Origin of the sequence: Paracoccus albicereus (assembly GCF_024359525.1) — a bacterium.
GTDB lineage: Bacteria > Pseudomonadota > Alphaproteobacteria > Rhodobacterales > Rhodobacteraceae > Paracoccus > Paracoccus albicereus.
The window spans coordinates 56,383-97,784 of record NZ_JAKZEU010000008.1 but is presented as its reverse complement, the minus strand read 5'-3'; the positions used below and the strand labels follow the sequence as shown (position 1 = coordinate 97,784).

At 65.5% G+C, this 41,402-nt stretch carries 40 protein-coding genes and 1 riboswitch; of the genes, 19 read left to right on the top strand and 21 right to left on the bottom strand.

The genetic code is table 11. The features are described 5' to 3' along the window. Together MLD63_RS17220 and MLD63_RS17215 are read right to left on the bottom strand one after the other, a co-directional pair. Positions 1-352: cytochrome ubiquinol oxidase subunit I (locus MLD63_RS17220; RefSeq protein WP_304364003.1), on the bottom strand; the 352-nt coding region annotated here is incomplete at its 3' end. Between the two features lie 176 nt (positions 353-528). Beyond that, positions 529-1,302 carry an L-iditol 2-dehydrogenase gene (locus MLD63_RS17215; protein WP_255331142.1) on the bottom strand — a complete coding sequence of 258 codons (774 nt, stop codon included), beginning with the start codon at positions 1,300-1,302 and terminating at the stop codon, positions 529-531. Between the two features lie 128 nt (positions 1,303-1,430). Between MLD63_RS17215 and MLD63_RS17210 the strand changes: the two genes are divergently transcribed. Continuing rightward, positions 1,431-2,333 (top strand): MBL fold metallo-hydrolase, encoded by a 903-nt coding sequence (locus tag MLD63_RS17210; RefSeq protein WP_255331141.1) that lies wholly within the window; start codon positions 1,431-1,433, stop codon positions 2,331-2,333. Between the two features lie 11 nt (positions 2,334-2,344). On the opposite strand, the gene MLD63_RS17205 is transcribed toward MLD63_RS17210, so the two are convergent. The 12 genes from MLD63_RS17205 to MLD63_RS17150 all read right to left on the bottom strand — a co-directional run bounded on the left by MLD63_RS17205 (position 2,345) and on the right by MLD63_RS17150 (position 12,723). Further along, complete coding sequence (locus MLD63_RS17205; protein WP_255331140.1) at positions 2,345-2,782, bottom strand: DUF302 domain-containing protein; 438 nt, start codon at positions 2,780-2,782, stop codon at positions 2,345-2,347. A gap of 56 nt (positions 2,783-2,838) precedes the next feature. Next, positions 2,839-4,098, bottom strand: a complete 1,260-nt coding sequence (locus tag MLD63_RS17200) for an FCSD flavin-binding domain-containing protein (protein ID WP_255331139.1) — start codon at positions 4,096-4,098, stop codon at positions 2,839-2,841. A gap of 33 nt (positions 4,099-4,131) precedes the next feature. After that, entirely contained in the window at positions 4,132-4,482 is a 351-nt protein-coding gene (locus MLD63_RS17195) for a c-type cytochrome (RefSeq protein WP_255331138.1), read from the bottom strand. After that, complete coding sequence (locus tag MLD63_RS17190) at positions 4,479-5,897, bottom strand: c-type cytochrome (RefSeq protein ID WP_255331137.1); 1,419 nt, start codon at positions 5,895-5,897, stop codon at positions 4,479-4,481. The genes MLD63_RS17195 and MLD63_RS17190 overlap by 4 nt, the downstream gene beginning before the upstream one ends. Next, positions 5,881-7,158, bottom strand: coding sequence for a sulfite dehydrogenase (gene soxC / locus MLD63_RS17185; protein WP_255331136.1), 1,278 nt, complete (start codon positions 7,156-7,158; stop codon positions 5,881-5,883). Before soxC ends, MLD63_RS17190 begins: the two co-directional genes overlap by 17 nt. Before the next feature lie 79 nt (positions 7,159-7,237). Continuing rightward, a complete protein-coding gene (soxB, locus tag MLD63_RS17180) occupies positions 7,238-8,932 on the bottom strand; it encodes a thiosulfohydrolase SoxB (protein ID WP_255331135.1) in 1,695 nt (564 codons plus the stop codon). Positions 8,933-9,006: 74 nt separating this feature from the next. Then, positions 9,007-9,867: a sulfur oxidation c-type cytochrome SoxA gene (soxA, locus tag MLD63_RS17175; protein WP_439957687.1), complete on the bottom strand. Its 861-nt coding sequence runs from the start codon at positions 9,865-9,867 to the stop codon at positions 9,007-9,009. 28 nt (positions 9,868-9,895) lie between these two features. Continuing rightward, the gene (gene soxZ, locus MLD63_RS17170) at positions 9,896-10,225 is read right to left on the bottom strand and encodes a thiosulfate oxidation carrier complex protein SoxZ (protein WP_255331134.1); all 330 of its coding nucleotides are present in this window, start codon (positions 10,223-10,225) and stop codon (positions 9,896-9,898) included. A 24-nt stretch (positions 10,226-10,249) separates the two neighbouring features. After that, positions 10,250-10,672: a thiosulfate oxidation carrier protein SoxY gene (soxY, locus tag MLD63_RS17165; protein WP_255331133.1), complete on the bottom strand. Its 423-nt coding sequence runs from the start codon at positions 10,670-10,672 to the stop codon at positions 10,250-10,252. Positions 10,673-10,746: 74 nt separating this feature from the next. Further along, a complete protein-coding gene (gene soxX / locus MLD63_RS17160) occupies positions 10,747-11,241 on the bottom strand; it encodes a sulfur oxidation c-type cytochrome SoxX (protein ID WP_255331132.1) in 495 nt (164 codons plus the stop codon). A 139-nt stretch (positions 11,242-11,380) separates the two neighbouring features. Further along, entirely contained in the window at positions 11,381-11,953 is a 573-nt protein-coding gene (locus tag MLD63_RS17155; protein ID WP_439957686.1) for a thioredoxin family protein, read from the bottom strand. A 29-nt stretch (positions 11,954-11,982) separates the two neighbouring features. Continuing rightward, positions 11,983-12,723, bottom strand: a complete 741-nt coding sequence (locus tag MLD63_RS17150; protein ID WP_255331131.1) for a cytochrome c biogenesis CcdA family protein — start codon at positions 12,721-12,723, stop codon at positions 11,983-11,985. A gap of 100 nt (positions 12,724-12,823) precedes the next feature. Between MLD63_RS17150 and MLD63_RS17145 the strand changes: the two genes are divergently transcribed. From MLD63_RS17145 to MLD63_RS17065, 17 genes are all read left to right on the top strand, one after another. Beyond that, positions 12,824-13,261, top strand: a complete 438-nt coding sequence (locus MLD63_RS17145) for a thioredoxin fold domain-containing protein (RefSeq protein WP_255331130.1) — start codon at positions 12,824-12,826, stop codon at positions 13,259-13,261. Between the two features lie 125 nt (positions 13,262-13,386). Continuing rightward, the gene (locus tag MLD63_RS17140) at positions 13,387-13,674 is read left to right on the top strand and encodes an ArsR/SmtB family transcription factor (protein ID WP_255331146.1); all 288 of its coding nucleotides are present in this window, start codon (positions 13,387-13,389) and stop codon (positions 13,672-13,674) included. 54 nt (positions 13,675-13,728) lie between these two features. Continuing rightward, on the top strand, positions 13,729-14,769 hold the full coding sequence (locus MLD63_RS17135; RefSeq protein WP_255331129.1) for a YeeE/YedE family protein: 1,041 nt from the start codon (positions 13,729-13,731) through the stop codon (positions 14,767-14,769). A 27-nt stretch (positions 14,770-14,796) separates the two neighbouring features. Beyond that, positions 14,797-16,557 (top strand): SulP family inorganic anion transporter, encoded by a 1,761-nt coding sequence (locus MLD63_RS17130; protein WP_255331128.1) that lies wholly within the window; start codon positions 14,797-14,799, stop codon positions 16,555-16,557. 86 nt (positions 16,558-16,643) lie between these two features. Then, complete coding sequence (locus MLD63_RS17125) at positions 16,644-18,119, top strand: sensor histidine kinase (protein WP_255331127.1); 1,476 nt, start codon at positions 16,644-16,646, stop codon at positions 18,117-18,119. After that, complete coding sequence (locus MLD63_RS17120) at positions 18,116-18,763, top strand: response regulator (protein ID WP_255331126.1); 648 nt, start codon at positions 18,116-18,118, stop codon at positions 18,761-18,763. Before MLD63_RS17125 ends, MLD63_RS17120 begins: the two co-directional genes overlap by 4 nt. A 126-nt stretch (positions 18,764-18,889) precedes the next feature. Continuing rightward, positions 18,890-19,126 carry a hypothetical protein gene (locus MLD63_RS17115; protein WP_255331125.1) on the top strand — a complete coding sequence of 79 codons (237 nt, stop codon included), beginning with the start codon at positions 18,890-18,892 and terminating at the stop codon, positions 19,124-19,126. Positions 19,127-19,234: 108 nt separating this feature from the next. After that, positions 19,235-19,456, top strand: a riboswitch (cobalamin riboswitch). A 119-nt stretch (positions 19,457-19,575) separates the two neighbouring features. Next, positions 19,576-19,878 carry a hypothetical protein gene (locus tag MLD63_RS17110; RefSeq protein WP_255331124.1) on the top strand — a complete coding sequence of 101 codons (303 nt, stop codon included), beginning with the start codon at positions 19,576-19,578 and terminating at the stop codon, positions 19,876-19,878. Positions 19,879-19,987: 109 nt separating this feature from the next. After that, complete coding sequence (locus MLD63_RS17105) at positions 19,988-21,034, top strand: homocysteine S-methyltransferase family protein (RefSeq protein ID WP_255331123.1); 1,047 nt, start codon at positions 19,988-19,990, stop codon at positions 21,032-21,034. Then, a complete protein-coding gene (metH, locus tag MLD63_RS17100; protein ID WP_255331122.1) occupies positions 21,031-23,760 on the top strand; it encodes a methionine synthase in 2,730 nt (909 codons plus the stop codon). Before MLD63_RS17105 ends, metH begins: the two co-directional genes overlap by 4 nt. A 109-nt stretch (positions 23,761-23,869) precedes the next feature. Then, positions 23,870-24,961 (top strand): 5-methyltetrahydropteroyltriglutamate--homocysteine S-methyltransferase, encoded by a 1,092-nt coding sequence (locus MLD63_RS17095; RefSeq protein ID WP_255331121.1) that lies wholly within the window; start codon positions 23,870-23,872, stop codon positions 24,959-24,961. 113 nt (positions 24,962-25,074) lie between these two features. Next, on the top strand, positions 25,075-25,890 hold the full coding sequence (locus tag MLD63_RS17090) for a quinoprotein dehydrogenase-associated SoxYZ-like carrier (RefSeq protein WP_255331120.1): 816 nt from the start codon (positions 25,075-25,077) through the stop codon (positions 25,888-25,890). A gap of 108 nt (positions 25,891-25,998) precedes the next feature. Continuing rightward, the gene (locus MLD63_RS17085; RefSeq protein WP_255331119.1) at positions 25,999-26,745 is read left to right on the top strand and encodes a GntR family transcriptional regulator; all 747 of its coding nucleotides are present in this window, start codon (positions 25,999-26,001) and stop codon (positions 26,743-26,745) included. Then, the gene (locus tag MLD63_RS17080) at positions 26,742-27,716 is read left to right on the top strand and encodes a TRAP transporter substrate-binding protein (protein WP_255331118.1); all 975 of its coding nucleotides are present in this window, start codon (positions 26,742-26,744) and stop codon (positions 27,714-27,716) included. Before MLD63_RS17085 ends, MLD63_RS17080 begins: the two co-directional genes overlap by 4 nt. A 78-nt stretch (positions 27,717-27,794) precedes the next feature. Beyond that, on the top strand, positions 27,795-28,307 hold the full coding sequence (locus MLD63_RS17075) for a TRAP transporter small permease (protein ID WP_255331117.1): 513 nt from the start codon (positions 27,795-27,797) through the stop codon (positions 28,305-28,307). 4 nt (positions 28,308-28,311) lie between these two features. Further along, a complete protein-coding gene (locus tag MLD63_RS17070) occupies positions 28,312-29,589 on the top strand; it encodes a TRAP transporter large permease (RefSeq protein ID WP_255331116.1) in 1,278 nt (425 codons plus the stop codon). Between the two features lie 20 nt (positions 29,590-29,609). Further along, positions 29,610-30,665, top strand: a complete 1,056-nt coding sequence (locus MLD63_RS17065) for an L-idonate 5-dehydrogenase (protein ID WP_255331115.1) — start codon at positions 29,610-29,612, stop codon at positions 30,663-30,665. A 38-nt stretch (positions 30,666-30,703) separates the two neighbouring features. Here the strand turns inward: MLD63_RS17065 and MLD63_RS17060 are convergent, their stop codons facing one another. Further along, positions 30,704-33,397 (bottom strand): cation:proton antiporter, encoded by a 2,694-nt coding sequence (locus tag MLD63_RS17060; RefSeq protein ID WP_255331114.1) that lies wholly within the window; start codon positions 33,395-33,397, stop codon positions 30,704-30,706. A 219-nt stretch (positions 33,398-33,616) separates the two neighbouring features. On the opposite strand from MLD63_RS17060, the gene MLD63_RS17055 reads away from it, so the two are divergent. Beyond that, positions 33,617-34,318: a 5-formyltetrahydrofolate cyclo-ligase gene (locus tag MLD63_RS17055; protein ID WP_255331113.1), complete on the top strand. Its 702-nt coding sequence runs from the start codon at positions 33,617-33,619 to the stop codon at positions 34,316-34,318. Positions 34,319-34,330: 12 nt separating this feature from the next. On the opposite strand, the gene MLD63_RS17050 is transcribed toward MLD63_RS17055, so the two are convergent. The 6 genes from MLD63_RS17050 to MLD63_RS17025 all read right to left on the bottom strand — a co-directional run bounded on the left by MLD63_RS17050 (position 34,331) and on the right by MLD63_RS17025 (position 41,312). Continuing rightward, positions 34,331-36,214 (bottom strand): bifunctional sugar phosphate isomerase/epimerase/4-hydroxyphenylpyruvate dioxygenase family protein, encoded by a 1,884-nt coding sequence (locus MLD63_RS17050; protein ID WP_255331112.1) that lies wholly within the window; start codon positions 36,212-36,214, stop codon positions 34,331-34,333. Beyond that, positions 36,211-37,062, bottom strand: coding sequence for a shikimate dehydrogenase family protein (locus tag MLD63_RS17045; protein WP_255331111.1), 852 nt, complete (start codon positions 37,060-37,062; stop codon positions 36,211-36,213). Before MLD63_RS17045 ends, MLD63_RS17050 begins: the two co-directional genes overlap by 4 nt. Continuing rightward, positions 37,059-38,579: a tripartite tricarboxylate transporter permease gene (locus MLD63_RS17040; protein WP_255331110.1), complete on the bottom strand. Its 1,521-nt coding sequence runs from the start codon at positions 38,577-38,579 to the stop codon at positions 37,059-37,061. Before MLD63_RS17040 ends, MLD63_RS17045 begins: the two co-directional genes overlap by 4 nt. Before the next feature lies 1 nt (position 38,580). Beyond that, positions 38,581-39,150 (bottom strand): tripartite tricarboxylate transporter TctB family protein, encoded by a 570-nt coding sequence (locus tag MLD63_RS17035; RefSeq protein WP_255331109.1) that lies wholly within the window; start codon positions 39,148-39,150, stop codon positions 38,581-38,583. 112 nt (positions 39,151-39,262) lie between these two features. Then, positions 39,263-40,267: a Bug family tripartite tricarboxylate transporter substrate binding protein gene (locus tag MLD63_RS17030; protein ID WP_255331108.1), complete on the bottom strand. Its 1,005-nt coding sequence runs from the start codon at positions 40,265-40,267 to the stop codon at positions 39,263-39,265. A 115-nt stretch (positions 40,268-40,382) separates the two neighbouring features. Beyond that, complete coding sequence (locus MLD63_RS17025) at positions 40,383-41,312, bottom strand: LysR family transcriptional regulator (RefSeq protein WP_255331107.1); 930 nt, start codon at positions 41,310-41,312, stop codon at positions 40,383-40,385. Between the last annotated feature and the right edge of the window lie 90 nt (positions 41,313-41,402).

Genomic DNA, 41,402 nt, shown 5'->3' with positions numbered 1-41,402 from the left:
ACATCACGCCGAGGAAGCCGGCTTCCAGGAAGAAGGCCGACAGCACCTCGTAGGCCATCGGCGCGCCGATCACGGGACCGGCCTTGTCGGAAAAGACCGACCAGTTGGTGCCGAACTGGTAGGACATGACAATGCCGGAAACGACGCCCATGGCAAAGGCCAGCGCGAAGATCTTGACCCAGTAGCGGAAGAGATCGAGGTAGCGATGCTCTTTCGTCCAGAGCCACAGCGCGTTCAGGACCGCCAGATAGCTCGCCAGACCGATGGTGAAGGCCGGAAACAGGAAGTGGAAGCTGACCGTGAAGGCAAACTGGATCCGCGCCAGCAGCACCGCGTCAAGCTCACCCATCATCGCATCACCCTTCCATTCGAACCGCAGCCCTGCGGCTCCGGCACGGGCCGGATGCGGCAGCGCGGCATCATCATGCCGCAATGGCGCGGCGATGAACAGAACCGCCGGTCCGAATCGTCATCGGACGCCGCGTCGGCTCGCGCGGCTGTGATGGGTTCGTGAGTGTCGGAGACGGCTTAGCTCATCCACTGGCCGCCATCGACATTGTAGCATTGCGAGACGATGTAGTCGGCCTCGGACGAGGCTAGAAATACCGCCATCCCGGTCAGGTCATCGGGCGTCGCGAACCGGCCTGCGGGGACCCCGGCCTCGACCTCGGCCTTCTTCTGACCCAGAGGCTTGCCTTCCAGCTTGGCGAACATGGAATCGACATGCTGCCAATGGGCGCCGTCCACGACACCGGGTGCGATCGCGTTCACGTTGATCCCGTGCTTGATCAGGTTCAGCCCGGCCGATTGCGTCAGACTGATGACCGCGGCCTTGGTCGAGCAATAGACCGCGACCAGCGGCTCGCCCCGCCTGCCCGCCTGGCTGGCCATGTTGATGATCTTGCCGCCGTGGCCCTGGGCGATCATCTGCCGCGCCGCCGCCTGCATCGTGAACAACGTGCCTGCGACATTGACCGCGTAAAGCCGGTCATAGCTGTCGCGGGTGATGTCCACCGTCTCGGCCGCGTCGAACAGCGCGGCGTTGTTGATCAGGATGTCCAGCTTGCCGGTACGGTCCACCACCGCCGCGACGGCCGCGTCGATGCTGTCCTGCCGGGTGACGTCCAGCGCGACGGCGTAGGCGCCCTCGCCGATCGCCGCCGCCGCTTCCTTCGCCGCCTCAAGGTTCACGTCGCCAATCGCGACGGATGCGCCTTCGCGGACATAGGCCTCGGCAAAGCCACGCCCGATGCCCCGCGCGGCACCGGTGATGAGCGCCGATTTTCCCTGAAGTCGTTGCATGATCCTGCCCTTCCTGACGCGTGATCCGTTGGCGCCCTGCTTATCGTGGCGCATCCGGGCCGCCAACAATCTGTTGCTTTCCGTGCGAGCCGCGGCTTAAGAATTCAATATTCATCGGGAGGAATATGATGCTGCGTCGAACCGTTCTGCTTTCCGGCCTGTCGCTGGCCGCGACCTCGGCCTTCGCGTTTCGCAGCGTTGCACAGACGAGTGTGGGACAGGCGCGCCTGACCAGCGTCTCGGACGGACATCTGGTGCTGCCCGAAAGCTTCGTCATCGGCGATCTGCCGGCCGACGAAGCGCGCGCGATCGTCGAAGCGGCCGGCTTTTCGGCCGATGGATATGAGCCGCCTTGCAATCTGACGCTTTGGGAAAGCGGTGATGCCAAGGTCCTGTTCGATGCGGGTTCGGGCAGCGGCTTCATGCCCACGGCGGGACAGATCGTGGACAGCCTCGCCGCCATCGAGCTGACGCCCGACGACATCACCCATGTCATCTTCACCCACGGCCACCCGGATCACTTGTGGGGTGCACTGGACGATTTCGACGAGCCGCTGTTTGCCAATGCCAGCCATCACATGGGCGCCGAGGAACAGGCCTACTGGACCGACCCCGCGACGCTGGACAGCATCGAACCCGAACGGCAAAGCTTCGTCGCGGGCGCTGCCCGGCGGCTGGAGGTCCTGGGATCGGGGCTGGTGCTGTTCGGTGACGGCGACGAGGTCATGCCGGGCATCAAGGCGGTCGCGACACCGGGGCACACGCCGGGTCACATGAGCTTCCGCCTGTCGGACGGGTCCGAGACGGTGTTCGTCATCGGCGATGCGATCGGCAATGGCCATCTGGCATTGGCGCGGCCTGATTGGGCCAGCCCAGCCGACCAGATCCCCGACCAGGGGATCGAAACGCGCATGGCCCTGCTGCAGGAACTGGCGGCCAGCGGCGAACGGGCGGTCGGCTTTCACCTGCCGGGTGGCGGCATCGGCACGTTCGGCGCGGACGACGGCGGCTTCACCTTCACGCAATCATAGGGCGCGCGCGCTCAGCCGCCGACGGCTTCCGTCACGATCGTGTCCAGAAGCGTCTCGACCGCATCCATCGGCCCGTCCGGATAAGTGCGGTAGCCGATCTGCACATCGTCCCCCATCTGCGCGACGAAGATGCCATAGGGGCAGTAGGCGATGTTCATCGGGTCGGCTTCCATCACCTGCCGGCTGACCACCGCAGAGCAGAAGGTGAAAACGTCGGCCTCGGTGAACAGCTCCTTGTCGGAGCCGACATCGGCACCGGTGCGGGCCAGCATCTCGCCCACATGGCTGACGTGATCCACGACCAGCCCCTGATTGGTGATCGCGCTTTCCACGGCGAAGGCCGCATCATCGAACGAGCCATCGAAGGGCTGGGTGACGACCTCCTGCGCGGCGGAGGCACCGGCAGAGAGGGATAGGGCTGCGAAAACGGCGAGGCGGGCGTTGCGCATGGATCTGACCTTTCGTTGCGGTGGCGCGGCGGGCGCACGGCCCGCCGCCGGTTCTGTCAGCCGAACATGTCTTCGGTGATCGCGTCATACCAACCCAGGCTTTCGCGATAGGTTTCCGCGCGCACCTCGGGGCTTTCGCCCTGTTCGGACACGAAACTGTCGACCGAGGCGATCTTTTCCTCGGTCGGCTCGTAGGTCGCGCCGACCTTGACCCCGTCCTCGGTGTCGATCAACGACCAGCAAGTGTTGGAATAGCGCGCGGGGAAGACCCGGCTGCCGGTCAATGCGCCCAGAACGGCGTTGGCGCAGACCTTGGCCTGGCTGTTGGCGGCGAAGGCCGATTTCGGCATGTCGCCCTGATTGGCCGCATCGCCCAGGATGAACACGTTCGGGTCAACGCGCGACGACATGTCAGCGGGATTGACCGGCGCCCAATCCCCTTCGGTCAGCCCGGCTTCGTGGACGATCCGGCCCGCCATCTGCGCGGGGATCACATTGCAGACGTCCACCTGTTCGACCTGGCCATCGATGTCGATCGTCATCGCCGCCGGATCGACCGAGACGATATTGGCGCCGAAATCCGGTCCGATTCGCTCGATCATCCCGGGATAATGCGCCTGCCAGCCATCTTCGAACAGGGCCTGTTTGGAATAGCTTTCCTTGGGATCGACGATCAGGATCTTGGCCGTCGGATTGATCTCGCGCAGGGTGTGAGCGACCATCGAGACGCGTTCATAGGGCCCGGGCGGGCAGCGGTAGGGGTTTGGCGGCGCGATGATCGCGAAGGTACCACCCTCGCGCATCGCCATGACCTGCGCCTTCAGCAGTTCGGTCTGGCTGCCCGCCCTGTAGGCATGGGGCATCGCGTTCTGCGCGGACAGGTCCCAGCCGGGGATCGCACCCTCCTTGAAGTCGATGCCGGGCGAGATCACCAGCCGGTCATAGGGCAGGCTCGCACCCCCGGCGAGGCTGACGGTCTTTGCGTCGCGGTCCACGCCCACGGCCCAGTCATGGACCACGTTCACGCCCATCGAGGCCAGGGTGCCATAGCTGTGGCCGAGGCTGTCGAATTCGCGTAATCCGCCAAGGTAAAGGTTCGAGAAGAAGCAGGTGTAATAGGCCCGCGATGGCTCGATCAGCGTGACCCTGACACGGTCGCCACCATCCTTGGCGATGTAGCGCGCGGCGGTCGCCCCGCCCGCGCCGCCGCCAATCACGACAACATTGGCCACGCCCTGCGCGCGGACCATCGGTGCGGCGAGAAGGCCGATCCCGGCCGACGCGGCGCCGATGAAACCCCGTCTGTTGAACCTCATGGTCTTTCCTCCTCCCCCTGTGATGCTCGGCCGTCAGTTGACCTCGCTGAAATAGGCTGCAAGCGCGGCAATCTCCTCATCGCCGAGCCGTCCCGCTATCGTCTCCATCACATCATGGCTGCGCGTTCCGGTCTTGTAGCCGAGCAGCGCGTCGATCAGCGCCTCGCGGTCCTGACCGTGGATCAGGGGGATGTCACCGCCCTCTTCCGCGTGGCAGGCCGTGCATTCGGACGAAAGGTAGGCGCCATATTCCGCGTCAGGCGTCAGCGCGAGGATTGCCTCACGCCGCTGATCGGCGTCGCTTGTTTCGGAAAAGGCGGTGGCTGGCGGTGCTGCAAGACACAGCGCCGCCAGCGCGGCACGATGGATCGCCGTGGCGATCACGGGGCGCCCGCGGATTGCATGTAGGCGATCACGGCGTCGATATCTTCCTGACTGCGCAGGCCTGCGAACGACATCTTGGTGCCCTTCAGATAGCCGCGCGGATCGGCCAGGAAGCCGCTCAACTCCTCGTGGGTCCAGACCCGGCCCTCCGCCGCGGCCTCCGTCAGCGCGGTCGAGTAGTTGAAGTCCTCGACGGACGCGAACGGACGGTCGAGGATACCGTTCAGCTCGGGTCCGGTGCGGTTCGTCGCACCCTCGCCGACCTGATGGCAAGCCTTGCAGCGGTTGAAGATCCGCTCACCCGCTGCAGCGAGTTCGGGATCGGGTTCGGCGGGTGCCACCGCTTCCGTCGCGGGTGCTTCGGCGGCGGGCGCTTCGGTCGGCGCCGCCTCCGCCGCTCCAGCATCCGCCGCGGCGGTTTCGACGGGCGCCTCGGCCTGCGCCGGCTCGGCGGCGGCCTGCGTCTCGGCTTCGCCATCGGCTGGGGCAGCGTCCGCCTCGGTTTCGGCCGGATCGGCCTCGCTGCCGGTCATGTCGTTGCTTTCAGACATCTCCGATTCCGGCGGAGCGTCCGAAGGCTCGTCCGGCGTCACGTCCAGCACAGTCGCGTGCATCGCGATCTCGACACTGTCCTTGCAGTTTTCCATGCAGGCTTCTGCCGAAAAGGCGCCGTATTCCGCCGTCTCGCGGTCATCCATGAAGAAGCCGTCGGCATTGGGCATTGTCACGTCCGCAAACGTCTCTTTGGACAGCACGAAATCATCTTCCACCATCTCATTGAGATACAGCAAGTAGGCGGTGATCGCATAGACTTCGTCGGGGCTGAGCGATTGCGCCTCGCCAAAGGGCATGGCGCGGTGGACGTAATCCCACACGGTCGAAAGATAGGGCCAGTAGGACCCGACGGTCTTGACCGGATCCTGGCTTTGCAGCGTGCCCATGCCCATCGCAAGCTGAGGCCAGCGGCCGACCGCTTCACCGAAATCGCCGTGACAGGCGGCGCATTTCTCGACGAAGACTTCCTCGCCGGTCCAGACATCGCCCGAGCCGTCGGGCAGGCCCGCACCGTCGGGACGGATATCGATGTCCCAGGCCGCGATCTCTTCCGGCATCGCCTCGCGGCCAAGACCGTAGCCGCCGTCGCGAGAGGGCGCGGCGGGCTCGGCGGCGGCGATCTGGGTTTGGGCTTGGGGGGCTTCATCAGCCGCCGCAGTTTCGGCAGGAGCCTCCGCCTGCGCGGCATCATCGGCCTGCGGCGCGACTTGCGGCGTCACCTCTTGGGCGTTCGCGGCCGAGATTGCGGCGAACTGTCCGTCGCGCGGATGCGCCATCTGGTTCGCCGCGACATAGGCGAGCGCCAGGGCGCCAACGGCACAGGCGCTGGCCGGCGCGATGATCTTAAGTGATTTCGACATTCTCGGCCTCGCCCTTCTCGTTCACGGCCCAGGTCTGGATGCCGTTGTTGTGGTAGATCGAGTTCTCGCCCCGGACCTCGCGCAGCATGTCCTTGGTCGGCTGCACGTAGCCGGTGGAATCGTGCGCGCGGCTTTGCAGCAGCAGCGGGCCGCCGTCCCAGTCGAACTCGTAGTAGAAACGGTGCATCGACTTGTCGTGGCTTGGCCCCGACATACGCGCCTGATGCCAGGTGATGCCGCCGTCGATGGTCACGTCCACCCGCGGGATGGAGCCGCGACCGGACCAGGCGACGCCGGTCAGCACGGTCGGTCCCGGTCCGTGCAGGATCGGCGCCTGCGGACTGGGATTGGTGATGACCGACTTCGCGTCCATCGCCCAGGTGAACTCGCGGGCCTTCCCGTTGGCCAGAAGGTCGGTGTATTTCGACGTCTCTTCGCGGTGATACCAGGGCTTGTCGCCGACCTCGATCCGGCGCAGCCATTTCACCCACATGTTGCCTTCCCAGCCGGGCACGACCAGTCGGACCGGGTAGCCCTGCTCGGGGCGCAGTGCCTCGCCGTTCATCTTGAAGGCGACAAGGCAATCGTCGAGCGCCTTGTCGAGCGGGATCGAGCGGGTCATCGCCGCCGCGTCGGCGCCTTCGGCCAGCACCCAGGCGGCGTCAGTCTTGACCCCGGCCTCTTCCAGGATCAGGCGCAGCGGCACGCCGGTATACATGACGTTGTGGATCATGCCATGCGTGAACTGGCAGCCGTTCAGCTGAGCGCCGCGCCATTCCATCCCGCTGTTGGCCGCGCATTCCAGGAAGTAGATGCGGTTTTCACGCGGGAAGCGCATCAGATCCTGAAGCGTGAAGACCTTGGGCGTATCCACGAGGCCGTTGATCATCAGACGGTACGAACCCGGATCGAGTTCTGCGACACCGCCGTGATGACGCTCGAAGCACAGCCCGTTCGGGGTGATGATCCCGTCGAGTTCGTGCAGCGGCGTGAAGTTGACCGAAGACACCGCGTCCGCGGTCAGCCACGGCACGTCGCGCCGGATCACGTGCGACTCGTAGGGCGAGGGCATGCCGTAGGGCCGTGCATCGACGCCGTCGCCCAGATACTGGGTCCAGGGTTGCTGGCTTAGGTCCGTGATTGCCGGATCGGGGGTCTGCGCACTCGTCTGGGCGGCGGCGCGGCCGGCCATCAGGCCCGCGGTGCCAAGCGCGGCGCCCTGCAGGAAACGGCGGCGAGAATGATCGTTCGACTGGCTCATGGCATGCGTTCTCCTTTGGCGGAAATGACCCGCCATGCTTTCCGTTCAGGTTCGAGGCGCGAGGCGCCGTGGCGGACCGTCAGCCGGCCGCGACGTCCACGCTTGCGTTGGGGTCGATGCTGACATCGCCTTGCTCGCGGATATGGGCTTCGACGACCTCCCAGATGGGTGGACCCTCGGTGCCTTCGTTGACGCTGGCCCAGCCGGCGACATTGTAGGTCTTGTCGGGTTCGATGGGCGTGCCGTCGCGCAGCAGCGTCATGTCTGTAATGCGGCTGCCCTGGGGCTGGCTGACGTCGATGCGGTAACCCATGCCGCCCACGCGGACCATGTCCCCGCCCTGCTGGTAATAGGGATCGGGATTGAAGAGGTTGTCGGCGACATCCTCCATGATCAGGTGCAACTGCTCGCCCGACATCTCGGTCCGATAGGCGTTGGGATAGCTCATCGCGGTGACGTTGAAGATGTCTTCACGCGTGATGTCCTGATCGGGCAGCAGCGACGCGCCCCAGCGGAAGCCGGGCGACAGCGCGATATCCGCTTCGCGCTGCGAGATCAGCGCGTTGCAGATCAGGTCGTCCCACGTGCCGTTGAAATTGCCGCGCCGGTAGAGAAGGCTGGAGGTGCGGCCGACCACCTCGGCCATTTCGTCGGCGTAGGGGGCACGGGTTTCATCGACCATCGCCGTCATCTCGGCGTCCGGCGTGATCACGTCCGAGAAGATCGGAATCAGCCGGTGATTGATCGCCTTCACGCCGTCGGACTGCACGTCCAGATCGACGCGGCTGACGAACTTGCCGTGGCTGCCGCTGGCGATCAGCGCGGTCTGGCCGACCATTACCGGCTCGGGGATGGCGTCATGGGTGTGCCCGGTCAGGATCACGTCGATGCCTGGCACGTTCGCCGCCATCTGGCGGTCCACGTCGAAACCGTTATGGCTGAGCACGACGACCGCCGCCGCGCCAGCATCGCGGGCTTCCTGCACGACCGCGGCCATCCGCTCCTGCCGCACGCCGAAGCTGAGATCGGGGAACAGCCAGGACGGGTTGGCGATCGGCAGATAGGGGAAGGCCTGACCGATGATCGCGATCTGCTGGCCGCCGCGTTCGACCATCGTCATCGGCTCATAGGCTGGCTCGTCCCAGGTCGCGTCGAAGATGTTGGCGCCCAGGAATGCACCGGCGAACTCACCCTCGATGATCTCGTTCACCCGGTCGAGGCCGAGGGTGAATTCCCAGTGGGCGGTCATTGCGTCGGTCTTCAGCGCATTGAACAGCTTCACCATGTCGGCGCCGTTCGAGCGCAGGGCGGGCAGCGACCCCTGCCACGTGTCACCACCATCAAGAAGCAGCGCGTCGGGACGGTCGGCGCGGATCGCCTTGACCACGGTCGAAATGCGGTCAAGCCCGCCCATCTTGCCGTAGGTTTTCGCGAGCGCGACGAAATCGTCGTAGGTCAGCGCGTAATCCATCGCGCTGCCCTTCTCGATTCCGAACGCCTTGCGGAAGGCATCGCCCGTCAGGTGCGGCGGCAGGCCGGCGACGTCGCCGACGCCGAGGTTGATCTCGGGCTCGCGGAACCAGATCGGCTGGGTCTGGGCGTGGATGTCGGTGATGTGGATCAGCGTGACGTTGCCCGACCCGTCCGGCCCGATCAGATCGTCTTGGCTCAGCGTCTGCTGCGCGGCAAGCCGCGACCAGTTGCCGAAACCCGACGCACCGATCAGCGCGGATGTGGCCAGCGAGGCCTGAAGGAAGTGGCGGCGAGCAATCATCTTCTAACATTCCTTTACGTGAATGTTTTTAGGCAAAAAAACCCGCCCCGATACCGGAGCGGGCGGGTATCCGTTCAGTTGCGGACCGAGGGTCCTTCGACCGACAGGCCGTTGCCGCGCGAGGCGACATAGAGTTCCAGCGCCACGAATTCCGGGCTGCCGACGGCGAAGGTTTCGCCCATCGTGTCGCGGATGCAGCCGCGGAAGCGGTTCTGGACCGACACGAGGGCCGCGTCCTTCAGGCGATAGGCGGGGAACGCGTTGATCTGACCCTGGCTCAGATGGTCGGCCCGGATCATGTTGTCGTAATTGTCCTCGTGACAGTTCGCACAGGACAATTCCAGCTGGCCGTAGCGGGTGTAGTACATTTCCTCACCCTGCTTCCACGTCGCTTCGGCGGGACCGTCGATGGCGACATTGACTGGCGTGCCACGCGCGACCGACGACAGCAGCGCGACCATGTTGATCATGTCGGTGCTGTTGTAGCCGTAGGGCTCTTCCATACCCATCCGCTCGGTCTGACATTCTTGGACCTGCATCTCGACCGTCTGCACGGTGCCGTGCTCCTCATCCCATTTGGGATAGGTGCCGCGCACGGTAGACAGCGATTCCGGGTCGTCGTGACAGGAGGCGCAGCTTTCGCCGCCCGTTCCCATTTCCGAGTTGAAGGCGGCGCGTGCGGCCTCAACGCCCAGCATGCCGGGATTGTCGAAATCGTCGGCCTGCATCATCTGGGTATCCTCGGACCGGAAGGTCCAGCCCGAACGGATGGTGCCAAGCGCGCTCGCGTAATCCGGCGCCGGAGCTTCGGTCACGATCGGGATTTCCCCGTTTACGACCAGCTGGTCATCGACCACCTCCTGCGCGCCGGCGGCCATCGCCGTCAGGGCAAGGACGGAAACCGCCAGGCCCGCATACCTGAGTGTCTTGGTCATGGCGTCTCTCCTCCCTGCCCGGCCGGCTTCAGCCGACCGTGATGTCATGCGCGTCTTCGTAGGTGGAACCGTCGTCGTCATACCACGTGAAGGTCATCGTCCCCGATTCCGGGATCTTCGCGTCGAACTCGAAATACGGGTTGGTCGAGATCGCCGGTTCCAGCGTCACGTCGATGATCGTCTCGCCGTTGAAAGCGGCGACGAAGCGGTTGATGATCGAGCGCGGGATGACGTTGCCCTGATCGTCCTTGCGCTGCCCGGATTCCATCGTGTGCGAAATCAGCGTCTTGATGGTCACGACCTCGCCGGCCGTCGCTTCGCTGGGCACGCGGACCCGAGGGGTCACATTCTCTGCCATGTCTGTCTTCTCCTGTGCCTGACCTCAGCCGCCGCAGCCGCCGATGGTGACTTTGACTTCCTGTTTCGCCTGGATGAACGAACCGTCGGACATCTTCGCGACCGCGACGACATCCTGCGTTTTCGCAAGACGGATCCGGGTCGAGGCCGACTGCTCACCCGCCAGCGGACCGAAGTTGAACGTGGCGACGTCCGGGTTCGGGTTGCCGGCCGCAAGGATGATGATCGACTCCGCGCCGGGTGCGCTGACCTCGATCGGCACGGTGTTGCCGTTCTCGGCGATTTCCGGGGCGGTCAGCGTCAGATCGCCCTCGCCCGGCGTCGCGCCGCCGGTAAAGGCCGAGATCGCCTCTTCGGTGGTGGCGGCCATCGCCAGTTGCGGCACGAACAGGGCGGCGCCCATCGCGCCGATCCCGGTGGCCAGGGTCTTTCTGCGGGTCATAATCATGGGTGGTCTCATCCTCCCGTTGTCGGTTTCGATCGCGGCGGGCATCGGGGCGCGACGCCTGCGCCGGTTAAGCTTCAGTTCTGCTCGTCCGTCAGCGTCATCAGGTAGGCCACCACATCCTCGACCGCCTGAGCGGTCAGGATCGGGGGCAACTCACCTTCGGGCGCCTTGCCGGTAAAGCCGTCACCGGGCCGGATATAAGGGCCGGTATGGTAAAATGAAGGCATCATCGTGTCCGGGAAGGTGTTCTTCGCGTTCACCACGATGCCGCGCAACTGCGCCTCGCTCCACCGTCCGGCGGCGCCGTCGAGCGAGGGCCCGATATCGCCCTGGAAGGGAAGTTCGGACAGATCGCTGACCTGATGGCACGCGATGCAGTTGCCCTTGCCACGGTCCATCAACGCCGCGCCGCTTTCGGGGTCACCGGCGGTGCCGGTCAGGCTTTCGGCGACTTCGCCATATTCATCGAAGGCGACATCCTTCGGGGCCGTTTCGGCGAAAGCGGTCGCGGTGGCGAACGTGGTGCCGAAGACGATGGCCAGCGCGGCCAGTCCTGTCGAGTGCCTCATGGTTCCCTCCCGGATCTCTGGGTTCGGCGGAGGCTGGATGCCGACCTGGATTCTTGCAGGCAGTCTAGCCGCGACTTTGCCCGCCATGCAACAACGTATTTCAATCCTTGATTTTGTTTCTTCGCGGCAACGGCCTTCGTCAGCCCCCACCCTCGCGGGCATTGTGCATCCTGGCGTGGTAGGTCTGGAAGCCCTCTTCGCCCAGATAGCCTTCGTCACGCACCCAGTTCAACAGATCGAACGTGGTCGAGGCGCCGAAGGCGCCGGGCATCGTCGCCACGGCCGCCTGCGTCGCCGTTTCACCCTCGGGCACGTCATGGGGAAAGAACATCATGGTCGGCGTGAACAGCGCGCCCCATTTCGCGACCATCTGCTTTTCGGGCAAGGTCGTGCCATCGAAATCGGTGACCTCGACATCGCCGAACATGTTCAGCCGCACGACGAAATAATCGTTTTCCAACATCTCTTCGATCTCGGGCTGGACGAAGACCTCTTCGTGCATCCGGGTGCAATAGATGCAGCCCCGCTGTTCGATGATGACCATCAATCGCTGGTCGTTGGCCTCGGCCTCGGCCAGATCCTCACGCAGGTCCTTGAAGGTCTCGCGCAGCCAGGGCGCCTTGTGCAGACCGTCGTCGCCCAGCTCGACCGCGCACACGGGCGAGGCGAGCGCGAGGGCGGTCAAAGCCATGATCATCGTGCGGCGCAGCATCGGCAGGCTCCTTTCGCGTATGGCCGATCCTAGGCCAGTTGCAGGAAGATGGGGAAGGTCTCGATCATCCAGTTTGCGATCATGTTGACCGACCCCGAGGCGATCAGAACGGAAAACAGGACCAGCAGCAGACCCATCGCCTTTTCCACCTTGGGCAGGTGGCGGCGAAACGATTTGGCAAAGCGCAGGAACGGGCCGATGAACAGCGAGGCGGCGACGAAGGGCAGCGTCATACCGATACCGAAGATCAGCATCAGGCCCAGCCCCTGCCAGGCCGTCGCCTCCTGGCTGGCGGTGAACATGACCCCGGTCAGCACCCCGCCCACACAGGGCGTCCAGCCGGCGGCGAAGGCCAGGCCGACCAGATAGGCGCCGAAGACGTTCATCTTGGCCGGGTTGCCGGTGTCCATCTGGAAGCTGCGGTTCAGAAGCGGGATGCGGACCACGCCCAGGAAGTGCAGCGCCATGATGAAGACGATGCCCGCCGCGATGTAGCGGAACGTGGTGACATGTTCACGGAACGCCTGACTCAGCCCGAAGGCGGCCGCACCCAGCAGCACGAAGATGGTGATGATTCCCAACGAAAACATGATTGACGCCGCGACGGCCCGCGCCCGGACGCCGGCGGGCAGGCTGCCGCTGTCATTGATTTCGGCCATCGAGGCGCCTGCCATGTAGGACAGGTAGAACGGCACGATCGGCAGCACGCAAGGCGAGAAGAAGACGACGAGCCCGCCGATGAAGGCGCTCCAGATCGTGATGTCGAACATGCTTGAACCCGAAAGGAAGGACGCGCGCCGGTCGGTGACACTTGACAGGAGCGCCTGTATTCACATCTTCAAAGAATTAGATAGAACCGCGTCCGCGTCAATGATCCCTCTGCTGCGAAACCTGCTTCTGCCGATCCTGCTCGTTCTTTCGGGCGGAACTGGCATGGCCGTTGCCGATCAGGCACCGACCGCACCCGAGCAGGTGATCGAACTGCTGATGTTCGAACAGGCAGGCTGCATCTATTGCCGGCGTTGGGATCAGGACGTGTCCGAGGCCTATCCGAAAACCGCCGAAGGCCGGGCCGCGCCGCTGCGCCGGATCGACATCCACGATCCGCTGCCCGACGATGTCACGGTCGAATCGCCGCCGATCCTGACGCCAACCTTCGTGCTGGCCCGCGACGGGACCGAAATCGCGCGGATCGAAGGCTATCCGGGTGAGGACTTTTTCTGGCCTCTCCTGGACGAAATGTTGACAGATGCGGGTGTTTCCGTAGCAGAGAGCCCCAACGCAGCCCAAAGGGACACATCGCCCTGATGATACGCGCGACCCGAATCCTGCCGTTTTTCGCCGCCGAGACCGGCGCCGGCTACGGCTCTGCCGCGACGGCGGCCCGGCTTCCCGTCTTCGACGAGAACCTGTCCGATTCCGAACTGGACCGGATGGCCCGACAGGCTTGCGACGCGGCCGATTTCCTCAAGGCGATCAGCCACGAAGGACGCCTGATGATCCTGTGCCATCTGGCAACGGGAGAGAAGTCCGTAGGAGAGCTTGAGCGGCTGTTGTCCGCGCGGCAGGCGGCCGTGTCCCAGCAATTGTCGCGCCTGCGGCTGGAGGGCCTGGTCGAGCCGCGCCGCGACGGCAAGACGATCTATTACAGTCTGGCCGACGACCGGCCGCGTCGGATCATCGAACTGGTCTACGAGCTGTTCTGCCAGCCGGGCCGCTGACACGGTCGAAGCGCAGAGGCGCGCGGGAGACGCGCCGTGCAAGGGAGGATGCGGATGCTCGACCTATCGGGCGACAGCATGGCGCTGGCCGGCATCGGCCTGGCGGGGGGCCTGGTGCTGGGCTTCGCGGCCCGGGTCGGGCGGTTCTGCACGCTGGGCGCGATCGAGGATTTCCACTATGGCGGATCGACCACCCGCGCGCGGATGTGGGCGGTCGCTTTGGGCGTCGCGATCCTGACGCTGGTCGCGGCCGAGGCGGCGGGCCTGTTCGATCCGGCTTCCGCCATCTACCTGTCACTGCCGCCCAGCTACCCGGCCGCCGCGCTGGGCGGTCTGATCTTCGGCCTGGGCATGGCGCTGGCAGGCAATTGCGGTTACGGCGCGCTGGCCCGGCTGGGCGGGGGCGCGCTGCGGTCCTTCGTCATCGTCGTCGTCATGGGGCTTAGCGCGATGGCGATGGTGTCGGGCCCCTTCGGCCCCCTGCGCGCGGCGTTCCAGGAAGCGACGACGTTCGGCGGGCCCGCGCGTCTGACCGACGGGTTGGCCCTCGCGACAGGGATCACGCCGGCGATCTTCGCCCTCATCGCTGGCACAGCCCTGCTTGCCCTTGGCATCTGGCGCGCGGACGGCCTGCGGGTCATGTGGGGCGTGCCGGTGGGCCTTGCCGTCGCCTCGGGCTTCGTCGGGTCCGACCTGATCTCGCAGGCGGCGCTGATGGACGCGCCTTCGGTTTCGCACAGTTTCGCCGTGCCGCTGGGCGACACACTGCTTTACGTCATGCTTGCAACCGGCATCCAGCCGAGCTTCGGCATCGGCTCGGTCCTCGGCGTCGTTCTGGGCGCTTTCGCGGGCAGCCGCTGGCAGGGGCGCTTCCGCTGGGAAGCGTGCGACGACGGCCGGGAATTGCGCCGCCAGATCGGCGGCGCCGCGCTGATGGGCGCGGGCGCTGTTCTGGCCTTCGGCTGCAGTGTCGGTCAGGGCCTGTCCGCCGCCTCGGTCATGGCCGCGACCGCGCCGGTGACGATGGCCGGCATCTGGCTGGGCGCGGTGCTGGGCCTGCGGCTGCTGATCGAGGGGCGCATCGCCAGCATCTGACCACCCGTTCGCCGAACCGACAGGACCATGACCGGATTGCGCCGATACGTCCCGATCCTGAACTGGGGCCGCGCCTATACGCGGCAGGCCTTTGCCAACGACATGATCGCGGCGGTGATCGTGACGATCATGCTGATCCCGCAATCGCTGGCCTATGCACTGCTGGCGGGCCTTCCGCCCGAGGCGGGGATCTATGCCTCGATCATGCCGATCCTGCTTTACGCCATCTTCGGGACCAGTCGGACGCTGGCGGTCGGCCCGGTCGCGGTCGTCTCGCTGCTGACCGCATCGGCCATCGGGCAGGTCGCGGATCAGGGAACGGCAGGCTACGCCGCAGCCGCGTTGACGCTGGCCTTCCTGTCGGGCGGGATCCTGCTGCTGATGGGCGTGTTCCGGCTGGGCTTTCTGGCCAATTTCCTCAGCCACCCTGTCATTGCGGGCTTCATCACCGCGTCCGGCATCCTGATCGCCGTCAGCCAGCTGCGCCATATCCTCGGCATCCCCGGCGGCGGCCACACCCTGCCCGAGATGCTGGCTTCGCTGGCCGGCAATCTCGGACAGGCAAACGCGCTCACGCTGATCATCGGCGTGTCGGCGACCGCATTCCTGTTCTGGGTCCGCAAGAACCTGAAGCCCGCCCTGCTTCGGCTGGGCCTCCCGCCTCTGACGGCCGACCTGCTGTCGCGTGCCGGTCCGGTCGCGGCGGTCGCCGCGACCACGCTTGCGGTATGGGGGATGTCGCTTGACGAGCGCGGCGTGGCGATCGTGGGCACGGTTCCGCAAAGCCTGCCGCCGCTGACCATGCCGGACTTCGCGCCCGATCTGGTTGCTGCCCTGATCGGACCGGCGGCGCTGATTTCCATCATCGGCTTCGTCGAATCGATGTCGGTCGCGCAGACGCTGGCAGCCAAGCGACGACAACGGATCGACCCGGATCAGGAGTTGATCGGACTTGGTGCCGCCAATCTGGGCGCAGCCTTCACTGGCGGCTATCCCGTCACCGGCGGCTTCGCGCGGTCCGTGGTGAATTACGATGCCGGGGCGGAAACGCCGGCGGCCGGCGCCTTCACCGCGATGGGTCTTGCCATCGCCGCCGTCGCGCTGACACCGCTGGTCCACGACCTGCCCAATGCGACGCTGGCCGCGACCATCATCGTCGCGGTGCTCAGCCTCGTTGATCTGTCGATCCTGCAGAAGACCTGGCGCTACAGCCGTGCCGATTTCGTCGCCGTCGCCGCGACGATCCTGCTGACGCTGGGCGCGGGCGTCGAGATCGGAGTGGCGGCGGGCGTGGCGCTGTCGGTGCTGCTGCATCTGTTCAAGACCTCGCGCCCCCACGTGGCCGAGGTCGGTCTGGTGCCGGGCACCCAGCATTTCCGCAACATCCATCGCCACGACGTCGAAACCGACCCCGCGATCCTGACGCTGCGCGTGGATGAGAGCCTGTATTTCGTCAATGTCCGGTTCCTGCAGGACCTGATCCAGGCCCGCGTCACCAGCGGCTGCGCGATCCGCCATGTCGTGCTGATGTTCTCGGCGGTGAACGCTGTCGATTATTCGGCGCTGGAAAGCCTCGAGGCGATCGACCAGCGACTGCGCGACATGGGCGTGTCGCTGCATCTGTCCGAGGTCAAGGGCCCGGTCATGGACCGCCTGCGCGGGACGCACTTCCTCGATAGGCTCAGCGGAAGGGTGTTCCTGTCGCAATACGATGCCTGGCGGCACCTGAGCGCGGACGGTGCGACGGCAGGCGATCACGGTGTCGCTGGCGCGGCCGGTCTGGCGTGATGCGGTGGAACACGCCGCAAAATACACGTTGACCCCAAGGCCCGCACCTCGATTATTCGGACGATCCTTGCCGATGAGAAGACGCCGTGACCCAGGGGGCGATACCGGTACCGAAGCGTGATCTGCGTCAGTCCGATGACCGGCGCCGTGGTCTGGCTGCGTTGCGCGGTCGCGGCGTCGATGCGCTGCGCTGGTTCCGCGCCCTGCCCCTTCACCTTCGTTTCGCACTGGTCGGCGGGCTGGTCAGCCTGATCGGAATGTCGGTCATCGGCGCCTTCGTCAGCAGCCGGATCGAGAATGGCGTCGTCCGCAATTCCGCGATCTCCGCCGCGATCTACATGGAAAGCTTCATCGCGCCGCTGTCGCAGGACCTGGCAGAGGATCAGACGCTGTCCCCCGCAAGCATCGCGCGGCTGAACGCGGTCCTGACCCAGCCGCCCGTCGCGGACGAGATCCTGTCCGTGAAGATCTGGAAGTCGGGCGGTGTCATCGCCTACGCGAACGACAAGGACCTGATCGGCCAGCGGTTCGAGCCGACGGATGATCTGACCCGCGCGTGGCAGGGTGATCTGCTGGCAGGCTTCGATGAGCTGGACGACGACGAATCCGAAGGAGAGCGCGCCTTGGGTGTCCCGCTGCTGGAGGTCTACAATCCGATCCACTCGATCGGGACGGGCGAGATCATCGCCGTGGCCGAATTCTACCAGAACGCCACCGAGCTTGAGCGTGATCTGGCGCGCGCACGACTGACATCCTGGGCGGTCATCGCCTGCGTTTCGCTGGCCACGTTCTTCGCGCTGTTCGGGATCGTGCGTGCCGGCCACCGCACCATCGAGGCGCAGCGCAGCGAACTGCAGACACGGATGTGCCAGCTTTCCGACGTGTCCCAGACCAATGTCGAGCTGCGGCAGCGCATCCAGCATTCCGCCGAGCAGTTCGCGACGCATAACGAACAGCACCTGCGAAGGGTCGGCGCCGAACTGCATGACGGGCCGGCGCAGGCGCTGGCCTTCGCGCAGATGCGGATCGGCGCATGGAAGGATCGCAGCGACGGACCGGCCGAGGCGACGCAGATCCTGGGCGCGCTTGGCGAGGCGCTGGACGACATCCGAAGCCTCGCGCGCGGCATGGTGCTGCCGGCGCTGGAAGGCGGTTCGGTCGCCGAAACGATCCAGCGGGCGGCGAACGCCCATTCCGCGCGCACGATGACCACCGTCGATCTGGACGGAAATGACGACGACGCTGCCGATCGTCGGCCCGAACTTGCCCACCTGATCTGCATCTATCGCTTCGTGCAGGAGGGGCTGGCCAATGCCTGGCGCCACGGCGGCGCGACGGACCAGCGCGTGGCCTGGACGATCGAGGGCGACGCGCTGACCGTCACGGTATCCGATGCCGGTCCGGGCTTCGATCCGGACGCGAACGCGGCAAGCGACCGTATCGGGCTGCACGGGCTGCGCGAGCGGCTGCAAAGCGTGGGCGGGCGGTTCGACGTGGACAGCGCCCCCGGTCGCGGAACAAGGATCACGATGCATCTTGAACTGGGACACGGCGCGGCATGACCGACAGCATCAGCGTTCTGATCGCCGACGATCATCCGATGTTCCGCGGCGGCGTCGCCCGGTCACTGGTCGAGGCGGGCGGATTCGAGATCGTGGCCGAATGCGGCTCGGCCGCAGAGGCCGTGGCCGCCGCCCATGACACGATGCCGGATGTCGCGCTTCTGGACGTGTCGATGCCGGGCGGCGGGATCGAGGCCGCCGCCGCGATCAGCCGGCAACTGCCGGCGGTGAAGGTCGTCATGCTGACCGTGTCCGAACAGAACGACGATCTGGTGGCGGCGATCAAGTCCGGTGCGTTGGGCTATGTGCTGAAGGGTGTGGACCCGGACACACTGATCGATGCGATCCGCAGCGTGCGCTCGGGTGGCAGCTACGTCTCGCCCAGTCTCGCCCGGCACGTGCTGCTGTCGATGGGCACGACGCAGGCGGGCGGCGGAAAGTCTGCGGACCCGGTGTCCGATCTGACCGCGCGCGAGGAACAGATCCTGCGGCTGGTCGGACAAGGCGCGTCCAATCGCGAGATCGGAGAAAAGCTCGACCTGCGCGAGGCGACGGTCAAGCACTACATGACCAACATCCTGCAGAAACTGCATGTCCGGAACCGGGTCGAGGCGGCGCTGATCGCGCGGGAAAAGGGTCTGTAGGATTCGCGCGAAAGTCGGACCGACTTTGGTGCCGAATTTCGCCCGACCATCGGGTCTGCCGCGAACCTTGGCTTTGTCAGAGAGTGAATGGGCAAGACAGACACCCAACATTCTGGAGATTAACCCATGAAATCCCTGATCGCTTCGGCCGCTGCCGCCGCGCTTCTGACTGCCGCCGCGCCGGCCTTTGCCTATACCGGCGAGATGGGGGCAAGCGCCGTCGCCTCGACGGCGTCGATCATGCTGCCCACCGACAAGATTGTGGAAAAGCGTGGTCGCGGCGGGCGCAGCAAGCCGCGCATTCCCGGCGGCTCGGGCTGCGACGACCCGCGCGACATCATCGAACATCCCCAGTGCCGCTGACCGTCCCGTCAACGTGACCAGCACCCCCCGGCCGCCCGGCCGGGGGTTTTCCGCGTCCGACGGGCCGCCTGCAGCGACGTTTTGCGGTCGACAAGGTTCAGCCCCCTGTGCCACGCTCATCATGATGGTGCCCGGCTTTGATCGAGTCGGGTGAAAAGGGAATGCGGTGCGGGACCCGATCGGTCCCAAATCCGCAACTGCCCCCGCAACTGTAAGCGGCGAGCGACCCCGATCCGCACCACTGGGCCCGACCCCGCAGGGCAGCCCGGGAAGGTGTCGGGGAAGCGACGACCCGCGAGTCAGGAGACCTGCCATCTCCGGTGCATTGCTTGCGCCGCAGTCACCTTGATCCCGGGCGGGGTGCCTCGGGCCGGAGAGACCGGGATGCACGACGCGCCTTTCGAGATCACCGCTGCCCGACGCTCCTTCCCCCTTGCGCGGAGGGCGCGATGCTTCTGGAACGGACGATCCGACAACTTCACATAGGTCCGGTCACGCCGGCACGGGCGCAGGAGATGGGCCATCTGGGCTATCTGCAATGGCTGGGCGCGCTGCGCGGAACAGCCGATTACCGGCGAGAGGTCGCGCGCGCGCTGACCGTGGCACGTCCGATGGCGGCCGCCTCGCCCGCCGTGGCGATCTTCTGCGACCTGCTTGAACGCTCGGCCCAGACACCGATCGCCCCTCTGCCCCTGTCACTGCCGCCGCGGCAGCGGCGCGGGGGTGCGCGCGCCCGACGAGCTGCGATCTGAAACAAGGACCGGATAATGAGCGTCACTCATGATCTGGGCGAAAACCATTCAATTTTATTCATCGCGCTCTCACCCTATGGTGCCGGTCTCTCAGACCGGACCATCGACCATGCTGAATTTCGCGCTGCCCGACGCCCCCTGTCTTCCGATCCTCCGCGGCCTTGCGGCCGAGCGGATCCTGATCCTCGATGGCGCGATGGGCACGATGATCCAGACGCTGGACATGAGCGAAGAGGATTTCACCGCGCAGGGCCACATCCACGGTGCCGGGTGCCGGCATACGACCGATCATCCCCAAAAGGGCAACAACGACCTGCTGGTGCTGACGCAGCCGCAGGCGGTCGAGGATATTCAACTGCAATTCGCGCTGGCGGGGGCCGATATTCTTGAGACCAACACCTTTTCATCCACCACCATCGCGCAGGCCGATTACGGGCTGGAAGCGGCGGTCCACGATCTGAACGTGGCGGGGGCGCAGGTGGCGCGGCGGGCAGCGGATCGCGCGACGGCGCAGGATGGCAAGCCCCGCTTCGTCGCCGGTGCGGTCGGGCCAACCAACCGCACAGCCTCGATCAGCCCGAACGTGAACGATCCCGGCTATCGCGCGGTCAGCTTCGACGATCTGCGCATCGCTTACGGTCAGCAGATCGATGGGCTGATCGCGGGCGGCGCCGATCTGATCCTGATCGAGACGATCTTCGACACGCTGAACGCGAAGGCGGCGATCTTCGCGGCCCAGGAAGCCTTCGCGCGGGCCGGCCGGCGGCTGCCGATCATGATTTCGGGCACCATCACCGATGCGTCGGGGCGGACGCTGTCTGGCCAGACGCCGACCGCCTTCTGGCATTCGGTGGCCCATGCAAGGCCGTTCACCGTCGGGCTGAACTGCGCGCTTGGCGCCGCCGCGATGCGCCCGCACATGGCCGAGATCGCGGGCGTCGCGACCGCGCTGACCTGCGCCTATCCGAATGCGGGCCTGCCCAACGCCTTTGGCCAGTACGATGAGACGCCGGACCAGACCGCCGCGCAGGTGGCGGAGTTCGCGCGCGACGGGATCGTCAATGTCGTCGGCGGCTGCTGTGGCACCACACCTGACCATATCCGCGCCATGGCCGACGCCGTGGCGGGCTTCGCCCCGCGCGAGGTGGCCGCATGAGCCGTTACCTGCGCCTTTCGGGTCTGGAGCCGTTCGTCCTGACCCCGGACATTCCGTTCGTGAACGTGGGTGAGCGGACGAACGTCACCGGCTCCGCCCGCTTCCGCAAGCTGATCGTGAACCGCGACTATGTCGCCGCGCTGGAGGTCGCGCGTGATCAGGTCGAGAACGGCGCCCAGATCATCGACGTAAACATGGACGAAGGGTTGATCGATTCCCGCAAGGCGATGGTCGAATTCCTGAACCTCGTCGCGTCCGAACCCGACATCGCCCGCGTCCCGGTGATGATCGACAGCTCACGCTGGGAAGTGATCGAGGCCGGGCTCCAATGCGTGCAGGGCAAGCCGGTCGTCAACTCGATCAGCCTGAAGGAAGGCGAGGACGCCTTCCGCCACCACGCGGGTCGTTGCCGGGCCTACGGTGCGGCGGTGGTGGTGATGGCCTTCGACGAGACCGGCCAGGCCGACACGTTCCAGCGCAAGACGGACATCTGCGCCCGCGCCTATCGCATTCTCGTCGACGAGGTCGGCTTTCCGCCCGAAGACATCATCTTCGATCCCAACATCTTCGCCGTGGCGACAGGGATAGAGGAGCATGACAATTACGGCGTCGATTTCATCGAGGCGACGCGCTGGATCCGCACGAACCTGCCGCATGCCCATGTCTCGGGCGGGGTCTCGAACCTGTCGTTCAGCTTTCGCGGCAATGAGACGGTGCGCGAGGCGATGCACGCGGTCTTCCTGTTCCACGCCATCGCCGCCGGAATGGACATGGGCATCGTCAACGCGGGCCAGCTTGCGGTCTATGACCAGATCGATGCGGATCTGCGCGAGGCGTGCGAGGACGTCGTCCTGAACCGCGCGCCGAAGGCCGGCGGCACCGCGACGGAGCGGCTGCTGGAGATCGCCGAGCGGTTCCGGGGCGACAAGCGCGAGGAAAAGGTCCGCGACCTCGCCTGGCGCGAATGGCCGGTGGAAAAGCGTCTGGAACACGCGCTGGTCAACGGCATCACCGAATTCATCGAGGCCGATACCGAAGCCGCGCGCGCCGCCGCCGAACGTCCGCTGCACGTCATCGAAGGACCGCTGATGGCCGGAATGAATGTCGTCGGCGACCTGTTCGGCGCAGGCAAGATGTTCCTGCCGCAGGTGGTGAAATCGGCGCGCGTGATGAAACAGGCGGTCGCCGTCCTGCTGCCCTACATGGAAGAGGAAAAGCGCCTGTCGGGCGGCGAGGGCCGCCAATCCGCTGGCAAGGTGCTGATGGCGACGGTGAAGGGCGATGTCCACGACATCGGCAAGAACATCGTCGGCGTTGTGCTGGCCTGCAACAACTACGAGATCGTCGATCTGGGCGTGATGGTGCCGCCGCAGAAGATCCTGTCCGTCGCGCGCGAAGAGAAGGTCGATATCATCGGCCTGTCCGGGCTGATCACCCCGTCGCTGGACGAAATGGTGCATCTGGCATCAGAGATGGAGCGCGAGGGGTTCGATATTCCGCTGCTGATCGGTGGTGCCACGACCTCGAAGGTTCATACGGCGGTCAAGATCTCGCCCCGCTACGCTAAGGGGCAGACGGTCTATGTCACCGACGCCAGCCGCGCGGTCGGCGTGGTCGGTGCGCTGCTGAACCCCGCGTCGAAGCCCGATTACGTCGAGCGCATCCGCGCCGAATACACCGACGTGGCCGAACGGCACGAACGGGGCGAGCGTGAAAAGCAGCGCCTGCCGCTGGCCAGGGCGCGCGCGAATGCCCTGACGCTCGACTGGGACGCGTATGCGCCGCCACCGCCCAGCTTCACCGGCGCGCGCGCCCTGCCCGACTGGGACTTGGCCCAGATCGCGCGCTACATCGACTGGACGCCGTTCTTCCAGACCTGGGAGATGCGGGGCGTCTATCCCAAGATCCTCGACGACGAAAAGCAGGGCGTGGCCGCACGGGCGCTGTTCGACGATGCACAGGCGATGCTGCAGCGGATCATCGCGGAGCGCTGGTTCACGCCGCGCGCGGTGGTCGGCTTCTGGCCCGCCAACACGGTGGGCGACGATATCCGGCTTTACACCGGCGCCGACCGGACGAGGACGCTCGCCACGCTGCACACGCTGCGCCAGCAGACATGGAAGCGCGGCGACCGCCCGAATGTCGCGCTGTCGGATTTCGTCGCGCCCGAGGGCAAGGGCGCCGATCACGTCGGCGGCTTCGTCGTCACCGCGGGACCGGAAGAGATCGACATCGCGGACAGGCTCGACCGCGCGAACGACAATTACAGCGCGATCCTCGTCAAGGCGCTGGCCGACCGCTTTGTCGAGGCGATGGCCGAGATGCTGCACGAGAAGGTGCGGCGAGAATACTGGGGCTATGCATCGGACGAGGCTTTCGATCCGCAGGCCCTGATCGGCGAGCCCTATCGCGGAATCCGCCCTGCCCCCGGCTACCCCGCACAGCCCGACCACACGGAAAAGCCGACGCTGTTCCGGCTGCTCGATGCAGAGGCCGCGACCGGCGTCAGCCTGACCGAAAGCATGGCGATGTGGCCGGGATCGTCTGTCTCGGGCCTCTATATCGGCCATCCCGACAGCTATTATTTCGGCGTCGGCAAGGTCGAACGCGACCAGGTCGAGGATTACGCCCGCCGCAAGGGCATGTCGGTCGAAGAGACCGAACGCTGGCTGGCGCCCGTCTTGAACTACACCGCAGGGCGGGCCGCGTCCCGCGCCGCCGCCTGAGGCAACCGTGTCGCCGGACAGGCGTTGCCCCCTGCAACTTCGCTTTCGTCCGCATCAGCGGGCAGCCTTGGGCGGTCAGCGACCGCCACCTGACGAGAAGGATCACTTGATGAAACCGATGTTCCGCGCCGATCATGTCGGCAGCCTGCTTCGCCCCGCGCCCATCGCCAAGGCGCGCGCCGAAGGCAAGACAGGTGCCGCTCTGCGGCAGATCGAAGATGCCGAAATCCCCGCCTTGATCGCGATGCAGGAGGATGTCGGACTGAAGGTCGTGACGGACGGCGAGGCGCGTCGCGCCTACTGGCACTACGATTACATGGGGATGCTGGACGGGCTGGAAATCTTCGAAAGCGGCGGTGACGCGCTTGGCTTCAAGGGTGCGACGATCTCGCTTCTGCCGCGCATCACCGGACCGCTGGGCTTCCCGGCCGATCACCCGATGCTGGACCATTTCCGCTTTGTCGCGAACCACACCAAGGTCACGCCGAAGATTTCGATCCCCGGCCCCTCGGCGGTGCATTTCCGCGTGACGCCCGAAAACATCGATCACGAACCCTACCGCGATCCCGAAGCCTTCATGGCGGCCATCGCCGCCTGCTACCGCGATGCCGTCGCGGGCTTCTACGCCGCCGGTTGCCGCTACCTTCAGTTGGACGACATCTTCTTCGCCTATCTGGGCGACGAGAAGCAGCGCGAGATCCGTCGCGGGATGGGTCAGGACCCGGACTGGCTGATCGACCGCTATGCCTGGATGCTGGAAGAGGCGATCAAGGACCGTCCCGCCGACATGACGATCGGGATGCACATGTGCCGGGGCAACTTCAAATCGACCTTCGTGGCGACCGGCGGTTACGACGCCGCAGCGGACGCGATCTTCAACCGCACCTCGGTCGATGTCTATTTCATGGAATACGATACCGAGCGCGCAGGCGGGCTGGAGCCGCTGGGCCTGTTGCCCAAGGGCAGCAAGCGTGTCCTTCCCGGCTTCATCACGACGAAGACGGCCGAGCTTGAAGACATGGACATGCTGAAACGCCGCTTCGACGAGGCGTCGAAATTCGTGTCGATGGACCAGTTGGGCATCGCGCCGCAATGCGGTTTCGCCTCGACCGAGCATGGCAACGCGATCACGCCCGACGATCAGCGCCGCAAGCTGGACCTGGTCGTCCGCCTGGCCGACGAGCTTTGGGGCGACGCCTGATCCAATGCGGTGGTGGCCCCGACCGACAGGCCGGGCCACCGCCTTTCGGCTGAATTGCGGGACCTTCATGCTCATCGTAAGCTGCGGCCAGTTTCAGCCGTGGGAGGATGGCGATGAAGCGGTATGTCCTGTCGATCTGCACCGCCCTTGCGGCCGGTCCGGCCTTCGCCGAAGACAACGGAGTTTGGGACGGGATCAGCGCTGCGCTTTACGACACGCAGCCGCTTCTGAACGGCGATGGCGTGATCGCCGTCGATGCGCCCTACCGGACAGCCGACGACACCCGCGCCGCCTTGGGCGCCAGCGTCGCAGTGCCTTCCGGCACGATGCTGCGCGAGGTTTATCTGGTTCTCGACAACAACCCGATGCCGGTTTCGGCTGTGTTCACGTTCGACCAGCCGCTTCAGCGCTTCCAGTTCGATGTGACCATGCGGGTGAACGGACCGACGCCCATGCATATCGTCGCACGAACGGAAGACGGCCGGCTGTTCGTGAACGAGGCGTTCGTGAAGACGACCGGGACGGGATCGTGCTCGGCCCCGCCGGGAACGGACCCGGTTCTGGCGTTGAAGACGCTGGGTCGGATGAAGGTGGCGCTGGACGGGGCGGTCACGCCGTTCGGCAGCGGGGCGGATGCGCTGCACCTGTCGGCGCCCCTGAACTTGATCGCAGTCGATATCGACCACCCGTCGCATTCGGGCATGCAGCGCGATCAGACGACGCTGCTGACGACACCGATGCGCTATGTCGAAACGGTGGATGTCGGCCTGAACGGCGCGGATTACCTTGCGCTGACGGGCTCGATCTCGCTGGCCGAAAATCCACGGCTGCGCTTTTCTATTCCTGCAGACGCACATTCCGCCACGGTTCGGATGACCGATACGGACGGGACCGTCAGCGAGATCGAAGCGATCCTGACAGGGTCCTGATCGCACCCTCATTTCCCGGCCACGGTTGAAACCGGAAGACGGCTCCGCACGACCCCTTCCAAGCTTGTATGGCAGTATGGTAGGAGGGCGGCGGAGGAGCGCGAATCGATGCTGGAGAGCCTGAACATCGCATTGCCTACGATCGACCAGACCCGGCCGATCGCGCCGCAGCTGCATCGACGCCTGCGTGAACGCATCATCCGCAACGAGTTGCGCGCCAATCAGAAGATTTCCGAAAGCGAGATCGCCGAGCAATACGGGGTCAGCCGCCAGCCCGTGCGCGAAGCCTTCATTCGTCTGGCCGAGGAAAGCCTTGTCGCGATCCTGCCGCAGCGCGGGACGCGGGTCCGCCCGATCGCGCTTTCCGCGGTCAGGGACGCGCGATTCATCCGCGAGGCGATCGAGGCCGACATCGTCACCCTGCTGGCGCAACGTCCAGATCCGCTGTGGCTGGCCGAGCTTCGCCGCCTGCTGGACGAGCAACGCCATATCGCCGCCACCCATCCGCAGGCCTTCATCGCGGCGGACGAGGACTTTCACCGCACGCTGTCCAGTGCCGCCGGAAAGTCCGGCATCTGGCAGCGGGTTCAGGGCCTGAAATCACAGATGGACCGCGTGCGCTTCCTGTCGCTGGAGCGGTTCGACGTCTTCAAGCTGGTTGTCCAGCACGAGGCGATCGTGGACGGGATCGCGATCGGCGATCCGGCTGCCGCGGAAAGCGCGATGCGTCTGCATCTGCGCGAGATCCTGAAGGATCTGCCCATCATCGCGACGGAAAATCCCGATGTCTTCGACGAACCGTCCGAGGACGTCGAAGACCGTGTCATCCATTTCCAAGGAGGAGAGAGATCATGAAACTCACCGCAACATTGACCGCCATCGCCGCGCTGGCCGCGCTGGCCACGCCGCTTGCAGCGCAGGAACGCACGTTGCAGCTTGGCCATCTGGCGAACGAGGACAATTCGTGGCACCAGGCATCGCTGCGCTTTGCTGAAGAGGTCGCAACCCGGACCGACGGCCGGATCGCCGTCGAGGTCTTCCCCAATGAATCGCTGGGCAAGGAAATCGACCTGATCAACGGGATGCAGCTTGGCACCGTCGACATGACCATCACCGGTGAGTCGCTGCAGAACTGGGCGCCGATGGCCTCGCTGTTGGCCGTCCCCTACGCCTACAGCTCGCTCGAGCAGATGGACGAGGTCGCGAGCGGCGAGATCGGCGACCAGATCGAAGAGCAGATCATCGCGAACGCCCAGATCCGTCCGCTGGCCTATTTCGCCCGCGGCGCGCGCGAACTGACCTCGAACCGCCCGATCGAGACTCCCGCCGACCTGCAGGGTCTGCGGATGCGCGTTCCGAACGTGCCGCTGTTCGTGGACGTGTGGTCCGCGCTTGGCGCGCAGCCGACGCCGATGGCGTTTTCCGAGGTCTTCACCTCGCTTCAGAACGGCACGATCGACGCGCAGGAAAACCCTCTGGCGCTGATCCGCTCGGCCAGCCTGTCCGAGGTGCAGAGCCATGTGAACCTGACTGATCACGTCCGGTCGTGGATCTATCTGACGATCTCGGAACAGACCTGGAGCCAGCTGTCGGAAGAAGATCAGCAGGCGATCCAGGAAGCCTCAGCCGCCGCGCAGGAATACGAGCGTGAACTGTTCCTGAAAAGCGAAGAGGCCGATCGCGCCTATCTCGAGGAACAGGGCATGACCTTCGTCGAGGTCGATCAGGCGGCCTTCGCCGAAGCGGCGCGCGATGCGGTCCTGTCCAGCGTGGGCGAGGATATCCGCCCCACCGTCGAACAGCTTTTCGCCCAGCAGGCGGAATAATCGACGACGACGTCATTGCCGCCGAAGGGCTGTCCCTTCGGCGGTGCCCTGCCCCGCTCAACGCCGGAGATGCGGATCATGCGGTTCGTGCAAACTCTTGAAACCATCGTCACGGCCGTGTTCCGGCTTCTTGTCGGGCTGGCCTTCTTGGTACTGATCGGCGCGGTCCTGATGCAGGTCGTGGGTCGCCTGAGCGGCGCTTCGCCCGTCTGGACCGAAGAGCTTAGCCGCTTCGCGCTGCTCTACCTGGCCGCAATCGGAGCGGGGCTGGCGCTGCGCAGCGGCGATCTGGTCAATGTCGACATCGTGTGCGAGGCGCTGCCCGAACGGGTCTCGTGGGTCCTGCGCCTGATTTCTGCCCTGCTGGTTGCGGGAATCGGCCTCTACCTGCTTCCGATGGCGTGGCAGTTCACGCGCATCGGCCATATCCAGACGTCGCCCGCCCTTGGCCTTCGCATGAGCTTCGTCCATGCGACCATGTTCGTGATGCTGGCGCTTCTGGCCTTCTTCGCCATTCTGCGCGTGGTCGGGATGCTGACCGGCGCCGAAGATGGGCGAGCCAACAATTTCGACCTTCCGCAAGAGGATTGAGCCGATGGACGTGACGATCCTTTTCGCGGTCTTCATCGCCGGACTGGTGATCGGTGTGCCGGTCGCCGTGACGCTGGGCCTGTCATCCTTGGCCTATATCCTGGTCTCTGGGCTGAACCCGGTGGCGATCCCGCAGAAGATGTATGCGGGCATCGACGTCTTCGTTCTGCTGTCGATCCCCGGCTTCATCCTTGCCGGTAACCTGATGAACCGCGGCGGCATCACCAACCGCATCATCCGCTTCGCCTCGGCCCTGGTCGGATGGGTGCGCGGCGGGCTTGGCCTGACCAACATCGCAGCCTCGATGCTGTTCGGCGGCGTGACCGGAACGGCCGTGGCCGATGCGGCCTCGATCGGCGGCGTGATGATCCCCGGCATGAAGAAGGCCGGCTATCCCGGTGATTTCTCTGCCGCGGTGACCGCAGCCTCGTCCACGGTCGGGCCGATCATCCCGCCCTCGGTCCCGATGATCATCGTCGGCTCGCTTGCCGGGCTTTCGGTCGGGCAGATGTTCGTCGCGGGCGCGATCCCCGGCATCCTGATGGGCCTTGCGATGATGGTCACAGCCTATGTCATCGCGCGGCGCCGCAACTTCCCGCGTCAGGAATGGCAGGGCTGGGCCGAGGTCGTCTCATCCTTCGGGTCGGCGTCCTGGGCGCTTGCCATGACCGCGCTCATCATCTACGGGCTGTTGTCCGGTCTGGCGACACCGACCGAAACCGCGATCGTGGCCAGCATCTATGCGCTGGTCGTCGGCGGGCTGATCTACCGCGAGCTTCCCTGGCGCGCCGTCCCCCGCATCGTGATCGACAGCGCCGTCGCGTCGGCCGGTATTCTGGCCCTGGTGGGTTTCGCCAACGTCTTCGGCTGGATCCTCGTGTCAGAGCGCATCCCGCAGATGATCGCCGATGGGGTTCTGTCCATTTCCGACAACCCGATCTTCGTCATCCTGATCATCAACCTGCTGCTGCTGTTCGTCGGCATGTTCATGGAAACGATCGCGGCGCTGATCATCCTGTTCGTGCCGCTGCTGCAACTGGCGACGGCCGTCGGGATCGACCCGATCCACTTCGCGACCTTCGCGGTCCTGAACCTGATGATCGGCCTGACCACGCCGCCGGTCGGCGTGTGCCTGTTCGTCTGTGCCGGGATCGCACGCCTGCCCCTGGCGCCGGTCGTCCGCGCGATCCTGCCGTTCCTTGCGACCAACATCCTTGTCCTGCTGGCCGTCAGCTACATCCCTGCCCTGTCGACCTGGCTGCCCAGCCTCGTCGCGAAATGACATCGACCATCGGAGCGACCATGACCACCGACGACATCCGCGTTTGCAGGCTTCACGAACAGGGCGATCTGCGGATCGAGACCCTTCGGGCGACGCCGCCCGGACCCGGACAGGTAAGCGTGGCAATCGGCGCGGGCGGGATCTGCGGATCGGACCTGCATTACTGGCACCACGGCGGCATCGGCACGATCCGCGTCCGCGAACCGATCATCCTGGGGCACGAGGCTGCGGGTTATGTCGTCGCCCTTGGCGAAGGCGTCAGCGATCTGGCCGAGGGTGATCTGGTCGCGGTCAATCCCAGCCATCCCTGCGGCGAGTGCAAGTTCTGCCGGGGCGATCTGCCAAACCAGTGCCTGCAGATGCGCTTTCTCGGCTCGGCGATGTATCTGCCCCATGCGCAGGGGCTGTTTCGCGACAGGGTGACGATCGGCGCCGCGCAGTGCCACCGGCTGCCGGGCGACGTGTCGGTGGCCGAGGCAGCCTGCGCCGAACCGCTGGCCGTCTGCCTGCATGCGGCGCGGCTTGCCGGTCCGCTGGCGGGGCAGCGCGTGCTGGTCACCGGCGCGGGTCCGATCGGCGCCTTCGTGACCGCGATCGCCCGTGCGGAAGGTGCGGCAGAGATCGTCACGACCGATCTTCAGGACCTGCCGCTGGACGTCGCGCGCCGGATGGGTGCCCACCGGACGGTGAATGTCGGGGCAGATCCCACGGGCCTGGATGAATGGAAGCGCGACAAGGGCCAGTTCGACATCGTCTTCGAATGTTCGGCCGCCGCGCCGGCGATCAACCAGGCGCTGGAATGTCTGCGCCCCCGCGGAAGGCTGATCCAGATCGGATCGGGCGGACCGACGCCGCTGTCGCTGAACCAGATCGTCGGCAAAGAGATCCAGTTCCACGGCTCTTTCCGCTTCGATGTCGAGTTCGCGGAAGCCGTCGAGGCGATCGGCACGCGTCGCATCGACGTGCGCCCCGCCATCACCGGCGACTGGCCCATGGATGAGGCCGAAGCCGCCTTTGCCGCCGCCGCCGACCGCACCCGTTCCGTCAAGGTCCATCTGCGCTTCGACGGACGCTGACCCCGCACTCAGATCTGGGTCGCGCTTTCGGTGGGGGTTTAGCGGACGTCATCGCCGCGCTGTCGGGCCTTGTCTCCGTCGTCACCGGAAGCGGCCTTGTCTGACGCTTCAACGGCGTGGGGCAAATGCCCGGCGAGACCGTCTTTCCCAGGCTCGTCGGCTTTGCGGTCTGTCGCCGCCACGCCGGTCTTGGCCTTCGCGGGACCCTTGGCCTCTGCCGGACGCTTGACCTCCACATCGGCGAACAAAGCTTCCGGATCGATCCCGCGCTTTGCCGCGCTGGCGCGCGCGGCATCCTGCAGCGCCTTGCTGCGGTCCAGCAGGCGGCGGAAGCGGATTTCGTCAAGCACCAGCAGCGTGGATGGAGCGATCGCCCGGACTTCTGCCCGACGGGCCTTTCGCATCAGGATGGCCATCTGGCCGAACATCTCACCCCGACCGAGCCGCCAGGTCTGGCCCGCGACCTCCAGTTCGACCGCACCCGAGGCGATGAAGAACACGCTGCGGGCGGCACTGTCCTTGCGAATGATCACGTCGCCCGCATTGATGTAGCGGGTCTGCAGCGCACGCCCGAGCGGTTTCAGCGCCACATCGTCGATCTCTGCAAACAAAGGGAATTGCCGGACCAGTTCGGCCCGCTGCAGCGCGATGTCGAGATGCGGCCGTTCTTCCGCGGCGGCGCGGCGCGCATCAAGATCCTGCATCAGCGCCGTGTAGACCTCGGCCCCGATCAGCCCGTCCTCTCGCATCGTGGTGTATTCACGCTCTTCCAACCGCAGCGCGGTGCGGCGGATGAACCGCCGTTCCAGTTCTTCGGCGTAGCCCGGATATTGCAGGCGCAAGCCTTCCAGCGCGGTTTCCACCATCTCGATCCGGCGGGCGAGCAGCTCGTGCAGCAGCTCAGCTACGCGCCGTCCGTGAATGCGGCGGATGCGTCCATCGATGAAGGCACCCAGATCACGCAGGATCAGGCGCTGCGACAGAAGCAGCTCGAACCGGTCGGCGGTCATGCGCGCCAGCGGCCCGGCCAGGCGAAGACGGCTGTTCAGCAGCACCGCGATCCGAAATCCGCGACCATAAGCGACGCTGCGACGCGCCGCCCGGTTGTAGCCGTTCCGCCCCTGCGTGCGGGCGCCCTCGATCAGCCGGTCTGCATCCGAAACGACCTGTTCGGCCATGCGCGCGGAAATGGTGCGTTCGCGCACCCGCGCAAGGATGGTGCCCCGTTCGTGGCCCGCCAGTGCGATCAGTCCCAGCGTCACACGGTCTCGGTCGAGGATGTCGGCACTTTCCTCGGCCGCCTTGACCTGAGCGTCCAGCCTTTCGCCGAAACGCTTGGCTTCCGCGCGAACGGTGTCGCGGTTCAGCTCGTAGTTCTCGGTGGTGCGGGCCACATCCTCGCGCACGGTCTGCAGCGACACGGCGACGACCTGCCGCGACAACGCCTCGTCGATCGGCGACAGGCGATCGAGCCCCAGCTTGCCGATCACCCAACGCAGCGTGGTCCCCTGCACCATCAGGGTAAACAGCGTGAAGCCGGTGGCCAGGATGCCAACGACCCGCTGGATCCCGTCGGGAACGCGGAAGCTTTCGGTCACGGCCAGCGCCAGTGCCAGCGTCACCGCCCCGCGCAGGCCGCCCCACAGGATCGCGGCGCGATAGGGCCGCTCGACCGCAGGCGACAGTTTCAGCACCGTCAGCAGCGGCAGCAGGCCGAACAGGATGACAGCCCGCGCCGCGATGGCGGCCAGGATCACCACGCCGACCAGTGCAAGGTCCGCGAACCGCACCTCCTCCAGCAGGCGCGGGATCAGAAGGGCTGCCAGAATGAAGATCAGAGCCCCCGCCCAATGCGCCAGGACGTCCCACAGCTCTCGCAGGTTCGTCCAGGCCTGCGGCGGCAGCCGCCCCGGCCCGGTCAGGTTCAGCGTCAACCCGGCCGCCACGACGGCGATGACACCGGATGCACCGATGCTTTGTTCTGCCCCGATATAGGCGAGATAGGGCAGCGCGACCGAGATGGAGATCTGCGCCAGTTCGTGCCGACTGAACAGCGCCATGACCCAGATCGCAGCGCGCGCGGCAAGCCAGCCGACCAGCGCACCGCCCGCGATCAGCAAGGGGAAACGGGCCAGCGCCTCGCCCAGGCCCGGATCGGGCATCCCCAGCATCACGAAGCCCATGAACATCCCGAAAAGCGCGATCGCCGCGGCATCGTTCAGCAGGCTTTCGCCCTCGATGATCCGCGCCAACCGCCGCGGGGCCGAGATCGACCGGAAGATGGTGACGACCGCCGACGGGTCGGTCGTGGACACGATCGCGCCGATCAACAGGCAGGCCGCAAGCGGCAGCGCGCTGACCCATGCCAGCGCGTACCCGACGCTGAGCGTCGCGACCACCACCGCAACGACGGCGAGAACCAGGATCGGCACCCAGTCGTCCAGCATCCGGCGCAGGTTCATCCCCAGCGTTGCCTGGAACAGCAGCGTCGGCAGGAAGACGTAAAGAAACACGTTGGACCGGATCGGCAGGCCCAGGATCGCCTCGGCCACCGGGTTCAGCGCATCGGTCAGATCGGTGCGCAGGAAGAAGATCGCCCCTGCCCCGATCAGGACACCCAGCACGGCCAGGATCACGCTGTAGGGCAGTCGCAGACGCGCAGCCAGCGGCTCTGCCGCGCCGATGACCAGAAACAGCGACGCGATGACCGTCGTGATGAGAACGATATCCATGACCCTGACCTAACCGAATTTTCCGTCGCGGCAAGCTGGCGGCAATGACGATCGCGAGGGTGCGCAAGGCAGGCTCTGGATCGGTCACGGATCCATCGATCGCGCGGATCGTTTGACCCAAGACAAGGCACGGAACGTGCGTTGCTGACAGGATCGGCATCCCGGTAGGGTCACAGAGATCGCGCCCTGCGCCGCGCGTGACGTATGGGAAGGAACATCATGACGCAGAACGATGAACCGAAACGCCGCTTTGCTTCGTCGCCATGCATGGCGTCTGGCGTCGCGGATGGTGGGACCGCCCCTGTCGTCGGCGATGATGAAAGCGCACGCGACGTCGCAGACTGGCGCAAGGATGAGCGCACGCGGCTTCGCGCCGAGCGGCTTGCAATGAGCGTCGAGTCGCGAAAGGCCGCGGCGCACGCTCTGGCAGATCAGCTCCACAGCTTTCTTGAGCGTTCCTGCGGCGCGATGCGCGGCCGTGTGTTTTCAGCCTACTGGCCCATCAAGGGCGAGCCAGACCTGCGTCCGTTGATGCGCGACCTGCACGATGCGGGCGTCACGGTCGCGCTTCCGCTGGTCGAGGTGAAGCAGGCCCCGCTGGTCTTTCGTCGCTGGACGCCCGACACGCGCATGGTCCGCGGTGACTGGAACATTCCCGTTCCGCCCCCGGAAGCAGAGGTGCTGACACCCGAGGTGACCCTTGCCCCGCTTGTCGGTTGGGACCGTGATGGCTATCGTCTCGGCTATGGCGGCGGCTATTTCGACCGCACGCTGGCCGCCCTGACGCCGCGCCCCTTTGCCATCGGCATCGGCCTGCAGGCAGCGGAAATCGCGACGATCCACCCCCAGACTCATGACATCCGTCTTGATGCGATCCTCGCCGAGGAAGGGGTGCAAGTCGTACGTAGGGCCGCGATCTGACCCGACGCCGGATCACCGGCTGGGAACGCCCTTGCCGCGCATCTGGCGCTTCTGGGCGGCGATGCGGAACGGGGCGTTCGGCGCGCCGTAGCCCTGATAACCCGGACCGCGCTGGACCAGTTCGAAGAAGAAGCCGCCGGCGAAGGCGCGCGAATAGCATTGGAAGAACTCGCCATCCGCATCGCGGTCGTAAAGGATGCAGCGGTCCCGCATCTTGTCCAGAAGCCCTTCGGGAAGATCGAAGCGGGCAGCCAGATCATCATAATAGTTCTGCGGCATTGGCAAGGGCGTGAACCCCCGTTTCGCCAACGCCTCAAGCGTCGCGAAGATGTCGTCGGTCGCCAGCGCAAGGTGCTGGACCGAGGCGCCGAAGGTCTCTGCCAGAAAGCTTCCCGCCAGGGTCCGGTGACTGTCGGCGCCGTTCAGCGTGATCCGCATGCGGCCATCGGTGCTGGCGATCACCTGGCTGCGCACCAGCCCGTCCGGATCGAACACATCGACCATCGACGACTTTCTCGTCTCGAAAAGCGCGCTGTAGAACAGGGTCCACGACAGCATGTCCTCATAGCTCATGGTCTGGGCGATGTGATCGACCCGTGTGAGGCCCGCACCCGACGGTGCCGAGCCGACGCCGAATTCCTGCGCCCAGACCTGGGCCAGATCCGCCCCCGGATCGATGAAATGCAGCACCGATCCTGACAGCCCGCGCACGGCCGGGATGTCCACCTCCCCCGGCCCCAGCGGTTGCGCGAACGGCTCGGTGCCCAATGCGCCGGCGCGGTCCAGAACGGCCTGCGCGTCGCCGACCGCAAGCCCGATATCACAGACGGTCGTGCCGCGTGAAATCCAGGCGCTGGCGGCATGGCCGGTCGTCTCTTCGTTCAGGACGATCCGGATATCGCCCTGCTGGAACAGGGCGACCTTCTTGTTGCGATGCTGGCCGGTCCGTTCGAACCCGAGGGTTCCCAGAAGCGCTTCGAGCGCACGGGCATCCTCATCGCGGCTTGCGAATTCGACGAAGGCCACGCCCTCCGGTTTCTGCCGCGGGGGGATGGGTGGCAGATCAAGCTGCAGGGCCGGTTCCGCCCGGCGCACGTCATCCATCACCGCGACGAGCGAGCGGTACCCATCGCGGGCGACCTGCCGTGTCGAGCCCCCGCGAAACTGATCGTTGAAAATCTCCAGGCTGACCGGTCCGCCATAGCCCGTTGCCATCACCGCCTGCAGAAATTCGGGCACGGGCAGATCACCCTCGCCCGGCATGCAGCGGAAATGGCGCGACCAGTACAGCAGGTCCATCTCGATCGCAGGCGCATCGGCCAGCTGGACGAAGAAGATCCGGTCGCCGGGAATCCGCCGGATCGTGTCGGGATCGATCTTGCGCGCCAGCGTGTGGAAACTGTCGAGGACCAGCCCGACGCTGTCATGGCCCGCGCGCCGGACGATTTCCCATGCGTCGCGGTGATCATCGACATGCCGGCCCCAGGCCAGCGCCTCGTACCCGATGCGTAGCCCGCGTGCCGCCGCCCGCTCACCCAGTTCATGAAAGTCTGCCGCGGCCCGGTCGATCCCGCCCAGGCTTTCGGGATGCACGCTCGAGCAGACCAGGATCAGGTCCGTCCCCAGTTCCTGCATCAGGTCGAACTTGCGCTCTGCCCGGTCAAACGCTTTCGCCCTCAGCGGCTCAGGCAGACCCTCGAAATCGCGGAACGGCTGGAACAGCGTGATCTCGAGCCCGTGGTCGCGCACCATCCGGCCCACATCGGCGGGACTGCCGTCGTAGGCAATGAAATCCTGTTCGAATATCTCTATCCCGTCAAAGCGTGCCGCGGCGATCGCCTCGCACTTTTCCTGCAGATTGCCCGAAAGCGATACCGTGGCGATCGAGGTCTTCATGCCGTCACGTCCTCTGTCCTCAGGTCGTTGCGAAGCGTCTCTCTGTCGAGCGGCAGGTCCGCGAAATGCTTCCATGCATGGACGCCCTGCCAGAAAAACAGCTCCCAGCCCGAGATGACGGCCAGCCCCGCCGATGCGGCGTCCGTCAGAAAGGTCGTGTCGGCGGGGGTATAGACCGCATCGAAGGCCCAGGCAGCACCCGCCATTGCCTCGGCCGCCAGCGGCGTTCCGGGATAGCCGTCCATGCCGACCGGCGTGCAGTTGATCAGCCCGTCCGCGTCTTCCGCCGCCGCTTCGGCCGATGTCCCGGTGCCGACCTTGACTGCTGGTGCGATTGCGCGGATCGCCCCGGCCAGATGGTCGGCCTTGGCGATGTCGCGATCGACAAGCCGCAATTCGCTGACGCCCAGGGCCACCAACCCGAAGGCCACCGCGCGTCCGACCCCGCCTGTGCCGATCATCAGGACTGAACCCGGTGACGTGTCCGGACGAGCGGCGCGATAGGCCGCCACGAAGCCGGTGTAATCCGTCGAGGTTCCGACCGGACCACCCTCTTCGAAAATCACCGTGTTGACCGATCCCATCGCCCTGACCAGCGGGTCGTCGATCCGAACCATCGGGGCGACCCGTTCCTTGTAGGGATAGGTGATGTTGAGCCCACGATACCCGCCCGATCTTGCACCGGCGAACACCTCTTCGAAGCTTTTGCCCATGTCGGGTGGCACCAGCCGGTCATAGCGCACCTCGACCCCGTTCTGACGCCCGGCGAGGCGGTGCAGTCGCGGCGACTGCGACCGCGTGATGTTGTCGCCGATGAGGCCGAGAAGGAGCTTCCGATTGACGCTCATTGATCCGTCGCCTTTTCCTTGCGGGCGGCATGGCGGGCCTTGATCCGGGTCCAGAGCGGCGTCTGCGACACGAAGATCAGGATGACCGCGATGAACAGGGTCAGCGACAGCGGGCTTGTCACGATACCCCAGAAGAAGCGGCCCAGATCCTCGCGTTCCGATATGATCGCGCGCCGCCAATTGTCGTCCAGCAGCCGCGACAGGATCACGCCCAGGATGATCGGACCCAACGGGTAGCCGTAAAGCCGCATGAAATAACCCAGCACCCCGAAGGCCAGCATCCAGTAGACGTCGGTGATCGAGTTGTTGACGGCATAGGCGCCGACGATCGAGAGCAGCATGATCAGCGGGATCAGAACCGCGCGAGGCATCTCAACGATCTTGGTGAAAAGCTTGATGCCGGTCAGGCCGAAGATCAGCATGAAGAAGTTCGCGACCACCAGCGCGCCGACGATGAACCAGAACATGTCGGGCTGGTCGATCATCAGCATCGGGCCGGGGTTCAGGCCGTGGATGAACAGCGCGCCGATCATGATCGCGGTCACCGCGTCGCCGGGAATACCCAGCGTCATCATCGGAATGAACGCCCCGCCGACGGCGGCGTTGTTGGCGGTTTCGGGCGCCACCAACCCCTCGATCGCGCCCTTGCCGAAGGGCCGTTCGGGCTTGCGGGTCACGCGCTTGGCGTGATCGTAAGCCATCAGCGCCGCGATATCGCCGCCGGTGCCCGGAAGTGCGCCGATGATGACCCCGATCGTCGAGGTCTGCAGCGACAGCGGCAGATGCTTGCGGATGGTGCCGAAGCTCGGGACGATGCGGTTGATCTTCTGCTTGATCGCGGGCGTATCAAGGTGATGGATCTGCGCCAGCGCCTCGGAGACACCGAACATGCCGATCATCACCGCGATGAACGAAATGCCCGATTGCAGCAGCGGCAGGTCGTAGGTGAAGCGCCCGGTGAAGGTCAGCGGGTCCATTCCGACCAGGCCGATCAGGATGCCCAGCGCGCCCGAGAAGATGCCCTTGACCAGGCTTTCACCCGACAGCGAGCCGACCAACAGAATGCCGAGAACGGCCAGCAGCATGTAGTCGCGCGGCTGGAAGCCAAGCGCAAAGTCCGACACGGTCGGCGCGGCCAGCGCCAAGACGGCGATGCCGATGAAGCCGCCGAAGAAGGACATGACGGTGGTGATCCCGATCGCCTCGCCAGCCTCGCCGCGCTGCGCCATCGGATAGCCGTCCATCGCCGTCGCGATCGCGGAGGGCGCGCCGGGGATGTTCAGCAGGATCGCGGTCCGCGAACCGCCATAGACGCCGCCCATGAAGATGCCGATCATCAGCGCGATGGCCGGATAGACGTCCCAGGAGAAGGTAAACGAGATCAGGATCGACACGGCCATGGTGACGGACAGGCCGGGGATCGCGCCGATGTAGACCCCGGCGAAGGTTCCGACCGCGACCAGCGCCAGCAGTTCGGGATTTGCGAAGACCGTGAAGAAGGCGGAAAGCGCGTCCATCCTAGTTGCCTCCGGGGATCAGGTTGCGGACCCATTGCAGCATCTCGCCCTCGGGGACGATGCCGGCGGGCATCAGCACGGTGAAAACGATACGGAAGACGAAATAGATCAGGACCAGCGCGCCCAGCGAAACCAGCAGCGTGCGCATCCAGCCCTGACGCCACAGCAGCTTGATCGCCAGGATCAGGAACAGCGCCGAGGTCGGCAGGAAACCCAGCGGTCGCAGAAGAAGCGCGTACCCCAACAGCAACAGGGCCATCACGATCAACAGGGGTGGCAGGATGTCGCGACCGAATGCCTCGCCCACGGATTGCGGCAGCCGCACGGTGCGCCAGGCGATGATCCCGCCGGTGATGACCATGATCAGCGTCGTGGCCATCGGCACGGTGCCCGGCGCCGAAAGCGCCTCGAACCCCGAGATGCCGAACGCGCTCCACACCAGGAACAGGCTGAAGGCGACCAGAAGCAGGGTGAAGGCGGCTTCGCCCGGCCGTCGCGTGTCGCGGGGATGCTCGTGCAGGTCGTCGACTTCGTCCTGCAGCGCTTCGATGTCATGATTGTCGGGGGTCATCGCACGCTCCGTCAGAGGATCATGTGAAGGGTGCCTTCGCCGCGTCTACGCGCCGTGAAGGTCGGTGGGACGGGGCGCGACCGCGCCCCGCCCGGATGTCAGCCCGTGCGGATCATTCCGCCGGCTTGGCGATTCCGAATTCTTCGGGCGACGCTTTCGTCTGGCCCGCGTCCTGCATCAGCCAGGCGGTCGTGGACTGCCAGTCCTCAAGGAAGGATTGTGCCTCTTCGCCGGTCAGGTTCAGCAGCGTGAAGCCGCGATTGTCCATCAACTCAGTGAAGTCAGGCTGCTCAGCGGCTTCGGTATAGGCGGCCGACAGTTTCTCGACCACGTCGTCCGGCGTGCCCTTCTTCACGAAGATGCCGAAGAACGGGCCCCAGGGCAGGTACTTGTTGTAACCCTCGTTGGCGGCAGTCGCGACCGGCACGTCCGGCAGCGCATCCACGGCTTCGGTCTCGAACACCAGAAGCGGCTTCATCGCACCGGCACGGATGCCTTCGATCGCGGCACCCAACACGGCGGGCATCACGTCGATCGCACCACCCTGCAGCGCGGTCAGCGCCGGACCGTCGCCGTCATAGGGGACAGAGATCACGTCCTGTTCGCCCTCGACCGCGTTGATCATCGCGGTGACGACCGACGGCAGACCGCCCGGCCCGGTCGAACCGAAGCGGACTTCGCCCGGATTTTCGGCGATATAGGCCAACATGCCGGCGTAATCATCGAAGGGCGCATCGGCACGTGCGACAAGGACCGGGGTCCCGCGCGCCAGGATATCGACGGGGGTGAAGTCGCTGTAATCCTTCTGACCCAACCCCATGACCTTGTAGAGAAGCGGGTTTTCGGCGCCCATCAGCAGCGTGTAGCCGTCAGCCTGTCCGGCCTCGACCTGGTTCAGCGCGATGGCGCCGACGCCGCCGGTCACGTTCTGCATCACGATGGTGCCGCCCAGCACCTCTTCGGCATGGGGCGTCACCGCCCGCATCACCGTGTCAGTCGAACCGCCGGCACCCCACTGGATGATCCCCTGGATTTCCTTGGTCGGATAGTCCTGCGCGAAGGTCGCTGCAGAGCTGAGGGCCAGCGCCGAGACGGCGCCAAGAATGACGTGTTTCATGGTATCCTCCCATTGGTGACGCGGTACCTCCCCTGCGTCGATGGATCGGATATTGACCCCACGACAAGATAACCGCAAATACCAAATTTGCGCCCATCGTAACACGACGTTAACTTTACGACGGATCAGCCGCCTTCGGATTGCTCCATCGACGCGCGTCACGCAATTCACGGCAGAACTGCCGGATGGCGTAATCGGCGAAGGTCGACAGGCTGCGCCCCTTCTTTCTGACGGCGTAGATCGTGATTGTTCCGTCCTCGACCAGCGGTCGGCGCACGACGCCGGGAAGATAGACCTCGGCCACCGAGAATTCGTCGATCAGGGCAACGCCCAGCCCGTGGCGGACCAGACTGACGACGGTCTGGGCGAACCGTCCCCGCATCGAATGCGTCGGATCGATCCCGGCGTCGTGAAACGGTCGTGCGATGAGGCGGCCGTAAGGATCGGTCGGGTCGATCCCGACCAGCGGTTCGCGGGCAAGGTCATGGACTGATACACGTTCAAGCTGACCCAGCGGGTGACCGTCCGGCATGATCGCCACGACCTTTCCGTGCGCGATCTCTTCGTTGTCGAGTCCCGGATTATGGACCGGAGAGCTCATGATGACGAACTCTCCGCGTTCGAGCAGAAGGTAATCGACCGTCTCCTCGATCTTGAGGATGTTGAGATCGATATAAAGGTCCGGATACCGGGCGCGGATCTGCCTGATCGCGCGCGCCGCGACGAATTGCGCGACCGAGGGCGCGGAGGCGAAGGCCAGCCGTACGTCCTGCCCCTTCTGCAACGAGGCGAGCGCGGTCTGAAGATTTTCGACGCCCTTGTAGACTTCGCGAACCTGATCGAAGACCTTTCCCGCCTCGACCGTCGGCACGAACAGTCCCGCCTTCCGCTCGAACAGCTTCAGGCCAAGGCTTTCCTCGGTATGCTTGATAAGACGGCTGATGCCCGGCGCAGAGACGCCCAGATGCTCGGCCGCGCCGGCGATCGTTCCGCGCAGCATCACGGCTCGGATAACCTCGATCTGGCGAAGCGTGATCTCGCGCAAGGCATCCTCGATTAACGCGATGTCAGGATTACGGTTACCATCGTATTTGACGTCGATCCACCATCCGGTAGCCTGACATCGCGCGATGCT

Bases quoted from the DNA above. Each gene is read 5' to 3' on its own strand.
- MLD63_RS17215 (WP_255331142.1), bottom strand. From the start codon at position 1,302: ATGCAACGACTTCAGGGAAAATCGGCGCTCATCACCGGTGCCGCGCGG.
- MLD63_RS17210 (WP_255331141.1), top strand. From the start codon at position 1,431: ATGCTGCGTCGAACCGTTCTGCTTTCCGGCCTGTCGCTGGCCGCGACC.
- MLD63_RS17205 (WP_255331140.1), bottom strand. From the start codon at position 2,782: ATGCGCAACGCCCGCCTCGCCGTTTTCGCAGCCCTATCCCTCTCTGCC.
- MLD63_RS17200 (WP_255331139.1), bottom strand. From the start codon at position 4,098: ATGAGGTTCAACAGACGGGGTTTCATCGGCGCCGCGTCGGCCGGGATC.
- MLD63_RS17190 (WP_255331137.1), bottom strand. From the start codon at position 5,897: ATGTCGAAATCACTTAAGATCATCGCGCCGGCCAGCGCCTGTGCCGTT.
- soxC (WP_255331136.1), bottom strand. From the start codon at position 7,158: ATGAGCCAGTCGAACGATCATTCTCGCCGCCGTTTCCTGCAGGGCGCC.
- soxB (WP_255331135.1), bottom strand. From the start codon at position 8,932: ATGATTGCTCGCCGCCACTTCCTTCAGGCCTCGCTGGCCACATCCGCG.
- soxA (WP_439957687.1), bottom strand. From the start codon at position 9,867: ATGACCAAGACACTCAGGTATGCGGGCCTGGCGGTTTCCGTCCTTGCC.
- soxZ (WP_255331134.1), bottom strand. From the start codon at position 10,225: ATGGCAGAGAATGTGACCCCTCGGGTCCGCGTGCCCAGCGAAGCGACG.
- soxY (WP_255331133.1), bottom strand. From the start codon at position 10,672: ATGATTATGACCCGCAGAAAGACCCTGGCCACCGGGATCGGCGCGATG.
- soxX (WP_255331132.1), bottom strand. From the start codon at position 11,241: ATGAGGCACTCGACAGGACTGGCCGCGCTGGCCATCGTCTTCGGCACC.
- MLD63_RS17155 (WP_439957686.1), bottom strand. From the start codon at position 11,953: ATGCTGCGCCGCACGATGATCATGGCTTTGACCGCCCTCGCGCTCGCC.
- MLD63_RS17150 (WP_255331131.1), bottom strand. From the start codon at position 12,723: ATGTTCGACATCACGATCTGGAGCGCCTTCATCGGCGGGCTCGTCGTC.
- MLD63_RS17145 (WP_255331130.1), top strand. From the start codon at position 12,824: ATGATCCCTCTGCTGCGAAACCTGCTTCTGCCGATCCTGCTCGTTCTT.
- MLD63_RS17140 (WP_255331146.1), top strand. From the start codon at position 13,387: ATGGCCCGACAGGCTTGCGACGCGGCCGATTTCCTCAAGGCGATCAGC.
- MLD63_RS17135 (WP_255331129.1), top strand. From the start codon at position 13,729: ATGCTCGACCTATCGGGCGACAGCATGGCGCTGGCCGGCATCGGCCTG.
- MLD63_RS17130 (WP_255331128.1), top strand. From the start codon at position 14,797: ATGACCGGATTGCGCCGATACGTCCCGATCCTGAACTGGGGCCGCGCC.
- MLD63_RS17120 (WP_255331126.1), top strand. From the start codon at position 18,116: ATGACCGACAGCATCAGCGTTCTGATCGCCGACGATCATCCGATGTTC.
- MLD63_RS17115 (WP_255331125.1), top strand. From the start codon at position 18,890: ATGAAATCCCTGATCGCTTCGGCCGCTGCCGCCGCGCTTCTGACTGCC.
- MLD63_RS17110 (WP_255331124.1), top strand. From the start codon at position 19,576: ATGCTTCTGGAACGGACGATCCGACAACTTCACATAGGTCCGGTCACG.
- MLD63_RS17105 (WP_255331123.1), top strand. From the start codon at position 19,988: ATGCTGAATTTCGCGCTGCCCGACGCCCCCTGTCTTCCGATCCTCCGC.
- metH (WP_255331122.1), top strand. From the start codon at position 21,031: ATGAGCCGTTACCTGCGCCTTTCGGGTCTGGAGCCGTTCGTCCTGACC.
- MLD63_RS17095 (WP_255331121.1), top strand. From the start codon at position 23,870: ATGAAACCGATGTTCCGCGCCGATCATGTCGGCAGCCTGCTTCGCCCC.
- MLD63_RS17090 (WP_255331120.1), top strand. From the start codon at position 25,075: ATGAAGCGGTATGTCCTGTCGATCTGCACCGCCCTTGCGGCCGGTCCG.
- MLD63_RS17085 (WP_255331119.1), top strand. From the start codon at position 25,999: ATGCTGGAGAGCCTGAACATCGCATTGCCTACGATCGACCAGACCCGG.
- MLD63_RS17080 (WP_255331118.1), top strand. From the start codon at position 26,742: ATGAAACTCACCGCAACATTGACCGCCATCGCCGCGCTGGCCGCGCTG.
- MLD63_RS17075 (WP_255331117.1), top strand. From the start codon at position 27,795: ATGCGGTTCGTGCAAACTCTTGAAACCATCGTCACGGCCGTGTTCCGG.
- MLD63_RS17070 (WP_255331116.1), top strand. From the start codon at position 28,312: ATGGACGTGACGATCCTTTTCGCGGTCTTCATCGCCGGACTGGTGATC.
- MLD63_RS17065 (WP_255331115.1), top strand. From the start codon at position 29,610: ATGACCACCGACGACATCCGCGTTTGCAGGCTTCACGAACAGGGCGAT.
- MLD63_RS17060 (WP_255331114.1), bottom strand. From the start codon at position 33,397: ATGGATATCGTTCTCATCACGACGGTCATCGCGTCGCTGTTTCTGGTC.
- MLD63_RS17055 (WP_255331113.1), top strand. From the start codon at position 33,617: ATGACGCAGAACGATGAACCGAAACGCCGCTTTGCTTCGTCGCCATGC.
- MLD63_RS17050 (WP_255331112.1), bottom strand. From the start codon at position 36,214: ATGAAGACCTCGATCGCCACGGTATCGCTTTCGGGCAATCTGCAGGAA.
- MLD63_RS17045 (WP_255331111.1), bottom strand. From the start codon at position 37,062: ATGAGCGTCAATCGGAAGCTCCTTCTCGGCCTCATCGGCGACAACATC.
- MLD63_RS17040 (WP_255331110.1), bottom strand. From the start codon at position 38,579: ATGGACGCGCTTTCCGCCTTCTTCACGGTCTTCGCAAATCCCGAACTG.
- MLD63_RS17035 (WP_255331109.1), bottom strand. From the start codon at position 39,150: ATGACCCCCGACAATCATGACATCGAAGCGCTGCAGGACGAAGTCGAC.
- MLD63_RS17030 (WP_255331108.1), bottom strand. From the start codon at position 40,267: ATGAAACACGTCATTCTTGGCGCCGTCTCGGCGCTGGCCCTCAGCTCT.